The sequence below is a fragment of the Sinorhizobium fredii USDA 205 genome (assembly GCF_001461695.1).
GTDB classification, from domain to species: domain Bacteria; phylum Pseudomonadota; class Alphaproteobacteria; order Rhizobiales; family Rhizobiaceae; genus Sinorhizobium; species Sinorhizobium fredii.
Window position 1 is genome coordinate 1 of the sequence record NZ_AUTC01000128.1, and the last position, 56,795, is coordinate 56,795.

Genomic DNA, 56,795 nt, shown 5'->3' on the forward strand with positions numbered 1-56,795 from the left:
AACCTGCTCCGGCAGAATGCTTCAATTTAACCAGGAAAGGCTCTAAAGGGCACGCATGCTCAAGAATTAAGCGGGACCGCGACCCGTGTCCGCGCCACTTGCCCATTATTCTTTGAAATCATGAGTTTTATTGCGCTGTTTGGAACTGGCACGCTTCCTGCTTCCCTATTGTCGGTCCACAGAGGGGACTAAAAAAAGACAGCGCCCAAGAAGGTCGCGAAGCACAAGGGCCGCCACCGGCCGCCTGTGATCCCGGATGTACGGACACGGCGGCAGGCTGGCGGCCCTTCATTTTCTTGTCTCTAACATTGGCGAAGCGTCCCGCCTCGATTATCTACTGCACAGGTTCCTTGAATCGGGTTCGGTTTGAGGATGACCTACAGCGCCGCGCGTCTTATCAGACGCGCAAACGTCGCTTGCCGACGAGACCAAAAACGAGAGGGCGAGATGCCGGACGTAACCACGGAAATGGTTCTTGAAAAGCTGCGAAGTGTGCGCGGCCCGGACATGGAGGGCAACATCGTCGATCTTGGACTGGTCTCCGATGTGTTCATTTCCGACGGCAAGGTCTATTTCTCGATCACCGTGCCGGCGAACCGCGCAAAAGAGCTCGAACCGATGCGCGCCGCTGCCGAACGAGTCGTTCGCGAGATACCGGGTGTGAAGGCGGCGATGGTGGCGCTGACCGCCGACCGCAAGGCGGCGCCTCAGGCGGCCCCTGTACAGCGGCCGGCGCCGCCGTCCGGGCACGCACATGCTCCGCGACCGGCCGGCGGCGCGCCGGCAAAGGCGGGTATTCCGGGCGTTGGCGCCATCATTGCGGTCGCCTCCGGCAAGGGCGGCGTCGGCAAGTCGACGACGTCGGTAAACCTGGCCTTGGCGCTGCAGGCGAATGGTCTGAAGGTCGGGCTGCTCGACGCCGATATCTATGGCCCGTCGATGCCGCGCCTCCTGAAGATTTCCGGGCGCCCGCAACAGATCGAGGGACGGCTCATCCGGCCGATGGAAAATTACGGGCTGCGGGTAATGTCTATGGGCTTCCTCGTCGACGAGGAGGTCGCGATGATCTGGCGCGGTCCGATGATCCAGTCCGCTTTGCTGCAGATGCTGCGCGAGGTGGCCTGGGGCGAACTCGACGTGCTCGTCGTCGACATGCCGCCCGGCACCGGCGATGCGCAATTGACGATGGCCCAGCAGGTGCCGCTCGCCGGCGCTGTCATCGTGTCGACGCCGCAGGACCTCGCTCTTGCCGACGCGCGCAAGGGCATTACGATGTTCCGCAAGGTCGAGGTTCCGGTGCTCGGAATCGTTGAGAACATGAGCTATTTCGTCGCCCCGGACACGGGCAACCGCTACGACATTTTCGGTCATGGCGGTGCCCGCAAGGAGGCTGAGCGGATTGGCGTGCCCTTCCTCGGCGAAGTCCCGCTCACCATGGGGATCCGGGAAACCTCGGATGCAGGCACACCTCTGGTGGTTTCCGATCCCGACGGCGAGGTGGCGCGCATCTACCGCGGTATCGCCGAACGCGTCTGGGAGCAGCTCTCAACTGGCCAGGGGAGTAAAAGCCGCACAATGCCGAACATCGTCTTCGAATAGACCCTCGGTGCGTCGCCTTTGGAGCCCATGCTTTTCTTTCACAAGAGCATACCGCTTGCGGGAATTTTGAAGTAGGGTCCGGCCCCGTTCGGAACGAGACGTGAGGTGCCGCCGAGGTCGGCATGCGCAAGAAGCATTGATTTTAGCCGGGCGTTGCGCCATATGCCTTGCCGCTCGCGCAGAGGCAGGTGCAGAGCGCTCCTCGCCGGAGATTTCTGTCCTGACGACGACCAAGCGGAGATGTCGTGGGGCGGAAGTCTGCATCAGATGAATCGGCATTGTGGAAATCCTGTGGCGGCTGATCGTTTCAATCCCTCATGGTTCGTCCTTCAAAAGGCGGCCGCATGATCTCAGGATATTGCTTCGATGGCCAAGCCGTCGCTCTCTCGACGGCGGAACCACCAGCCGCCCTGCGCCCGGAAATCGTCTGGATCGACCTCGTCGAGCCGACCAGGGACGAAGAACTGATGATGGAGGGGCTGCTCGGAATTTCCATTCCGACGCGGGACGACCTCAAGGGCATAGAGCCGTCGAGCCGCCTTTATGTCGAGGACGGCGCCGTCTTCATGACCGCCTCGCTGATCTATCGCAGCGAGACGCAGATCCCCGGCCTGACGGACGTCGGCTTCATTCTTTCCGGCGGCCGGCTGGTGACGATCCGCTACGCGGAGCCGCGCGTCTTCGGCCTCTTCAAGGCTGGCTTGCATCGGATTCCCGGTGGCTGCCGGAACGGCGTGGTGATCCTGACCCGGCTGCTCGAAACGATCTCCGACCGGACTTCTGAAATTCTGGAGCAGGCCGTAGACAAGATCGACGACTTGTCGATCGAGGTGTTCGGCGACCGGACTGCGGGCCGGCGCAGGCCGCCGCAACTGCTCGAGGCGCGCCTGCGCGACGTGGCGGGCTTTCACAGGCTGGTTGCGAAGACGCGCGACAGCCTTGCTTCACTGTCGAGGCTTCTCACCTTCCTCTACACCGTGCCGGAAGTGCAGGAGGACAAGTATAGCCGCGAGCTTTGCCGTACGATCTCCAGGGACATCCAATCGCTCTCCGAACATGCGGCCTTCATCTCCGGCAACATTACCTTCTTGCTCGATGCCTCGCTCGGTCTCATCAATGTCGAGCAGAATGCCATCATCAAGATCTTCTCGATCGCTTCCGTCGTACTGCTGCCGCCGACGCTGGTCGCATCCGTCTATGGCATGAATTTCCGGATCATGCCGGAACTCGAATGGCAGTTCGGCTATCCCTGGGCGCTGGGGGCCATGGTGCTTTCGGCAATCATCCCGTTTTTCTTCTTTCGCTGGAAAGGCTGGCTCTAGAAGCCTGTTGAATGCATGTCTCAATCGTCTGCGCCTGCCGTGCATGGAGCTGAAAATACGCGCCGCCTGCTTGCTTTGGCGCTCGGGTCCATCGGCGTCGTCTATGGCGATATCGGCACGAGCCCGCTCTACGCTTTCCGCGAAGCGCTGCGCCCGGTTGCGCATGACGGCGTGACGGACGTGGAGATCATCGGTCTCATCTCGCTGATGATCTGGTCGTTGACGATCATCGTGACGATCAAATACGTGCTCTTCCTGTTGCGGGCCGACAACCAGGGGGAGGGCGGGACGCTCTCCCTGCTGGCCCTGTTGATGAAGACGGCCAACGGCCACACCTGGATTCTGTTCTTCATGGGCGTCGCCGGAGCGGCGCTCTTCATCGGCGACGCGATGATCACGCCGGCGCTCTCGGTTCTCTCTGCTGTCGAGGGCCTGAAGCTGGTGACGCCGGCGCTGTCGGACTATGTCGTCCCGATCGCCGTCGTCATCCTGCTGCTCCTGTTTGCCGTGCAATCGAAGGGAACGGCGGCCGTCTCCAACTTCTTCGGGCCGATCACGCTCGTCTGGTTCCTGGTGATGGGCGGCATCGGCCTCGTCCACATCGCCGACGATCTGTCGATCTTCTCCGCTTTCAACCCGCTCTACGCCGCAACCTTCCTGTTCAACGAAGGCTATGTCGGCATCATCGTCTTGGGGGCCGTATTCCTGACGGTGACCGGCGCCGAAGCGCTCTATGCCGACCTCGGCCATTTCGGTCGGCGGCCGATCCAATGGGCCTGGTTCGTCATCGTCTTTCCGGCCCTTACCCTGAACTATCTCGGCCAGGGGGCCTTTATCCTCGAGCATCCCGAGGCGATGTCCGACCCGTTCTTCCTGATGTTCCCGAAGTGGGCGCTGCTTCCCGTCGTCATTCTGGCGACGGCCGCGACCATCATCGCCAGCCAGGCGGTCATTACCGGTGCTTTTTCGCTGACGCGCCAGGCGATCCATCTCGGCTTCCTGCCGCGCATGGCGATTTTCCACACGTCGGAGACCCATACAGGGCAGATCTACCTGCCGAACGTCAACACGTTGCTGATGTTCGGGGTTATGGCTCTCGTCTTCGTCTTCGGTTCGTCCGAAGCGCTCGCCACCGCCTACGGCATTTCCGTCACCGGCGCCATGGTGGTGACCACCATGCTTGCCTTCGAGTTTCTGCGCGCCCGCTGGAACTGGTCGGCCTGGTGGGCTGCCGCCGCGCTGCTGCCGCTCCTGGCGCTGGAGTTGGTCTTCCTCGGCGCCAACATGCTGAAGATCCACGATGGCGGCTATGTGCCGATCCTGATCGCGGCGACCTTCATCATCGTCATGTGGACTTGGAAGCGCGGCACCGAGATCCTCCACGCCAAGACGCGGCACATCGACATTCCGCTGGCGAGCTTCATCAAGTCGATCGAACGCAAGAGCGAGCATGCGCCTGTCGCGGTGCCCGGGACGGCAATCTTTCTGACGAGCGACCCGGATTCGACGCCCGCCGCGCTGCTGCACAACATCAAGCACAACCACGTCCTTCACCAGCAGAACTTCGTCCTGACGGTCCGCACCGCCAATACCCCGAAGGTACCGAAGGAAGAGCGTGTCAGCGTCCGGCCGTTGTCGGAACGCTTCACGCTGCTCGAGATGAAGTTCGGTTACATGGAGACGCAGAACGTGTCGCAGGCGCTCGGCCTTTTCCGCAAGTCGGGCCTGAAGTTCGATATCATGTCGACATCCTTCTATCTCGGCCGCCGCAAGCTGGTGCCCGATGCCCAGTCCGGAATGCCGCATTGGCAGGATCGCCTTTTCATCGCGCTCGCCAACGCGGCCATCGATCCGTCCGATTATTTCCGCCTGCCGACCAACCGCGTCGTCGAACTCGGCTCCCACGTGATCATCTGACGAGCCTTCGCCGGACTGCTCCGCATTAACCAAACATCAAGGTTAATGCTTCATTTTCGAGGCTCAAACGGAGCGATCGTGGTCAACCCGGACGCTTCAAGATCTTAGCATCCCTGCATGGCATCTTCAGGCCCGCTTCCTGCCGGCTTGCGAGAACGCGTGCGCGAGTAAGAGTTGCGTGGAGCTGTATGATGCGTAGGAGTGAGAAGCCGCGTCGCAAGTTTCGCATGTCCCTCTCGGCCTGGCGCGCCCCGGCGATCATCGGCCTGGCCATTTTCCTCGGCTTTCCATCGGTCGCTGCCTATTCCGATCTCGCCACGTTTCTTTCCGGCATCAACCGCGGCGGCGAGCGTTGGCGCATGTATCTGACCCGGTCTCCGGCCGGATCGGTTCACGACGCCGACATGGTGTTTGCCGATCCGGTCACGACCGGCGGTCTCGACGGCGGAGCCGGCATGACGCTTTCCGACGGCAGGCGCGTGGCCCTGACCGCCGAATCGAAGCATCAAGGGGGAGCGCCCGATGAGGACCGCGTCACCCGCAAGCTGAAGAAGGGGCGGATCGTTGCCGTCAGCCCGGTCACGCCGCCAAAGGATTTCAGCGCCGGCTCGATCCTCAAGCGCACGAGCTTCCTGATGGAGCCCGATTTCGATGGGGCCGAGAAGATGGCCTTCGCCAATCCGAAGATCAAAGGCAAGGAAATCGAAATCGCCACGGCCTTCTACCGGAAGAAGCCGCCGAAGCCGGACCCGGGCGTTTCGCCGATGCTCGCCAAGCTGGTGACCAACCGCGAGGCGGATATCCTCGCAACCGCCTATGTCCGGCCGGAGCCGGACTATGCGCGTGAATCGCCTTTCGATTCGATCCTCCGCGAAGACAAGACTGGCGGGCGCTTCATCCCGGATATCGCCCCCGACGATCATGCCTGGGCCGCGACCGCCTTGCCAGGGACGGTGTTCAGCAAGGAGGAGCAGACCTGCCTTGCCGAAGGCATCTACTTCGAGGCGCGGAGCGAGTCCGTGAAGGGCCAGGCGGCGGTCGCCCAGGTGATTCTCAACCGGGTACGCAACCCGACCTATCCGAAAACGATCTGCGGCGTGGTCTATCAGAACAAGGCGTGGCGCAATCGCTGCCAATTCTCGTTTGCCTGCGACGTGATCCGCGATCTCATTTATTCGCGTTCGCATTGGAAGACGGCGAAGGAGGTCGCGATGGCCGTCACCGCCGGAAAGATCTGGCTGCCGGAAGTCGGCTCGGCGACGCATTACCATGCCACCTATGTGAAGCCCGCCTGGGCGAAGACCATGAAGCGGGTGGGGCAGATCGGCCTGCACATCTTCTATCGGACCTATGGCGGCGGCTGGAGCTGATCGGCAGCCTCGATTCCGCACAACTGGGCCTGCAAAGCGAAGGCAAGCTCCGGCGAACGGGAGCGATTCCCGTTGCAGCTTTGTCGCAGGTGCCGAAAAATTCTCTTAAGTAATTGAAATTATGTAGAAATATTGTCCACCTTGAATGCCCCTGCATGCCTTGACTATGCGGGTGCCTAAAACTATGTTGCGCCCGACTTCAAATGAGGCCGAACCGTGGCTTGAGCACCGGCCGTTTGTATGACCGAGATCGCGTTCGACCGCGTGGGGCTGCAAAGGGGAGCCATGTGACGGAGAAGCCGGAAGAAAGCCTGGAAGCGCGGCTGAAGCGCCTTGGTGAGAACATCGCGTCGAAGCGCGTGGATGCTTCGGACGAGGCCGAGGTTCGCAGTGCAGAGAGCCGCAAGGGCTACGCAGCAGCGATGAAGCTCTCGAGTGAGTTCATCGCCGGCATCGTGGTCGGGGCGTTCCTGGGCTATCTTTTGGACCATTTTGCGGGTACAGGGCCGTGGGGCATGATCGTCCTCCTGCTTCTCGGTTTCTGTGCCGGCGTCTTGAACGTGTTGCGTTCTGCCGGTCTGGTGGCGACACCCGACCAGCACGGAGGCAGCCCTGGGAATAGCAAGAAGGACGGTGACGGCGCCTGAAGCGTCGTCCGTAAAGAACACGGTTTCCGCTTGCGGGCGGGCAGAACGAAAGAGAAGCGCGGTGTCAAACGATCCGACCCACCAGTTCCTGGTCAACAAGATTGTCCCGATCGAGATTGGCGGAATTGACTTTTCCTTCACCAATGCGTCGCTGTTCATGGTGGCGACCGTCAGCGCGGCCGCAGGCTTTCTTTATCTGACCACCTCTCAGCGAGGTGTCATCCCGACGCGCATGCAGTCGGTCTCGGAACTGTCCTATGAATTCATCGCCTCGATGCTGCGCGAAGGGGCGGGCAGCCATGGCATGAAGTTCTTCCCGATGGTCTTCTCGCTGTTCATGTTCATCCTGACGGCGAACCTGCTCGGCATGTTCCCGTATTTCTTCACCGTCACCAGCCAGATTATCGTGACCTTCGCGCTTGCCGTCTTCGTGGTCGGCACGGTCATCCTCTACGGATTCTACAAGCATGGGCTGGGGTTCCTGAAGCTCTTCGTGCCGCATGGCGTGCCGGGCGCGCTTCTGCCGCTGGTCGTCACGATCGAAGTCATCTCGTTCCTTTCCCGTCCCATCAGCCTCTCGGTCCGTCTCTTCGCCAACATGCTGGCCGGCCACATCACGCTGAAGGTCTTCGCAGGCTTCGTCGCTTCGCTCAGCGCTTTTGGTGCGCTCGGCATCGGCGGCGCGATCCTGCCGCTCATCATGACCGTCGCTCTCACCGGTCTTGAATTCCTGGTCGCCTTCCTCCAGGCCTATGTCTTTGCAGTGCTGACCTGCATGTACCTCAACGACGCCGTCCATCCGGGAAGCCACTAAGGAATACAGTCGCTTGCTTCCGGTCGGCTGAAGCCGCCGGAGGCACAAATCCAAGCCGCAACACCATTTCGAAGGAGTTCAATCATGGAAGCGGAAGCAGCAAAGTTCATCGGTGCAGGTCTTGCATGCCTTGGTATGGCCGGCACGGCTCTCGGCCTCGGCAACATCTTCGGCAGCTACCTCTCCGGCGCTCTGCGCAATCCGTCGGCTGCTGACGGCCAGTTCGGCCGCCTCGTATTCGGCTTCGCCGTTACGGAAGCTCTGGGCATCTTCTCGCTGCTCGTAGCCCTGCTCCTCCTTTTCGCCGTCTAATAGCGGTGGAAGTTTCGGCCGCGATCCCCCGGGATCGCGGCCGCGCATATTCTTGAGTGCACCTTGGAGGTGAGCATGTTTGTGACCGCGGCCTATGCCCAGCAGTCAACCACCACTGAAGGCGCCGAAGCACACGATGCCCCTGCGGCCGGTGAGGTGCACACCGAAACGGGTGTGGCCCACGAAGCCGAGCATGGTTCCGGCGTGTTCCCGCCCTTCGATTCGTCCCATTTCGCGTCGCAGCTGCTCTGGCTGGCGATCACCTTCGGGCTTTTCTATCTTTTGATGTCGAAGGTCATCATTCCGCGTATCGGTGGGATTCTGGCAAAGCGCCATGACCGCATCGCCCAGGATCTCGATGAAGCCTCCCGCCTGAAGGGCGAGGCCGATGCGGCGATCGCTTCCTACGAGCAGGAACTGGCGAACGCCAGGACCAAAGGCCATTCGATCGCAGACACGGCCCGCGAAGAGGCCAAGAGCAAGGCCACTGCCGACCGCGCTGCCGTCGAAGCCGATCTCACAAAGAAGATCACCGCTGCCGAAACGCGCATCGCCGATATCAAATCCAAGGCGCTTGCCGATGTCGGCGCGATAGCAGAGGAGACGGCGACGGCCGTCGTCAAGCAATTGATCGGGGGAAACGTCACCAAGACCGAGATCGCCGCGGCGGTCAAGGCTTCGGCCGGCAACTGAGGAGCAAGCAACAATGGCACTTGATGCGACTTTCTACGCCCTTGTCGGCCTGATCCTATTCCTCGCCCTCATTGCCTATCTCAAGGTGCCGGGCAAGATCGCCGAAGCGCTCGACGCACGCGCCGACAAGATCGGCAACGAACTGGCAGAAGCCAAGCGCCTGCGCGAAGAGGCCCAGAGCCTGGTTGCCGAGTACCAGCGCAAGCGCAAGGATGCCGAGGCGGACGCCGCCAACATCGTTGCCGCCGCCCAGCGCGAGGCGGAGATGCTGACGGCCGAAGCCAAGCAGAAGACCGAGGACTATGTCGCCCGCCGTACGGCGCTTTCCGAACAGAAGATCAAGCAGGCCGAGAGCGACGCGATCAACGCGGTTCGCACGGCGGCTGTTGATCTCGCGATCAGCGCGGCGGAAAAAGTGCTTGCGGCAAAAACCGACGCCACCGCTCAGGAAACGCTGTTCAAGCAGGCGCTTGGCGAGGTCAAGGGACGCCTTAACTAGGCTCCAGCACAATTCGTGAAGTTGAGAGCCCCGCCGCCGAGCGGGGTTTTTCTATTGGGGGAGTGTGTGTCGAGCTATTCGTAAGCTGCCTGCTACGCGGAGAAAGCTGACGCTCAACAGCAGGAACGTATCCTTTGCGCTGGAGTTGAACTGACGGCGAGGACTAACGCGAGCATCGGTGTCGGAATCTCGATTAGCCAACCGTCTTCAAGACAGACAAGCTATGGAGAGCAACGATGGCTGTTACAATTACCGCCTTTGAACGGTCGCCCGATGGAGGCAAGGGTCTGGCGCGTGACATGCGCGTTCGCTGGGCGCTCGAAGAAGTGGGCCAGCCTTACGACGTTCGTCTTCTTTCGTTCAAAGCGATGAAGGAACCCGCACATCTTACGCTTCAACCTTTCGGGCAGATTCCCACCTATGAAGAGGGCGATCTCGCCCTGTTCGAGTCGGGGGCGATCGTGTTCCATATCGCGGAGCGCCATGCGGGCCTGCTGCCAGACGATGCGAATGCCCGGGCGCGCGCGATCGCCTGGATGTTTGCCGCGCTCAACACGGTGGAACCGCCGATCTTCGACCGCGCCCTCGCCAAGATCCTCGAGCGCGACGAGCCTTGGTACGAGCAGCGCCTACGTGTCCTTGAGGACAGCATCCGCAAACGGCTGAGCGACCTTTCCAGTCGGCTTGGCGATGCCGACTGGCTCGATGGTGCGTTCAGCGCCGGTGACCTGCTGATGGTGACGGTGCTGCTCAGGTTGAAAGGATCAGGTATACTCGGCGAATTTCCGAACCTCTCCGCCTATGTCGCCCGCGGTGAAGCGCGGCCCGCATACAAGCGTGCTTTCGACGCTCAATTGGCGGTTTTCACCGCCGCATCGACCGGCTGACAAGGGTCCGCCCGGGCTCAAAGCGACCGATAGCCTGGTCCTCAGGCTGGCGCAGCTCTTCGGACAGGTCACCGAATATATTGCGGTCGATTCCTGCAGCGGTCCTGTTTCTCTTCGAAGTCGGCACCGGGGCACGGACATGTCGACCGCACCTTTCCCAGGATGGCGCCGATTCAAGAATAACGATGCAGCGTCAAGGTGCTCCAGGGGCACTCGATCTGATGAGACCTACACCGCTGAAGAGGGAGCGATGCCCGTCGCCGTCATCAGTTGGCGTCGATCGGTCCGGCGCTGACCGCAAGGGGCTGCTCTTTGGCCTCCCGAAAGGGGCGGAAGCTCATGCGGTGCAACGAACATGGTCCGTGGCTGTCGATGGCGCTGCGGTGCTTGACGGTGGCATAGCCGGCGTGAAGCGCAAAGCCATAGGCGGGGAAGGTGGCATCGGCGCGGGCCATCATGCGGTCGCGAGTAACCTTCGCGACGATGGAGGCGGCGGCGATCGATACGGAACGGGAATCTCCCTTGACGATCGCCTTCGCATGGCAGGGGAGACCCTGCGGAACGTCGCGGCCGTCGATGAGCGCGAAGCGCGCCGCGATGGACAGCCCGTCGATCGCGCGGCGCATGGCGTCGAGGCTGGCCCTGAGGATGTCGCTCGCATCGATATGTGCGGCCGAGGAGGAGGCGATCGAAACCGTCGCCGTCGCCATGATCTCCGTGAACAGCGCCTCGCGCTGTTCGGCGGTCAGGAGCTTGCTGTCGTTGAGGCCGGTCGGCACGGCATCGGGATCAAGGATCACCGCCGCTGCGACCACCGGACCGGCAAGCGGACCACGGCCGGCCTCGTCGGCGCCTGCGACCGGCCAAAAACCATCCCGCTTCGCGGTGATTTCGAAGCTGAAGTCCGGAAGGACCGGGTCGAGCTGAAAAAGCGGGGAATCGGGCGACTTGCGACGTGACATGCGGGGGACCCTCGCATATTCGCCCGATTCCCTTCAAGCCCCCCGGTACGTGTGCGGCGGTAAACCGGGAGGAAAGCCAGCGCCATCCTGAGGCAAGGAGGCGCCGGAACTTTGATTTGGGTGAAACCGTACTTGAGACAGCGTCCCCGAAGCACGCGTCCGTGCCGGTGCTCTCCTAAAGCAAGGAGAGCTGGACACCCATCCCCAGCGGAGGCACGAAGATATCGTGCCGCAATTGTCGGCGGGTGAGGTTGAGTTCCAGGCGCTTGGCGGCAAGTTCGAACCGGCGGCCGATCTGCCAGGCATAGGGACCGGCGCCCTTCATCCGCTTGCCGAATTCGGCGTCATAATCCTTGCCGCCGCGCATCGAGCGGACGAGCGACATCACGTGCCTGTAGCGGTCCGGATAGTTTCTCAACAACCAGTCGCGGAAGAGCGGGCTCACTTCGAGCGGCAGACGCAGGAGCACGTAGCTGGCTTCGGCGGCGCCCGCCGTTTTCGCCGCGTCGAGCACGCGCTCGATCTCGTGATCGTTGAGGGCCGGGATGATTGGCGCCACAAGGACGCCTGCAGGAATGCCCGCTTCCGAAACCGCGCGAATTGCTTCGAGCCGCCTGGTCGGCGTCGATGCCCGCGGCTCCATGGCGCGCGCCAGCTTGCGGTCGAGCGTCGTGACGGAAATGCCGACGCGCGCCAGGCCCTTTTCCGCCATCGGGGCGAGCAGATCAATGTCGCGCGTCACCATCGCCGACTTGGTCACGATCATCACGGGGTGATTGGCGGCCTTCAGCACCTCGAGGATCTGGCGCATGATGCGCCACTCTTTCTCGATCGGTTGATAGGGGTCCGTATTGGTACCGATCGCGATCGGACGCACCTTATAGTCCGGCTTCGCCAGTTCGCGTTCCAGCAAGCGGGGCGCGTCCGGCTTGGCGAAGAGCTTCGCTTCGAAATCGAGCCCAGCCGAGAGCCCCATATAGGCGTGCGTCGGCCGCGCGAAACAATAGATGCAGCCGTGCTCGCAGCCTCTGTAAGGATTGATGGAGCGATCGAAGGAAATGTCCGGCGACTCGTTGCGGGTGATGACGTTGCGGGGTTTCTCGATCTGAACTTCCGTCTTGAACGGCGGCAATTCCTCGATCGTCTGCCAACCGTCGTCGAACGTCTCGCGCATCCGCGGCTCGTAGCGGCCACCCATGTTGAGGGCTGCGCCGCGTCCCCGACGGCGATCGATCTCTATTCTGACGCCCGTACCGGTGACGATGGCTTCCGCCAGCTCTGCGCTATTGCCGGGCGCAAAGGCACCCTGCCTGAGTTGAGACAGCTCGGTCATGGAAATCTCCTCAGAACCGATTTGCGACTTCGGTCCGCTCTGATTATTTTCCTAACGCACAAGTGGGAACAAAGCAAGAACAAAAATTGCTGCGGCGCAAGATCATTGCGGCGCGACCGCTAACACCCCTGAAGAATTGTGGTATTTCCTCTGATGATGCGCTAGGAGACGGTATGTTGACGATCATCATGGAGACACGGGACAACGAAGCGGAACTCGCGCAGACGTTGTCCGTGCTTGTTGCCGGGGCTGTCGAAGGGCTCGTCAGCGACGTGATCATCCTGGATCACGGCTCCAGCGATGGTTCCGTGCATGTCGCCGATGCGGCCGGCTGCCGCTTCTGCGCCGAATGGGACCTCTCCGACGTTGTCAGCTCCGCGCGTGGTGATTGGCTGATGCTGCTTGAGCCGGGCGCCCGTCCGATAGGACGCTGGGTGGACGAGCTTATCGAATATGTCTCGCTGAACAAGGATCCGGCGCGGTTTTCACCCTCTCGCATGCATCGGCGGCCGCTTCTCAAGCGCTTGTCGCAGCGGGCTGCGCCGCTTGAGGCCGGATTTCTGATGCGCAAGCAGGATGCCGTTGCGGTCGCGCGCGCCAATATGCAGCTCAGCGACATCGCCACCGCTCGGGCGGTCCGCAAGCTGGCGACCGAGCTCGTTCCGGCCTGGGTTGCTCTCGGTCATCGATCTGCCGAACGGGCTTGAAACGGCCTACAGCGCCGCGCGTCTTATCAGACGCGCAAAGGTCGCTGTAACACTTTGAATTGCTGCATGTCTTTGTCCTTAAATCGAGGTCGGAGACATGCAGCGTGCGGCAAGTCACAAGAGGGGCGTGCCTTGCGGCACCCCCTGAAGCGACTCTCAAATCTCTTGTCTGCGAAAAGGGCTTGCCATGCTGCTCCATCTCACTGTGGTGGGGCACCATGTCGTATAACTTGCAGATCTCTTTCCGCGGGGATCTGGAAAGAGGCGTCTTCGCTTCGCTTGATGCGAATGCGCGGTATGCGCGTTGCCTTTGGCGAGCTGACGAGTGGGAATATAGCCGTTTCAACCGTACGTGGCTGTTCCAAACGGAACAAGGCGAGCGATCAGCCGCGTTTCAGGTGCTCATCCAGCCGCGGCATGATCTCGACGAAGTTGCAGGGCATGTGCCGGTAGTCGAGCTGCTGCTTCAGGATCTCGTCCCAGGCGTCCTTGCAGGCCCCGGGCGAACCGGGCAGTACGAAGATGAAGGTGGCATTGGCAACGCCGCCCGTTGCCCGCGACTGGATCGTCGAGGTGCCGATCTTGTCGTAGGAGATCCGGTGAAAGACCTCGGAAAACCCGTCCATGCGCTTTTCGAAGAGCGGCTCCAGCGCTTCCGGTGTCACGTCTCGGCCGGTGAAGCCGGTCCCGCCCGTAGTGATGACGACGTCGATCGACGCATCCAGCGTCCAGGCCTTTACCTGAGCGTAGATCTCCTGGCGGTCGTCGCGCACGATTGTGCGCGCCTCAAGCCGATGGCCCGCCTCTCGTATGCGTGCCTCGAGCGTGTCGCCCGACTTGTCGTCGGCACGCGTGCGCGTATCGGAAACCGTGAGGACGGCGATCCCGACCGGAATGAAGGAGCGTGTCTCGTCGATGCCGGGCATTGGTTATCCTCGCTTCCCCGCGGTTCGGGTGGCTAGAACGTACCACCCCGGATAATCGGCGGAAATGCGTTGCGCGGCCGCAGCCGCGTTTTCGTCGCTGTCGAACAGACCGAAACATGTGGCGCCCGAGCCGGACATCCGTACGAGATCGGCATGCACCGCTTGCAGCGCGTTCGATACCGCCTCGATCGTCGGCTCCAGCGCTTTCGCCGGCCCCTCCAGATCGTTCCGCATCCCGGCCAGTGCATTCACCCAGTCCGTCGCGGTACGGGCGTCTTGCGGAAGGGTTAGGGGAGGATTGCGCTTCTCGGCGAGCATCCGAAAGATGATGGGCGTCGAGACGGCGACGAGCGGATTGACAAGCACGATCGCAAAGGACGGCAGATCGGCAAGCGGGGTGATCTCTTCGCCGATCCCCCTGGCAAGCAGCGGCCTGCCGTCGAGACACATCGGCACATCGGCGCCAAGTTCCAGCGCGAGGCTGGCGAGCCTTTCCGGCGCGACCTCGGCTTTCCAGAGCGAAAGCAGGCCTCGCAGCGTCGCGGCCGCGTCCGCCGAGCCTCCGCCGATCCCGGATGCGATCGGCAGGTTCTTCTCCAGATGCAGATGGACAGGGCCCGCAGCATCGCCCCGATCAATCAATTCCCGCCGCAGCAGGTCGCGCGCCCGCAGCACCAGATTGCCGCTTTTGCCTTCCGCCGAAACCGGCACGTCGCGCGAAAAAGGGCCGGATACGGTGAAGTTGTCGGCATCCGCCGGCGCGAATGCGATCCTGTCGCCGCACTCTGCAAAGGTGACGAGGCTTTCCAGAAGATGATGTCCGTCGGCGCGCTGACCGACGACATGCAGTGCCAGGTTGATCTTGGCCGGCGCCGCAAGGGTCAGCGCGAAGCCGGCGATGCCATCGGCCTGCATGCAATCAAGATTTCTTGTCCGGCGCGGCGGGCTTCTTCGGCAGCGTCTCCTTGGCATCCGCCGCGGCCGGCACTTCCCGCTTAAGCGGCGGGAGGCCGTTCTCGATCTTCGCCTTGATCTTCGAAACTTCCGCTACCTCGGGCTTCATTTCGAGCGCCTGGTTCCACTGGAAGACCGCTTCGAGCTTGCGTCCGACCCGCCAATAGGCATCGCCAAGGTGGTCGTTGATCGTCGGGTCGCCGGCCATCAGTTCGGCGGCGCGCTCCAACTCGGTCACCGCCTCGTCGAACCGGTTCATGCGGAAATAGGCCCATCCGAGCGAATCGACGATGTAGCCGTCGTCGGGCTTGAGCTCGACTGCCTTGCGGATCATATCCAGGCCCTTGTCGAGATTGATGTTCATGTCCACCCAGGAGTAGCCGAGATAGTTCAGGACCTGAGGCTGGTTCGGGTTGAGCTCCAACGCCTTGAGGAAACTCGGCTCCGCCTTGGCCCAGTTTTTCTGCCGTTCGTAGGCGATCCCCCGCTGGAAGAACACCGTCCAGTCACTGCGCTTCGGCACCGGGCCGATCGCCTCGACGGCGCGGTCGTAGAGGTCACCCATCTCCTTGTAGGCCTTGGCGTCGGAAAGGACGCTGCCATAGGCGAGATAGTTGCGGATGTTCTTCGGATCGACTTCGATCAGCGCCTGCAGGTGTTTCTTCGCCTCGTCGACCTTGCCGACGCTGGCAAGCGCCAGGCCGAGCTGAAGCTCGGAGACGCGGCGCATCGGCGAATCCGCCGGCACGCTCTTGTAAAGCGCAATCGCCTCGTCCTGCTTCTTCAGGTTTTCCGCGATGCCGCCGAGCATGACCAGGATGTCGGCGCTTTCCGGATCGAGACGGCGCGCCGTCTGCAGATAGAGCGTGACGATGTCTTCCGCTCCCTCGCGGTTGAGCGCGCCCCCGATCGAAAAGAGGACGGCGGCAGCCCCTTGCGCGGCGTTGCGTACCTGCTGCTCCTGGGGCCCGCCCTCTTCGATGTTCTTTCTGAGTGCCTCGAGCGGCGTGTAGTTGTTGACGAGGCTCTCGCCGACGGAAACCGTATCGAGCGCCTTCTGCTTGTTGCCCTCGCGGGCTTCGAAGCGCGCCAGCGCCTCGACCGCGCGCATGAAGGTATCCGGCGCGGCGCTGCCGCCCTCCCGGTCGAGAATGGCATCGTTCAGCCTGGAGCGTGCCGTCGCCTTGTCGCCCGCCACAAGAGCGATCGCCCCGGTGTGATAGTTCTTGAACACCCGGAACCATTCCGGCCCTTCGAGGGCCTTGATCTGGGCGATGGCCTCCTTGGACCGCCCTTGCCCGGCCTTCGCCCAGGCGGAAAGAAGCGTGCTCATCAGCCGGTCGAGATCGTTCGGACCCTGATAGTTGAGGAGCTTCTGGGCGCTGCGATATTCGCGCTTGCGGATCGCTTCGATGGCCCGGACGGTGGTGGTGATCCGCTCGACGGCCGGATCGGATTTCAGCGCCTCGGCAATCTTCACGCCTTCGTCGAACTTGCCGCTCATCAGCAGCGTGATCATCAGGCGTTGCTTGACCTCGGTATTTTCCGGCTCGAACCTCAGCGCAATGCGATAGAGCTCGGTCGCCGTTTCGAAATCGCGATCGACGTCGGCTGTCCGCGCCGCCAGGAAGGCGCCGGCGAAGGTGTTGACGCTTCTGATGTCGAAAGGCCGGGCATCCTCGACAGCCGCCTTGTCTTCAGCAAAGGCTTGGTGGCTGCCGGTCACACACAGAAGAGCCAGCATTGCCGCGCCGCCGAGGAGGCGAAGGAATGTATTATGCCGCATGTAAAACCTTTCGTTGCTGATCGTCTCGGCCCGCCGCGTCTTTGCTGGTTGTTCCGGAGTCGATCGCAAGTTGTCGAACGCAAGTCTTGAAGAATAGAATGGCTTTTTTGGCGCAATGCGGCAAGAAATTCCTCCACCGGGGGAATATTGCTCCGCGGCCCGGCGCTCAGCTCACCCGGTCGATGCAGAAATCGATCACCTCGACCAAGGCCGACTTCCAGGGAGATGCCGGCAACGGCGCGAGCGCATCGCGGGCTATCGTCCCATAGTGCTGGGCGCGCGTGATGGTGTCGGTCAATCCGCCGTAGCGGCGGATGAGGCCGAGCGCCTTGTCGAGGTTGGCCGCGTCGCTGGCGCCGCCTTCGATGGCTTCGCGCCAGAAAGCCCGATCCTCCGGCGTGCCGCGACGGTAGGAAAGGATGACGGGGAGGGTGATCTTGCCCTCGCGGAAGTCGTCGCCGACATTTTTGCCGAGATCGCTCGACGAGCCGCCATAGTCGAGAACGTCGTCGACGAGCTGGAAGGCGAGGCCGAGATTCATGCCATAGGATTTCAGCGCGTTGCGATCGGCCCTGCTGGCGCTCGCGACGATCGGACCGACTTCCGCGGCGGCGGCGAAGAGCGCCGCGGTCTTGGCCCGGATGACCTGCAGGTAGTCGTCCTCGGTCGTCTCCATGTTCTTGGCGACGGAGAGCTGCAGGACTTCGCCTTCGGCAATCACCGAGGCGGCTGTCGACAGCACGTCAAGCGCGTCGAGCGAGCCGACGTCGACCATCATGCGGAAAGCCTGGCCGAGCAGGAAGTCGCCGACGAGCACGCTCGCCTGGTTGCCCCAGATCGTTCGCGCCGTCGACTTGCCGCGTCTCAGGTCGCTTTCATCGACGACGTCGTCATGGAGGAGCGTCGCCGTATGCATGAATTCGACGCTGGTTGCGAGCTTGACATGCGCGTCGCCCTCGTAGCCGAACATCGAAGCGGCCGCGAGCGTCAGCATCGGCCGTAGCCGCTTTCCGCCAGAGGAAATCAGGTGGTTGGCGACCTCCGGAATCATCTGCACGTCGGAGCCCGCTTTGGAGAGGATGAGCTGATTGACGCGCTCCATGTCGGCCGCCGTCAGGCCGACGAGCGGCTTCACGGAAGCCTGTTTGTTTTTATTGTCTTCCAGCGGTATCACTACGCCCAACGCCCCGGACTCCTGCTTCGTTGTCGGATTTGACAATAGAAAGCGGGGCTCCGGGCGGCAAGAGGCGAATTGCCTCGCCCGCTGCAATTTAAGACGGGATCAATGAGGCGAATGAAGGAACTGATCCGCACCAACGACGCCGTGCTGCTCTCCTTTGCGGAAAGCCTGATGAAGGATGCCGGCATTCCATGTCTCATTGCCGATCGGGACATGAGCATTCTCGAAGGCTCGCTCGGCCTTTTGCCGCAGCGTTTTCTGGTGACTGACGACGATGCTGAAAGGGCCCGGCGCATTCTGATCGATGCCGGACTGGAAAAGGAACTGCGGCAATGATGCCGAGCCTGGCGCAATGCGGCGGTCTGTCCGAGGCGCGGACACTGCAATGACGACGACGGCGCAAACCGTGGATGCGTTTCACCGCGGCAAATTTCATCTGATCCAGCCGCTCGGCCAGGGCCACCGCTCCGGGATGGATGCGATGCTGCTTGCCGCGCTCGTGTCGTGCGAGCGGCCCTGCCGCGTCGCCGATCTCGGCGCGGGCGCCGGTGCGGCCGGCATGGCGGTCGCCTCGCGGCTCGCAGAGGCCGACGTGCTGCTCGTCGAGCGCTCGCCGATCATGGCCGACTTTGCCCGCCGCAGCCTCGCCTTGCCGGAGAACGCACGCTTCGCCGCGCGTGTCGCCGTGCTGGAGGCGGATGTTTCGCTGAACGGCAAGGCGCGGGTGGCGGCCGGCCTGCCGGACGATGCCTTCGATCACGTCATCATGAATCCGCCGTTCAACGACGCCGCCGACCGCAAGACGCCGGACCGCCTCAAGGCCGAGGCGCATGCGATGAGCGACGGTCTCTTCGAGACCTGGATCAAGACGGCCGGGGCGATCATGAAGCCTGCCGGGCAGCTTTCGCTGATCGCCCGGCCGGAATCGATCGCCGAGATCATCGCGGCCTGCGGCCGCCGCTTCGGCGGCATCGAGATTACGCCGCTCTTGCCGCGCGTCGGCGAGAATGCGGTCAGGATCCTGGTGACGGCGATCAAGCAGAGTCGCAAGCGCCTGGTGCTCCGGGCGCCGCTGATCATGCACGCACAAGGCACGCACGGTTTCTCTCCGGAGGTCGACGATCTCAACAACGGCCGCGCCGCCTATCGCCGCCGATGATTAACGGTAATCGCGCCATTGCCTTTGTGGCGTCAATGCATACATGCAGGGTCGGGTTCGTATCGGGCAGGAGTTGAAATGGCCGGGTTCTTTAGAAAGCTGATGCCGAGGCGTTTTCGCAGGGACGGGATTGCGATTCCGGCCATCCGGCTTCACGGCACGATCATGTCCGGGGGCGGGCAGTTCCGCCCGGTCCTCAATCTTGCCACCGTCGCGCCTCTTCTCGAAAAGGCCTTCTCGGTCAAGGAGGCGCCGGCCGTCGCTATTTCCGTCAATTCGCCCGGCGGCTCGCCCGTCCAGTCCCGGCTGATCTATCAGCGCATCCGCGATCTTGCGGATGAGAAGAAGAAACGCGTGCTGATCTTCGTCGAGGACGTCGCTGCCTCGGGCGGCTACCTGATCGCGCTGGCCGGGGATGAGATCATCGCCGATCCAAGCTCGATCGTCGGTTCGATCGGCGTCGTGTCCGGCGGCTTCGGCTTTCCGGAATTGCTGAAGAAAGTCGGCGTCGAACGGCGCGTCTATACTGCCGGGGAGAACAAGGTCGTGCTCGACCCGTTCCAGCCGGAAAAGGAACGTGACGTCGAGTTCCTCAAGAGCCTACAGCTGGACATTCACGATACCTTCATCCAGCTCGTCAAGGCGCGCCGCGGCTCGATGCTCGCCGACCATCCCGATATCTTCTCGGGTTTGTTCTGGACCGGGCGGCGCGGCCAGGAGCTGGGCCTCGTCGACGCACTCGGCGACATGCGCGGCGAGGTGAAGAGGCGTTACGGCGAAAAGACCCGTCTCGAGCTGATCCAGCCGAGCCGCAGTCTCTTCGGACGCCGTCAGCCCGGCGCGGCGGTCGGCGGATCGATCGCCGCACCCCTGGCGGCCTCTGCCGCTGCGGGTCTTCTTGAAGCGATCGAGGAAAGGGCACTTTGGGCGCGCTTCGGCCTGTGAGACAATGGCAGTTGTCTACAGCGCCGCGCGCCTTATCAGGCGCGCAAAGGTCGCTGTAGCACTTCGAATTGCTGCATGTCTTTGTCATTAAATCGAAGTCGATTTAATGAGACATGCAGCAGGGGCAGCTGTCTTGGGGACAGCTGTCGGTGGGCATCCGGTCTGGTCAGGCGTACAAGGCCGCTGTAACAAAAAGGTGCTGCATCTCCTGTCCGGCAATCCCGTCTGATCCAAGGAGGAGCAGAGGAGAAACCATGCCGCAGATCATCCTGCTCTTGATCGTCGCCCTTATCGCCTGGTTCGGCTACCGCAAGTTCATCGCCGATGCCCAAAAGGTCACGCGTCACCAGGAACGCTTGCGCCGGGAGCGCGAGACCGGCGCCAACGGGACGCTCGTCAAGGATCCGAAAACCGGAGAATACCGCCTGAAGCGCGAGGACGAGTGACGTCTGCCGAACTGGTCGGCCAAGGCGCTTGACCCTTGCCGTGCGGCATGGCACCTGTCCCGGCAAGATTTCGAAGAATTCGGACGTGATCTCATGACCACCGCCTCCCTGCCGGACCACATGAACCCGAAGCGCTCCTTCCAGGCCCTGATCCTGACGCTGCACAACTATTGGGCCGACAAGGGCTGCGCCGTGCTTCAGCCCTATGACATGGAGGTCGGTGCCGGTACGTTCCATCCGGCGACGACGCTGCGTGCGCTCGGGCCGAAGCCCTGGCGCGCAGCCTACGTCCAGCCGTCGCGCCGCCCGACCGACGGCCGCTACGGCGAGAACCCCAATCGGCTCCAGCACTACTACCAGTACCAGGTACTCCTGAAGCCGAACCCGTCCAACCTGCAGGAACTCTATCTCGGCTCGCTGGAAGCGATCGGCCTCGATCCGCTGCTGCACGATATCCGCTTCGTCGAGGATGATTGGGAAAGCCCGACGCTCGGCGCCTGGGGGCTTGGCTGGGAGTGCTGGTGCGATGGCATGGAAGTCTCGCAGTTCACCTACTTCCAGCAGGTCTGCGGCATCGAGTGCTCGCCGGTATCCGGGGAGTTGACCTACGGTCTCGAACGCCTGGCGATGTATGTCCAGGGCGTCGACAATGTCTACGACCTGAACTTCAACGGCCGCGAGGGTGCGGAGAAGATCACCTATGGCGACGTGTTCCTGCAGGCCGAGCAGGAATATTCGCGGCATAATTTCGAATATGCCAACACCGCCATGCTGCATCAGCACTTCATCGACGCCGAGAGGGAGTGCGTGGCGCTGCTCGCCGCCGGCGCGCCCGGTGACGCCAGCAACAACCGTCTGCACAAATGCGTGCTTCCCGCCTATGACCAGTGCATCAAGGCGAGCCACGTCTTCAATCTTCTGGATGCCCGCGGCGTCATCTCCGTCACCGAACGGCAGAGCTACATTCTGCGGGTGCGCACGCTGGCCAAGGCCTGTGGTGAAGCCTTCCTGTTGACCGACGCAGGCGGTGCGAACGGGACGAGGGAAGCCGCCTGATCAGGCGACGAAGCGGATCTTCCGTCCGCATGGCAGGGTAGCCCGGCCCGATATCGGCTGCGCGCTGGCGGAGGAGGCACCGTGTTGCGAGCAGAAGAACTGGCTGCCGTCGAGCCGCCACATCGGTTCCAGCGCCAGAGATGCGCTATTCGACAATTCGCCGGCATAGATTTGCAGGGCGCGGCGGACACCGCTGGGCCGTTCGACCGGTACTGCGCTCGCATGGGCAGTGAAGAGGGCCGTGAAGGCGACGACGTTGATGAAAGTGGCGAGCGAAGTCATGGTCTTTTCTGCATGTTGCGGTTGTCGATGGTTTGAGTATCGGCCATTGGAGGCCGTCGCGCCGTTACCGGCGGAACAGCTTGGCGCGGCCGAACGGGACCGCATGAAAACTGCTGCAAGGTCTCAATAACGGCGGGCTCGATATCGCGGGCAGGAATACTTGCGGTTGAGCCGGTTTGATTGCAGATGCCTTCGAATCGAAGCGGGGAAATGTGCGTTTTTCGCCCACGCGTCCTGTATCTCGCACGCGGAGTCGGTGTTAACCTCCGGCGGGTTCCGAAGGAGGGCATTGCATGATCGGGCTGGCAATCGGGGTCGCCGTGATCCTTTACCTGGTTTTCGTCTATAACGGCCTCGTCAAGGCACGGCAGATGGCCGAAGAGGCCTGGTCCGGCATCGACGTGCAGTTGAAGCGCCGCGCCGACCTCATCCCCAACCTGATCGAGACGGTGAAGGGCTATGCGGCTCATGAGAAGTCGACGCTCGAGGAAGTCGTTACCCTGCGCAACCGGGCCCAGGCCGTCCCCGAGGGCGATATCGCCGCACGAGCCGCCGCCGAAGGGGCGCTCTCGCAGGCGCTCGGTCGGCTCTTCGCGCTCGCCGAAGCCTATCCGGATCTGAAGGCCAACGAGAATTTTGTCGAGCTTCAACGCTCGCTGGAAACGATCGAGGGTGAGATCCAGATGTCGCGCCGCTACTACAACGGCGCCGCCCGCGATCTCAACGTCAAGGTCGAGAGTTTCCCGTCCAACCTGATCGCCAGCGCCTTCCGCTTTGCCAAGGCCACCTATTTCGAGATCACCAACGAAGCGGATCGCGCTGTGCCGTCGGTCAAGTTCTGAGGCGGCACGGAAGAGGAATTCCTGATGAAGCGGCTTCTGGCGGCGCTTGCGTTGGTGCTTATTGTCCTTGCCGCACCGTGCTCGGCTGCGGCGGAAGAGATTATTTCTTCCTACCACTCCGTTATTGACGTCGCCAAGGACGGCACGCTCGCGGTGACCGAAACGATCACCGCGAATGTCGAAGGCAGCCAGATCCGCCGCGGTATCTATCGCGATTTTCCGCTGACCTTCATCGACCCGAACGGCCGGCGCGTCCGGGTGGATTTCAACCTGGTTTCCGTCGAACGCGATGGCGAGCAGGAGGAATACCGTACCGAATCGGTCGACGGCGGCATCCGCATCTACACCGGCAATGCCGACGTCTTCCTGCCGCGCGGCGAGCATAGATTTCAGATCACCTATGAGACCAGCCGCCAGATACGCTTCTTCAACGATCACGACGAGCTCTACTGGAACGTGACCGGTACCGAATGGGCGTTCCCGATCGAGGAGGCGACCGCCACCGTTACCTTGCCGGATGGCGTGGTGGCGCAGGGGCTCGACGTCTTTACCGGTGGCTACGGCGCCACCGGCAAGGACGCGCGCGCCGTCGAGGAGGGGGGCGAGATCTTCTTCGCCACGACGCGGAGACTTCGCCCGCAGGAGGGCCTCACCATCGCGATCAAGCTGCCGAAAGGCAGCATCGACCGGCCGAGTGCCTCGCAGCAGAACATCTGGTGGCTGCGCGATCACCTGGCGCTGGTCATCGCCGGTGCCGGACTCGTCGCCGTGGGCCTTTATTACGGGCGCGCCTGGGTGCGGGTCGGTCGCGACCCCGCCCGCGGCGTCATGGTGCCGCGCTGGGATCCGCCGGACGGCATTTCGCCGGCGCTCGTCAACTACATAGACAACAAGGGTTTTTCCGGCGAGGGTTGGAGCGCGCTGTCGGCGGCGGTGCTTGACCTGGCGGTGAAGGGATATGTCGTCCTCGACGATCTGAAGAGTTCCATCGTCATTTCGGCGACGGGCAAGAGCGGCGGTGGAAAGCTCCCGGCCGGCGAGGCGGCGCTGATGAAGGCCGTCGAGACGGCCGGCGGCACCCTCAAGATCGACCGGGCGAACGGCAAGGCGGTGGCGGCCGCCGGGTCCACCTTCCGCAGCGCCATGGAGCGCGAACATCGCGGCAAGTACTACCGGGCCAATGTCGGCTACATCATCGGCGGCGTCGTGCTTTCGATCGTTGCGCTGGCGGCGCTTTTCATCTTCGGCGAGCTCAGCGAAGAGACGATTCCTTTCATCATCGTCCCGGTCTTCGTCGCCGTCTTCGTTTCCGGCTTTGCCGTTTCGGTCGGCAAGTCCCTGAGGCGCGGGTCGAGCCTCATGCGCCGCATCCTGTCGATCGTCGTGCTGGCCCTCATCGGCTTCGTGCTGTTTGCCGTCTTTTCGAGCATCCTGGCGGCTGTCATCTTTTCGGCGGCGGATCCGGACGACCTGCCGCTGTTCTTCGCGATCGGCGGAATCGTGCTCGTCAACGGGCTCTTCTATTACCTGATGGGGGCGCCGACACCGCTTGGCACCCGGATGATGGATGGCATTGACGGGCTCCGGCAATATATGACGCTTGCGGAGCAGGATCGCCTGAACATGCAGGGCGCGCCGGAAATGTCGCCGCGGCATTTCGAAACGCTGTTGCCCTATGCCGTCGCGCTCGGTGTCGAGAAGCCCTGGACAGAGACATTCGATCGCTGGCTGCTGGCGGCAGCCGGCGGCGCGGCAGCCGCCGCCTACCAGCCGGGCTGGTACCATGGCGATAGCTTCGGCCCGGGATCTTTCTCCGACACGATCGGTGGCTTCGCCGGTTCGATGGCCGACACGATGACCTCTTCGCTGCCGCCTCCGCCCAAAAGTTCGTCCTCCGGCTTTTCTTCCGGTGGCGGTTTTTCCGGCGGCGGGGGTGGTGGCGGTGGCGGCGGCGGCTGGTAGAGCCGGCCAATTTCCTCGCCGCACTTGATGACATTCTCGCCCGGGCTTGCTAAGTCCCGAGGCAACCCACCGGAACAGAACAAAGTCTGGATTCATGCCCGATCTTCTTATTGAACTGCGCTCCGAGGAAATTCCGGCCCGCATGCAGCGCAAGGCGGCCGGCGATCTGAAGAAGCTCGTAACCGACGCGCTCGTCGAGGTCGGCCTCACCTACGAAGGCGCACGCGAATATTGGACGCCGCGCCGGCTGACGCTCGATATCCGTGGCCTGAATGCGCGCTCGGCCGATGTCCGCGAGGAGCGCAAGGGGCCGCGCACCGACGCCAATGAAAAGGCGATCGAAGGTTTCCTGCGCGCCGCGGGGCTCTCCTCGATCGGCGAGGCCCATGTCCACAGCGATCCGAAGAAGGGCGATTTCTACGTCGCGCACATTGTCAAGCCCGGCAGGGACGCCGAGGACATCATCGCCGAGGTGATGCCGGCGATCATTCGCGACTTCCCCTGGCCGAAGTCCATGCGCTCCGGCGTGGCCTCCGCCAAGCCGGGGAGCTTGCGCTGGGTGCGGCCCTTGCAATCGATCGTCTGCACCTTCGGTGCCGAAACCGAGGAGACGAGGGTCATCCCCTTCGCGGTCGATGGCATCACTGCTTCGAACATTACCTACGGCCACCGCTTCCACGCGCCGGAGGCGATCACCGTTCGCCGCTTCGCCGACTATGCTGACAAGCTCGAAAAGGCGAAGGTCGTGCTCGACGCGGAGCGCCGCAAGGAGACCATCGCCGCCGACGCCCGCAACGTCGCCTTCGCCAATGGGCTTGAACTGGTCGAGGACGAGAGCTTGCTCGAGGAAGTGGCGGGTCTCGTCGAATGGCCAAAGGTGCTGATGGGAAGCTTCGAGGAGAGCTATCTCGAGATTCCTTCCGAGATCATTCGCCTGACGATCAAGACCAACCAGAAATGCTTCGTGACGCGGCAGCCGGGCGCCGAAACGCTGTCGAACCGGTTCATCCTCGTTTCGAACATCGAGGCGAAGGACGGCGGCAAGGAGATCGTCCATGGCAACGGTAAGGTCGTGCGCGCCCGCCTTTCCGATGCGGCGCATTTCTGGAAACGCGACCAGGGCGATCTGCCCGACCTCGAAACGCTGAAGCCATCCGCCGAGAAGTTCGGGCTCGATCTGAAGAAGCCGCTCGACCAGCGCATGGCAAAGCTCGATGCGCTGAACGTCACCTTCCACGCCAAGCTCGGGACGCAGGGCGAGCGCGTCACTCGCATCCGCTCGATCGCCTTGGCGCTGGCCGAGGTCACCGGCGCCGAGCAGGCCCTGGTGGAGCGCGCCGCCGTGCTTGTGAAGGCGGATCTGCGCACCGAGGCGGTCGGCGAGTTTCCCGAGCTGCAGGGCATCATGGGCCACAAATATGCGGTGCTGCAGGGCGAGGACGCGGCGGTCGCCAACGCGATCGAGGATCATTACAAGCCCCAGGGTCCCTCCGATCGTGTGCCGACCGATGCCGTGTCGGTCGCCGTCGCGCTCGCCGATAAGCTCGACACGCTCGTCGGCTTCTGGGCAATCGACGAGAAGCCGACCGGCTCGAAGGACCCTTACGCGCTGCGTCGTGCCGCACTCGGCGTCATCCGGCTTATTCTCGAGGGCAGGACCCGTCTGCCGCTGCTGCCGTTCTTCGACGTCGCGCTCAAGGCCCTCAGGACGCAGCGGCCCGATGTCGCGGGCGACATTGCCGCGGACCTTCTCGCCTTCTTCCATGACCGCCTGAAGGTCTATCTCCGCGATCTCGGGGCGCGCTACGACCTGATCGACGCCGTATTGACGTCGGAGGCCGACGACCTGCTGATGATCGCGCGCCGTGTCGAAGCACTTACGGCTTTCATCACGGCAGAGGAGGGCAAGAACCTGCTTGCCGGCACGAAGCGCGCCACGCAGATTCTCGCGGCCGAAGAGAAGAAGGGCACCGAGGTTGCAGATGCGGTGGACGAGAAACTTTTCCGCCTCGACGCCGAGCGGACCCTTCACGCCTCGATCAAGCTCGCATCCGGTGATGCGCGCGAAGCCATCGTCAAGGAGGATTTCCGCTCCGCCATGGCAGCACTCTCCAGATTGCGCGAGCCGGTCGATGTGTTCTTCAACGACGTCCTCGTCAATGATGAGGACAGGGCGATTCGTGCGAACCGCTTGGCGCTCCTGGGGCTGATCCGTTCGGCGACTGGCGAGGTTGCGGACTTTTCGAAGATCTCGGGATGACAGGTTAGGCTGTCGACAACCGACCGGCGCCATCCTATCTCTGGTGAATGACGAGTGACCATCCGAGTGCAGGTGCAGGTGTCATCGAGCCGCCGGGCCTGAAGCGGCGTGACGACTGGATTGCCGTCGCCGAAGACGCGATTCCCTTCGAGCGGATCGAAGCCTTCTTTGCCGGCCGAGCCTACGAGCCACACCGACACGATACCTATGCGATAGGCCAGACGCTCTCGGGCGTGCAGAGTTTCCGGTATCGCGGTGCCGAACGCACGAGCCTTCCCGGCGCGACGATGGTGCTGCATCCGGACGAGTTGCACGACGGTCAGGCTGGCAGCGAGCACGGATTCCGGTACCGTATGATCTATATCGAGCCGGCGGCCATCCAGAGCGTCCTCGGCGGCAGGCCTCTGCCTTTCATCAAAGGCGGCGTTACATCGGACCCGCGCCTCTTCGCGGCGGTCCATGCCCTATTGCCGGCGACGGATGCCCGGATCGAGACGCTGGAGTTCGAGGACGGCCTCTTCGAGCTTGCGCATGCGCTCGAAGGCGCGGCCGGCGGACCGTCGAGGGCAACCGCCGCGATCGATTATCGCGCCGCGGAACGAGCGCGCCTCTACCTTCATGATCTGCCCCACGGCACCGTGACGCTGGAGAGCCTCGAGGCGATCAGCGGTCGCGATCGCTGGAGCCTCAGCCGCGACTTCCGCCGCCTGTTCGGCACGAGTCCCTATCGCTATCTGGTGCAGCGGCGCCTGGAGGCCGCAAAGGTCGGCCTGCGACGCGGTGTTCCGCCCGCGCAAGCAGCGCTCGAATCCGGCTTTGCCGACCAGGCGCATATGAGCCGGCACTTCAAGAAGGCCTTCGGCGTCACGCCGGGGCGATGGCTGCGCATGGCGGCGATGCCTCTGGGCAGGGAGCAAGCCTGACGCGCCCCTACGGCGCTATGGCACCTTGAATTGGTGCACGATCGTTCAAGACCCTATCACCGGAAATCGCTGTAATTCCTCCCGGAACAACTCGAGGAAATAGCCATGAACGTGTCCGGACGCAGCTACGCCCCGATCAATTTTGCCGACAAGCTGGCGAAGTTTGCCGATCAATGGCAACCACGCGTGATCGCCGAACTCAACGACTACCAGTTCAAGATCGTCCGGATCGAAGGCGACTTCCTCTGGCACGATCATCCGGAAACGGATGAGGCCTTCATCGTTCTCGCGGGTACGCTTCGGATCGATTTTCGCGATGGCTCTGTGACACTCGGTCCGGGCGAAATGTACGTCGTGCCCAAGGGTGTCGAGCACAAGCCCTTTGCTGCAAAGGAAGTGAAGATGCTGCTCGTCGAGCCAAGAGGCACGGCAAACACCGGGCAGGCGGGTGGCGAACGCACCGCTGCGAACGACATCTGGATCTGAGGCTGGCGCCATGGTCGGCGACCTCGCCCTCCTTCTCCTCGCGGCCCTACCGCTGATGGGCAGTCCCGGCCCGGCGACGCTCAGCCTCGCGGGCATGGCCGCCGCCCACGGCATTCCCCGTAGCCTCCGCTACGCCGCCGGCATCAATGTCGGCACCATAGGTGTAGTTCTGTTGATCGCGACCGGGACGACTGCCATCGTCCTCGGTCTGCCGGGAATGAAGACAGCCGCGACAGTCGTTGGCGGGCTCTACATGCTTTACCTGGCCTGGCGCATTGCGACCGCGCCGCCGGTCGGCGCCAATGAGCAACGATCGCATCTTCCGTCATTCCTCGGCGGCTTCGCGCTGGCGATCGCCAATCCGAAGGCCTATGCGGCGATCGGATCCCTCTATCGGGGAAGTCTGGTAGACGCTCAGCAGGAAAACCACGCGACCGTCGCGAAAGTCCTGGTCCTGGCCTTCGTCGCCGTCGCCGTGAACACGACTTGGCTTGCCTTCGGTGCGGCCATCGCGGCAGTCCTTCGTGATCCGAGGAGGCGCGGATCGCCAACCTTGTCTTTGCACTTCTGCTGCTTGTCTCCCTCGCGCCGCTGCTGCTCACCTGACGCGTTTGCCCTTGAGCGGTTTCGTTCGGCGGTCTATCAACGCGTCATGACCGCCAAGATCCTCGTCAGCGCCTGTCTCATGGGCCATGCGGTGCGGTACGATGGCGCCGCGAAACCGCTCTGCCATCCGGCGATCGAACGTTGGCGTGCGGAAGGGCGGCTTGTGACCCTCTGTCCCGAAATGTCGGCGGGCATGCCGGTTCCGCGGCCGCCGGCGGAAATCGAGGCAGGCAGGACGGGTGCGAGCGTCGTTTCCGGCGCGGGACGCGTCCTCGAAAAGACTGGCGGCGATGTGACGGAGGCGTTTCGCCATGGCGCGGAGAATGCGCTCGCCCTCGCATTGGCCACGAACTGTCGTTTCGCACTGCTGATCGACGGCAGCCCGTCCTGCGGCTCCAGCTTCGTCTATGACGGCAGCTTCAACGGCGAACGCGTCCGAGGCGAGGGCGTAACCGCGGCGCTCCTTCGCCGGAACGGCATCGAGGTCTTTTCCGACCGCGAGATCGATGTGTTGGTGGAGAGGTTGGCCGGCGAAGACGAGGCTGCCCCATAAAAGATTACGCCCCTGCTTCTCTCAGGGGCGCAACCTTTCGCCATTGCAGCGAAACGCCCGTCAGCCTTTAATATTCCGGCCGATGGGGCAGGGAACTTTGTTTATATGGTGCTAATCTAGTCGAAGTTCGAAGCCCGACGGATCAAATTCCTGTGAACCGCTGCCCGCCATCGAGGCGTTCACCGGTTCGGCGTGCGACACAATCCCGACAGCCGCAGTCGTTGCCGTCCGGTCGATATCTGCAATCTCGGCGATCGAGGCTTCAGCGGCACCCGTCGCCGCTGGATCTGCCTTCATCGCGGCTGCCTTAATTGCCTCCTCGGAGGCCTTGTTGACGAAGACGACCGGCGATCCTCCGAGCCAGGCCTCGGTGCGAACCGACTTCAATTCGCCATTGATCTCCTTGACTTCGAGCTTGGCGGTGCCGGGCGCCAGCTGCGGCACGACATAGGAGGCCTTCTTCTTCGGCTGCAGCGGCGGGCACTCTGCGCAGGAAATCGTCGCGACGCTGGCATTGACGGCCTGTCCGGACGCCACGTCCTCGACCGACGACGCTGTGGCTGTGCCGGCGGCAAGCGTCAGGGCGGCGGTGATCAGCAGGGAACGCATCGGTTTCTCCTCGAGTGTATCGAGAAGGAGAATATGAGGTTTCCCTTACCTTCCCGTCAGGAGAATTGGTAAAGATTGAATGATGCCGCGAATTTGAGCGGTTACGCCTTCTCGCGGGCGACCGCACGCCATCCGATGTCGCGGCGGTAGAAGCCGTTCTCCCAGGAAACGCCGTTCACGCCTTGATAGGCGGCATCCTTCGCGTCGCTGACGGTCGATCCCATGGCCGTGACGTTCAACACGCGGCCGCCGGTGGCGACGAGGCGACCATCCTTGATCGCCGTGCCGGCATGAAACACCTTGGTCGTGGCGGATGCCTCGGGCAGGGCCGCAATCGGCGTGCTTTTCTCATAGGTGCCCGGATAGCCGCGCGAAGCCATTACGACGGTCAGCGCCGCCTCGTCGTGCCATTCGATCCGCATACCGTCGAGCGTGCCCGTCGCTGCCGCGTAGAGCAGCGGCAGCAGGTCGCTCTTCAGGCGCATCATCAGCACCTGGCATTCCGGGTCGCCGAAACGCACATTGTATTCGATGAGCTCCGGCCCTTTCGCGGTGATCATCAGTCCGGCGAAGAACACGCCCGTGAACGGATACCCGCTTTCGGCCATGCCGCGCACGGTCGGCTCGATGATCTCCTGCATCGTCCGTTCGACCATCTCGGCCGTCATCACCGGGGCCGGCGAATAGGCGCCCATCCCGCCGGTGTTCGGCCCCGTATCGCCGTCGCCGACACGCTTGTGGTCCTGGGCCGAGGCAAGCGGCAACACGGTCCTGCCGTCCGAGAGGCAGAAAAAGCTTGCTTCCTCGCCATCGAGATAGGCTTCGACGACGACCTCCGCGCCGGCGGCGCCGAAGGCGCCGGAAAAACACTCGTCGACAGCGGCGAGTGCCTCGTCGAGGGTCATCGCGACCGTGACGCCCTTGCCGGCGGCGAGCCCGTCCGCCTTGATGACGATCGGCGCACCCTGCTGACGAATATAAGCCTTCGCCGGTTCGGCTTCGTTAAAGCGCCTGTAGGCGCCTGTCGGGATATCATACTTGGCGCAAAGATCCTTGGTGAAGCCTTTGGAGCCTTCGAGCTGGGCAGCCGCGGCAGAGGGGCCGAAGATGGCAATGCCGGTGGCACGCAGTGCGTCGGCGAGGCCGGCGACGAGCGGCGCCTCGGGGCCGACCACGACGAAATCGATGGTCTCGTTTCGGCAGAAGTCGACAATGGCTGCATGGTCGTCGATGTCGAGCGCGACGATCGTCGCCTCTTCGGCGATACCGGGATTGCCTGGTGCCGCATACAGCGCGGTAAGCCGCGGTGACTGCGCGATTTTCCATGCAAGCGCGTGTTCGCGTCCGCCCGATCCGATCAGAAGAACCTTCATTGCCATCCCTGCCGTCTGCGCATTGATGCGCTGCGGTTAGGACGGCAGGCGGGGCAAGGTCAAGGAAAAACCGGCTCGGCGGCCAAGATTCACCGGTGCGCTTCCCGGCTCGAGCTCCGACGGGCGCTGCCGGAGCGCTCGTCGGCGCTGCGGTCCTTGACGTGCTGCGCGGTCCGCGTGAGCGCCCAGATCGCCAGGTCGTCGAGCGAGAGCGGTTTGCTGATCAGATAGCCCTGGAAGCGGTCGCAGCCTGCTGCGGTGAGCATGGCGAGCTTTTCCGGCGTATCGACCCCTTCGCCGATCACCGCCATGTCCTTCGCATGGCAAAGTGCGACGACCGCCTTGAGGACGGAAAGGGAGTGCGAGGCCGTGAGGTTGGTGACCAACGCCCGGTCCAGCTTGATGGTATCGGCGGCGTAGTCGATGATCTGCTGGATCGAGGTGTAGCCGGCGCCGAAGTCGTCGATCGACAGGCGGAAGCCTTTGTGGCGCAGCTCCTTGATGTTCTGCCTCAACTGGTCGCTGATCTTGACGGCGAATGTCTCGGTGAGTTCGATGTCGATCGATCGCGGTTCGAGTTGATGGCGGGCCGCGCAATCCGACAGATAGTCGCCGAGCGCGTGCGAATGCAGTTCCGCCGAAGAGATGTTGATCGCCAGCACCGTATCCTGCCCGAAGAGTGCCTTCAACTGACGGCAGTCGGACATCGCCTTGTTGATGACCCACCAGTCGATCTTGGTGAAAAGACCGGAGCTTTCGGCAATCGGGACGAATTCGTCCGGCGTAACGGCGCCGAGAACGGGCGAATGCCAGCGCAGGAGCGCCTCGCAGCCGGTGACTTGGCCGCGCACGTTGACGATCGGCATGTAGACCAGGCGAAACTGCTCGTCAGGATCGAGCCCGCGCAGTTCCTCCTGGATCTGGCGGAGCCGGGTACGCTTGTCGTGCAGCGCCCGCGAGAAACGGGAGGAGCGGTTCCTGCCGCCGGACTTCGCCTGGTACATGGCCGCATCTGCATTGGAGATCAGTTCGGCGATATTGGTCGCATCATCCGGGCAGATCGCCACGCCGATGCTTGCCGTCACCGGATAGCTCTTGCCGGACACTTCGAAGCCGCCGTCAAACAGGGCGAGAATCGCGTTGGAGATCTCCCGGACAGTGCCTTCGCCGGGGTTCGACCGCACCAGAACCGCAAATTCGTCGCCGGAAAGGCGGGCCAGGATGGCCGGCTCCAGCCGCCTCCTCCGGGTGATGGCCGCGACTGTCTGGCCAATTCTGACCGCAAGCGTCTTGAGCAGGTCGTCGCCGACATCATGGCCATGCTTGTCGTTGACGAATTTGAAATTGTCATGTCGATGAACAGCAGGCTGCACTTCTCGCCGGAAGCGACGGCTTTTTCGACGACGCCGGCCGCAAGCGCGTTGAAGCGTCCGCGATTGTTGATGCCGGTGAGCGTGTCGGTCCACGAGTTTTGCTGCACGAGGCGCAGGGAATGGGCGGACTGGCTATGAAGCTCGCGGATATTGTGGGTGAGGCGGCCGATCTCGCCCGCTTCGTCCATGTCCCTGATGTCGTCACGTTCGCCGTTCATCACCGCCGTGACATCGGCGTCGAGGCTGGCGATCGGTCCCGTGATGAAACGCCTGATCAACAGCACGATCAGGAAGATCGAGATCAGGCTCATGGCGAGGGCGCCGCAAGCAAGCAGCACCTTTCGGCGCATTACCTGAGCCTCGAAATAGGCGTCGGGGACGACGATCGTGGCGTAGAGCTGCGTCCCCAGCGGCGTGCCCGCCGAGAGCTTGTCGGTGACGGCGAGCGGCCATGGTTGCAGAACGATGTCGGCGCCATACTCCTTCTTCAGCGCTGCCTGCATCGCAAGGAACCGGTCCGGCAGAACGGCTATCTGCATCAGCAGCGCATTGGCCTTGTTGCTCGGCATCGGACGGCCGAAGGTGACCGGGTCGACGAAGAGGGAAAAGACGATTCGCGGCCGGTCGCCGGTGGGCTCAAGATAGGTCAGGTCGCTCAGCCGCTTGCCGGCGGTCAACTTTCTCGCAAGATCGCGCTGCGGTTCGTCGATCTCGGCAAAGGGATCCCAACTGTTCTCGTAATAGTATTCGGGCTCTGCTTTCGAGTTGAGGATGGCAAAGGAGATGTAGGCTATCGGATCCTCGGATAGCGATTTTATGCTCTCCTGCAGGCGCGCGCCGAGCGCGGTCACGCGATAGCGCTCGTCGGTCTCGGCGACGAATTGGCGCAGAACGTTGCCGTTCAGCAGGGCGTTGAGAAAACTCTTGCTGCGCTGGACCTCGTTCTGGAAAACCGCGCCCGCATGCTCCAGCCGTTGGGAAAGCTTGGCCTTCTCCAGCGCCTGAATGGAGCGCTCCTGGGCGAAATAGACCGAGAGCGCCGCGAGAAGGTAGCCTAGAAGCACGACGGGAAAGATGAGGAAGAGGGCGCGCTTGCTGAGTGTCACTGAAAATTCGCCAATGTGCTGATGATGCGTCGGCGCGCTTGGACCGACTGGATCGAAAGTTCCTGCTGGTACTGGCTTTTCGCAAGGGTCGCGGCCGGCGGGTAGATCTCCGGGTCGGAGCGCATCGCCTCCGGCAGAAGCTTCAACGCCGCGCTGCTCGTGGTCGGCATGGTCAAGGCAAGGGCATTGGCGGCGGCGCTTTCCGGCGACCCGATGAAATCGAGGAACTCCAGGGCGCGCTGCTTGCGCGGCGAACCGGCGATAACCGAAACGCAGTCGAGCCAGGAAAGCGTCCCTTCCTCGGGGACCGAATATCGCCACAGACCGGGCCTGTTGACCTTGTCGTTGAGGACGTGCTGATCGCCACTGTAGCCGAGCGCCATGTGGACCTCTTTGCCGGTCGTTTGGTCCTGGATGGCGGTGATCACATAATCGTAGGTCAACACGGCCGGTGCCTGTGCCATCAGAAGATCGAAGGCGGCCTTCAAGGTTCCGGTATCGCTGGTATTGATGGACGCGCCGAGCAGCATCAGCGGCGGCACGAAGAGTTCGGTGTGGTCGTCGAACATTGCGACATGCTGCTTGAGCGACGCCGCAGGGCGCATCAGGTCCTGCCAGGATGTCGGCGGCTCAGCGATGACATCGGAGCGATAGAGAATGCCGACCGTCCCGGAGAAATAGGGAAGTCCATATCCGGCACATCGATCCCGCCAGTCTGGCGCGTAGTCTGCGAGTGCCGGCAAATTGGCTTCGTTGAGGGTCTCAAGAACGCCTTTCTTGCCGAAAAGATGCGCACCGTTCTCATCGACGACGACGAGATCGATATTGTTGCTCGGATCGGCGAGGATCTCGTCGCGTGCGTCGTCGCTGTCGAAATTGATCTGATGGATCGAGACGCCGGTCTCCTGCGTCCAGCGGTCGATGAGGCCCTGGTCGATATAGGCTTCCCAGATCAACAGATTGAGCGTTTCGGCCCGGCTTGCGGCCGCGCAAAGCAATGTCGCCAGGAAGACGGATGTAGCCGCGTGCCTTCTCATTCTCTGCCCCCCGCCAAGAACAACCCCCACTGGCAGACGGTAACCGGCAATAATTTAGGAATGCTTACGGGCAGCCCGAACCACGCATCCGCTCGCCGTGGCGCCCGCCCTATCGCGACGGTATTTTCGGCAGCAAGACGGTGAAAATGCCGAGCAGCGGTAGATAGGAGCAGATCTTGTAGACGAACTCGATCCCGTGGCTGTCGGCGAAGACGCCGAGCACCGCGGCCCCCATGCCGCCAAAGCCGAAGGCAAAGCCGAAGAAGACGCCGGCGATGAGGCCGACGCGGCCCGGGACGAGTTCCTGGGCGAAGACGACGATCGCCGAGAAGGCCGAGGAAAAGACGAGGCCGATCACCACGCTGAGCACGCCCGTCCAGAACAGGTTGGCATAGGGAAGCATGAGCGCGAACGGAATGACGCCGAGGATCGACAGCCAGATGACGAATCGGGCGCCATAACGGTCGCCGATCGGTCCGCCGAGGAAGGTCCCGGCCGCCGTGGATCCGAGGAAAAGAAACAGCATCAGTTGTGCCTGCTGCACGCTGGTGCCGAACTTTTCGATGACGAAGAAGGTGAAATAGCTGGAGACGCTGGCGAGATAGACGTTCTTCGTCGCCGTCAACAGCACGAGGATCGCGACAGTCCAGAGGACGCGGGCCTTCGGCAGGGGGAGGGCCCGGCTCGGGGCGGCGCGGCTCATCGTCGAGCGGCGATGTCGGACGTACCAGGTGCTCACCCAGGACAGCACGAAGAAGCCGATAATGGCGACGATCGAGAACCAGCCGAGGCTCCCCTGGCCGAAGGGCAGGACGATGAAGGCGGCGAGCAGCGGGCCCAGCGCGCTGCCGGCATTGCCGCCGACCTGGAATAGGGATTGCGCCAGGCCGTGGCGGCCGCCCGAGGCAAGCCGGGCGACACGCGACGATTCGGGATGGAAGATCGCCGAACCGACGCCGATCAGGCTTGCCGCCACGAGGAGCATCCAGAAGTGATCGGCATGGGCGAGAAGCAGAAGTCCCGAACAGGTCGACAGCATGGCGACGGGCAGGGTGTAGGGGAGTGCCCAGCGGTCGGTGACGATGCCGACGGCCGGCTGCAGCATCGAGGCCGTGACCTGGAAGGTGAACGTCAGAAGGCCGATCTGCACGAAGTCCAGTGCGTAATTCGCCTTGAGCAACGGATAGAGCGCCGTCAGCAGCGATTGCATGATGTCGTTCAGCATATGGCAGAAGCTGACCGCAAGAATGACGGAGAATGCCGTCTTTTCCGGATTGATGCTGCCCGCCGTGACCGAAGACATGATGTGTTCCTTCCGATCGGCTCGCTTCGGAGCCTTTTCTCCATCTCTAGACGCCTTGCCGCTGGCCTGCTTTTGTGATTTGGTCGAGTTCTTTCGCGAGTGGGCCACATGTTGCAATCCGACCGACATTATTTGCCGGACCTACCGGATGCGGATCACTTCCGAAATCTGGAGTGGATCGAGAAGGCCAATGCTCCCGTCCTGGCGATCGGCAGGGATTATGGCCGCGGCCTGATCGTCCCGCTGCACAGCCACACGCGAACGCAGCTGTGGTGGGCGCGCTCCGGCGTGGTTCTGGTGCACACGGCTGACGGGCGGTGGATGATCCCGCCCGGCCATGCCCTGCTCATTCCGGCCGGAATGGAGCACTCAGCCGAGATGGTCAGCGACGTTCGCATGCATTCGATCTACATCGCGGCGATGAGCCGGGCGCGCCGGCCCCTGGTGCTGGAGATCTCGGCGCTCGCCGGCAGCCTCATCGACGAACTGATCCGCATCGAGAACGAGACGTCCTCCGAACGCCGCGAGCAACTGATCACGGACCTGTTGCTCGAAGAGATTCCGCGCCTCGCTGAACGGCCGCTGGGGTTGCCCTTTCCACAGGACCGCGGCCTTGCCGGCCTCTGCCGGAAATTCCTGGAGGCGCCTTCGGCCGGTGCCAATATCGATCAATGGGCCGACAGCCTGGGCATCAGCCGGCGTTCCTTCACGCGGTTCTTCCGGCGTGAGACGGGCATCAGCTTCGTCACATGGCGTCAGCAGGCCTGCATCTTTGCCTCGCTGCCGCGCATTGCCGATGGCGAGCCGATCACCACCGTCGCGCTCGACGCAGGCTATGAGAACGTGGCGGCCTTCACCACGATGTTTCGCCGCATGCTGGGTGCCCCGCCGAGCCTCTATCTGCGCGGTCGCGATGTCTGACCTCGAAGGATCATCCGGGCGCTTGACCGGCCGGCGCAGCGGGGCCAAACAGGGACCATGAACAGCTCATCCGTCGATTCCGGCCGCGTGCACGATGCGCCGTCGAAGAACTGGGTCTACCGCGTGCTGCCGCGGGCGCTCTGGCCCTACGCGCAACTCGCTCGTTGGGACCGGCCGATCGGCTGGCAGTTGCTGCTGTGGCCATGCCTCTGGTCCGCCGCGCTGGCAGGAGGCGCGGCAGCCGCACTCGGCAGCTTCTCCCCGGCTCGCTTCCTCTTCCATGTCTTTCTGTTCGTCGCCGGGGCGATTGCCATGCGCGGTGCCGGCTGCACCTACAACGACATCGTCGATCACGAGATCGACATGGAGGTGGCCCGCACCCGTTCGCGGCCGCTGCCGTCCGGCCGCGTGACGCGCGCCCAGGCGAAGGTCTTCATGGTGCTGCAGGCGCTCGTGGGTCTTGTCGTCCTGCTGCAGTTCAACGCTTTCACGGTCTTTCTCGGCATCGCCTCGCTGGGCCTGGTGGCGATCTATCCTTTCGCCAAGCGCTTCACCGACTGGCCGCAGTTCTTCCTGGGCCTCGCATTTTCCTGGGGCGCCATCATGGGCTGGTCGGCGGAATTCGGCTCGCTGTCCCTTGCCGCCGTCCTGCTCTATGCCGCCGCGATCGCCTGGACGATCGGCTACGACACGATCTATGCCTATCAGGACCGGGAGGACGATGCATTGATCGGCGTTCGTTCGACGGCTCGCCGCTTCGGCGACAACCCGCGGCCCTGGCTGATCGGGCTCTACGGCCTGACAGTCCTGCTGATGTTTCTTGCATTCCTGGCGGCTGGCGCCGGCGTTTTCGCCCATATCGGGCTCGTCGTGGCGGCCGTCATGCTCGCCTATCAGATTCTGGTGCTGAACATCCACGATCCCGAGCAGTGCCTGGCGCTCTTCAAATTCAACAGCGTCGTTGGGCTGATCGTCTTCGCCGGGCTGGTGCTTGCGCTTCTCGTGCGTTTGATGTGAAAAATCCTCCGGAAGGTCGGGAGGAATTCAATTCGGTCTACTGCATGTCTCCTTAAATCGACTTCGATTTAAGGGCAAAGACATGCAGCAATTCAAAGTGCTACAGCGACCTTTGCGCGCCTGATAAGGCGCGCGGCGCTGTAGTGGCGATCACGCCCAACTTGTCTCGGCGTCCGCCTTGCGCCGCTTGGCCGCGATCTGCGTGCGAATACCGGCGAAAAGGGCGACAAGGGTGGCGAGCAGGTGCTTGCGCATCGGTATCTCCTTCATTCGTTGCCTCGGCTATGGGCCGCTTGTGGCATGATGAAGGCCGAACCTGCTGTTTCCACCGTAACACCGACGCACAACAAAAAACCGGCCGCAGGGATTGGCCGGCTTTTGCACTCGAGACTGGTTTAGAACCGGCAGCCGTCAGCTCCGGGCAATGATCTCGCGACCGTCGATTTTCATGTGCACGCCGAGCTTACCGGTGGAGCGGCGCACCAGGAAGCGCGGCCGGCGTTCGGCGAAGAAGGAATGGCGCCGGCGCGACTTAGCCGGAGCAGTGCGGATTTCTCCGAGATGTTCTTCGAGTGGCCGGGCGACCCCGTCCGCTTCGACCATCAGCATCGGGATGCGGTAGGCCTCCGCCCAGGCACGCCAGTCGGCCGCGATATCGGAAAGGTCGTGCGCAACGAGCAACGGGATGCAAAGATCCGGATCGTCGTGATGGAGCTCGAGCGTCACAGTTACCTCCCCGTCGCCATGGTCGATGGCCCGCGCTGCGACACCCTTGAAAGCTCGCGCAGGCAAGGCGATCGAAAGGGGCAGGCCGCTGGATGGTAGCACCTTGCGCAGGACGGCGCCACGCTGGTCGAGGCTGATGCTCACATTGCCCACATCACCGCGCAGGACATAGGTCGCTTGCTGCGGAAAACGCTTCGGGTCGAGCCGCAGCGTATTTCCTACCCAAGCCGGTTGAGAGAGTGTGTTGCGCATTTTCATTTCGCCCTTGTTTTCCTTGAGAGCCGGTTCCCGGTCTTCTTCTCGGGACGTTTTCGTCCTCTATGGGTGGGAGGATAGGCGGCCCCTCTTCCGGACGACTTAAAAATCGCGGTTAAAAAAACTTTGCGTCTACCGATGGTTAGCAAAAGCCGAGGCGGCAAGGTTTCTCGTTCGTCAACGAAATTGCCGGCATTTTGCGGGTCGGCGGACAGTCGACCGAAAAGCCACGCACAAGGCTGTTGATCCAGGCTTCCACGATCGGAATAACCTTCGGGGATGTCGCGACGCCGGCTGTCCCCGATCCCACTGCATGTTTTCCTTAAATCGGAGCCGATTTAAGGAGAAAAACATGCAGCAATTCAAAGTGCTACAGCGACCTTTGTGCGTCTGATAAGACGCACGGCGCTGTAGTTGGCAGGGCGGCGCGCATGGTTTCGACCTATCTCGACTATAATCTCCTCGCTCGGGACATGAAGGTCAGCCTGAAGCGCGTGTCGGAGCAGACGGTGGTCGCGCGCGACACGCAATACTACAAGGACAATATCGGCAATGTGAGCTCGGTGGACGCGTTCCTCGACGACTACCGGCTCTACTCCTACGCGATGACGGCCTTTGGCCTGGGGGACATGATCGATTCGGTCGCCTTCATGCGAAAGGTGCTCGAAAGCGACCTCTCCGACTCGAGCAGCTTCGCCAACAGCCTGACGGACGACCGCTATCGGGAATTCGCCCTCGCCTACAGCTTCAGCGGCGGGACCGCCGCCCCGCAGACGGAGGCACAGCTCGACGAGATCATCGGCCTCTACGATACGAGCATTCTGAACATCGCGGAGACCCAGAAGGAGGAAACCCGCTACTACAATGTCATGATCGACAAGATCACCAGCGTCGATCAGTTGCTGAACAACGACAGGCTGAGAGCCTATGTCTTCACGGCCTTCGGCATCGACGAGAGTACCTATTCCCGCCAGACGATCCGCAGCGTGCTTTCCAGCAGTTCCGGCGATGCGAGCAGCTACGAGAATACGGTGATTGCTCCGAAGCTCTCCGAACTCCAGACGGCCAAGGCCGCGGCGCAGTCCCAGCTGGCGGCCGGGGGGCTTATCGATGCCGAGGAGGCTGAACTCACAGGTAAAATAACGACCTACACAAACTCGATCGCCACGCTGAACAACTATCTCGACCTCGCCGCCGCCTTCGATTTTGGCTCCGCCGGCACAGCGACCGCAGGCACTGCCCAGACGGCCGAAAACAAGCAGGCGACCAACGAGCTCTATGTCTCCAGCAACTCCCGCGTCACGCAGCAGGCAGCGCTTCTGAACAAGGCCTATTTCGAGGGAAAGATAGCGACGATCACCAGCGTCGATGACCTCGTCTCCGATGCACGTCTTTACAGCTATATCAGGACAGCCTTTGATCTTACCGGCGTGACGATAGTGCCCGCAACGATCAAGAACATTCTGACAAGCGACCCGGATGACCCCGATAGTTATGTCAACACGATCGGCGGCGGCGACACGAACTACCTGGCGCTTGCCAATGCCTTCAACTTCCAGGAGGACGGCACGCTGGCCAGTGGCGACAGCGCGCAGACGACGGCGCAGACGACGCTCACTTCCAACCGCTATATGACGCGCTACAACGACAAGGACGACGAGGCGGACGAGATGGCGGTCAGTGCCTACAAGACCGCTGTCGCCAGCATGACGTCCGTCGACGATTTCATCGGGTCTGCGTCGATCTATGATTTCGCCCTCAAGGCCGTCGGCTTGGACCCCGACACGGCAAGCACACGGACCATCAAGCGCGTCCTGACCAGCGACCTCACCGATCCGAAAAGCTACGTCTACACGCTCAAGGACGAGCGTTACGTGACGCTTGCCAAACTGTTCAACTTTACGACAGAGGGTGAAATCGGCCCGCCTGCGCTGGCTCAATCGGAAACGCAAATCCAGGAAACGGCGAAGAACTACATCGTCACCAAGTCCCGTTTTGGGTCGGAGGAGGACAAGACCAAGGCCGAAGAGGAAGGCGAATACTATACGGCCGAGGTCGCCAAGCTCTCCTCGCTCGACGAATTCCTTGCGGACGACCGCCTTGTCACCATAGCGCTTGAGGCGAACGGCATCGACCCCGAAGGGGTAACCGCCGATTTGCTCCGCGAGATCTTCAACTCCGATCTCGACGATCCCGAGAGCTTCATCAACGAGCAGGAAAATTCCGCTGCCTATATCTCGCTCGTTACCTCCTTCAATTTCGACAGCGAAGGAAACGTGCTGCGCGAGGACAGAGACAGCATCGTCACGCGCCAGGGGCTTTACGAAACACTCGACCAATATCTGCGCCAGACGCTGGAAGAACAGGCCGGCGAGAACAATGAAGGCGTTCGCCTCGCGCTCTATTTCGAGCGGAAGGCGGGTTCGCTCGTCGATGCCTATGACCTCCTGGCCGACGATGCGCTTGCCGAGGTATTCCGCACGATCTTCAGCCTGCCCGACGAGTTCAGCACGATGGACATCGACCAGCAGGCAAAGATCGTCGAAAAGAACCTCGATCTCGAGAAACTGAGCGACCCAGCTGAACTGAAGAAGCTGCTGGCACGCTTTGCCGTGCTTTACGACCTGGAAAACAACACGGAGGTCGACCCGGCCGTGTCGGTCCTTATGAGTACGGGCAGTAGCGTCGGCATCAGCGCCGACACGCTCTATACGCTGTCTCAGCTCAGGATGGGCGGGTAAGCGCCGCCTTCGTCTCAGTCCTGCCGCAGCAGCTTGTCGGGATTCATGATTCCGGCCGGATCGAAGGCATGCTTGATCCGCCGCATCAGCTCGATCTCGATCGGCGAGCGGACTGCGGCGAGTTCGTCGCGCTTCAACTGGCCGATGCCGTGTTCGGCCGAGATCGATCCGTTGTATTTCAGGACGAGGGCGTGAACGATGGCGTTCACTTCGCGCCAGCGAGCCAGAAAGGCTTGGCTATCCGCGCCGATCGGCTGGGAAATGTTGTAGTGGATGTTGCCGTCGCCCATATGGCCGAAGGCGCAGATCCGCGCATCGGCGATCGCCGTCATCACCGCCGCATCGGCCTCCGCCATGAAGGCCGGAATGCTCGACACCGGCACGGAGACATCGTGCTTGATCGAGCCGCCTTCGGGCTTCTGTGCCGGAGACATGCTCTCGCGCATGTGCCAGAGCGCCTTTCGCTGCGCTTCGCTCTGGGCAATGACGGCATTTTCGACGAGACCGTCGTCGATGCCAGCCTCGAGCAGGCTTTGCACCATCCGCTCGGCGCTCTCGGCGGAATCCGAAGTGGAGATATCGATCAGCGCATACCAGGGATGGCTGGTTTCCATCGGGTCGCGAACACCCGGTATGTGGCGGGTGGTGAATTCGATGCCGAGCCTTGGCATCAGTTCGAAGCCGGTCAAGGCCGGACCGCACAGGCTCGATGCCCGATCGAAGAGAGCGAGAGCGTCGTCGACGCTTGCTAGCCCGGCAAAAGCGACCTGATGGCCGCGCGGTTTCGGAAACAGCTTCAGGACCGCGCCGGTGATGACGCCGAGCGTTCCTTCCGCGCCGATGAAGAGATCGCGCAGATCATAGCCGGTATTGTCCTTCTTGAGCCGCCTCAGGCCATCCCAGACTTCTCCGGTCGGCAGTACGACCTCCAGCCCCAGGCAGAGCTGCCGCATGTTGCCATAGGCAAGCACGGCGGTGCCGCCGGCATTGGTCGAGAGATTGCCGCCGATCCGTGCCGAGCCTTCCGAGCCGAGCGACAAGGGGAACAGGCGATCGACGTCGTCTGCCGCCTTCTGGATATCTGCGAGAATGCAGCCGGCGTCGGCGACGATGACATTGCCGACGGGGTCGATATCGCGAATCCGGTTCAGCCGCTCGAGCGAAAGCACCACGTCGGCCTTTCCTTCGCGCGGGATCTGGCCCGCCACGTGGCCCGTGTTTCCGCCCTGCGGCACGATCGCCGTTTGCGTCCGGCTGGCGAGTTGCAGGATTCGCGAGACTTCATCGACCGATCCGGGTTTGAGTACGAGCGGCGTCGTGCCGTGATAGAGGCCGCGAGATTCGATGAGATAGGGCGCCGTCTCCGCCGGGGCGGTCAGCGCATGGCCGGGGCCGACGATGTCCGCGAAGAACGCGATCAGTTCGGGAGAAGCAATTGCTGTCATGATCCTGCCTGCGATTCGTTTTGCCGGTCAGACCCTTGGGGCGGCGGCCCGCTCGAGGCGGTCGACGATCGCTTCGCCGAGGCCTTCGTTTGGAACCGGGCCGAAGGCGATGGTCGCAGCGCCGCTCGCGTCCGCCTTTTTCATATAGTCGAAAAGATTGGCGGCCGCTTCCCTGAGATTGCCGCTGGGGCTGAGGTCGAGCACGATCGCCGCCGCGCTTTCGCCAGGCAGGGCCTTGCCGCCGAAGCGGATCAGCGCCTCACCCTTGCGGACGTCCTTGGCATTGAGCCGAACCGCAGCACCGGGTGCATAGTGCGAGGCGAGCATGCCGGGCGCTTCGATCGTCGGGCCCGCCGCTTCCAGCCGTTCGACCGGGCGGCCGGTGAGCGCCTCGATCTCCGCCACGTCAAGGCCGCCCGGTCGAAGCAGCCGGAGTATGCCGGTTTCGACCTTGATGATCGTCGACTCGAGGCCGATTTCGGCTGGGCCCGCATCGAGGATCAGCCTCAGCTTCGCGCCGAGGTCCGCTTCCACATGCGCCGCGCTGGTCGGACTGATCTTGCCCGACGTATTGGCGCTCGGGGCCGCCAGCGGCCGCCCGAAATGTGAAATCACCCGGCGGGAGAAGCCCTCCGGCATGCGGATCCCCAGCGTCTCGAGGCCGGCAGAGGCAAGGGCATGCACGGTGCTTTCACGCCGCTCAGGCAGGATCAGCGTCAGAGGTCCGGGCCAGAAGGCCTCCGCGAGCCGCCGGGAGATCGGGTCGAATATCACATGCGCTTCCGCCATTGCCATGTCCGAGACATGGCAGATCAGCGGGTTGAAGCGCGGCCGGCCCTTCATCTCGTAGATGCGGGTGATCGCATCGGCATTGGTCGCATCCGCCGCAAGCCCGTAGACGGTTTCCGTCGGGATGGCGACAGGCTCGCCTTCGGAGAGCACGGCGCAAGCCCTCTCGATCGCTCGGTCCGGTTCGATGCGCGTGTCGATGATTTCGGCCATGGCGGTCCTGAACCTTTCCGTCGTTCCTTAACGGAGGACGCGGGAAAACAGAACGATTTTCTTGGCTCTGCCGGCCGTCAGAGGCTGCGAATGATCCGCCGCAGGGCCTCGTCGCGTGCGCCGAGCATCAGGACGTTCTTGAGCGCCACCTTCGGGTCCTGCGTCCGGAAGATCAGACCGTTGCCGCGAACGTTGCGATTGATGGCCATTTGCCCGCCTTCGGCGTTAGGCTCGATGGCAACGGCGAAATACATGCGTGAATAGCTTGGCTGTACCCGCTCGAAGAAATGCGTCTCGTCCCCGAGGTCGGAGAAGAAGTTGGCGAAATAGAATGCCCAGGCGATTTCGCGCGATTGATTGAGGGTGGTCCTCGCGGCGGTCACATGGCAATAACCGAGATGGGGGCTGTCGGCGAGCGTCCGGTGGAAGATCAACTTCGGAAACTGGATGGAGGCGTGAAAGCCGTTGATCCGCTTATGGGTCGTCTCTCCGGCCGCCTGTAACTTCCGTCCCGTTTTCTCGGCCACCTCTTCATGGCTCATGTAGCGGCGCTGTTCGGGCAACCACGGCCGGCGCCGGTCGATTCGGCCGGTGCGCAGGAACTCCGTATGGCCCGCCGCTTTCGGCGTCGGCGCCTGCGTTTTGCCCGAGGCGTCGTAATATCTGAGCTTTGCCATCGATCCCTGAGTCACTCACCAGCCATGCGGATTGATCCGTCAGCGAACGCTAAATCACTATGGTTAACAGACTATTTCGGCGTCTCGCTGGTCGCTTCGCATTGCTTTGTGTCGCAAAACGGCCAGCCGCCTTCGCGGCAGGGACGGCGCTTCTCAGAAAATTCAGCACCTCGCATGAAGCCGTCTATCATATTGTTTATTCTATAAAATATTATATATGCCTCAACGTCATCGCGCGAAAATTTCTGTCGTCTTTCCAAAATGGAATGTCGCACATCGGCAGTTGCCGAGCCGAACTCCCCGCCTAGATTGGGATCGTCAAGGTGCCGCCCCAGGCAGGGACGGAGAATTGGGGAATCGCTGAAATCCGGGCTGCCACGCAACGGTGGAGAGCCCGGAAACCAGCCTTGAAGCGAAAACGAACGCAACTGGTTGCGGCGGGCAGCCGGATCGGAACCATGGCGCACGGCATGCGCGGTTTCTGTCCGTCCTCTCCGAAACAGGGCTAACGAGGATATGGGCATGGACATTCAGGACGATATGCTGCGCAAGCTGAAGACCCGTCGCGAGGGCTACAGTCTCGATCGGGCTTTCTATGTCGACCCGGACTATTACCGCCAGGACCTGGAGCATATCTGGTACAAGGACTGGCTCTTCGTCGGCCACGACTGCGAAATCCCACGGCCCGGCAACTACTTCACGCTGCAGATCGGCGACTACCCGGTCGTCATCGTGCGCGATCGGCAAGGGGCGGTCCGGGCGCTGCACAATTCCTGTCGCCACCGCGGCTCGCGCGTTTGCACGCAGCACAAAGGCTCCTCGGCCAAGCTCGTCTGTCCCTATCACCAGTGGACCTACGAACTCGACGGCCGGCTGCTATTTGCCCGGCAGATGCCGGACGGCTTCGATCCTTCCGAGCACAGCCTGAAGCCGGTGCATTGCGAGACCGTCGGCGGCTATATCTTCATCAGCCTCGCCGACGAGGCGATGGATTTCCAGCCGTTCCGCGACACGGTCGCCGGCTATCTTGCGCCGCACCGGCTCGGCGAAACCAAGGTCGCCTACGAGAGCAAGATCGTCGAGAAGGGCAACTGGAAGCTCGTCTGGGAGAACAATCGCGAGTGCTACCATTGCGCCGCCAACCATCCGGAACTCTGCCGGACCTATCCGGAGGCGCCGACCGTGACCGGCGTCCAGGGCGCCATGGACGATCCGGAAATCGGCGCCCATTGGGAAAGGTGTGAGGCGGCAGGGCTGCCAAGCGCCTTCAAGATCGGGCCGACCGGCCAGTTCCGCATGACCAGAATGCCGCTCATCAACGGAGCCGAAAGCTATACGATGTCCGGCGAGAAGGCCGTGCGCAGACAGCTTTCCGCCGGCGTCGGCGCGAACGGCATCGGCACGCTGCTTCTCTTCCACTATCCGACGACCTGGAATCACATCCTCGGCGACCACGCGATCACCTTCCGCGTCCTGCCGCTCGGGCCGGAACTGACTGAGGTCACGACCAAGTGGCTCGTCAACAAGGATGCGGTCGAGGGCGTCGACTACACGCTCGAGGATCTGACGCACGTCTGGACCGAGACCAACGACCAGGACCGCCAGATCGTCGAGGAAAACGCCTTCGGCATCCGTTCGCCGGCCTATCAGCCTGGGCCCTATTCGGCCGAGCACGAGGGTGGGGTGATGCAGTTCGTCGACTGGTATTCGCGCTTCATGCTGGATCGCCTGCAGGGTGGCGCCGTTCCTCTGTCGCGGGTGGCATGACGATGGAAATGGCACGCTCGTTTCACCACTTCGACGAACTGCAACCCTGGAAAGATCGCCAGTTCCTGCTCGAATGCACCTCCGTGGTCGCGGAGACCGCGGAGGTGATGACCTTCACCTTCCGTTCCGGCAGGCCGGCCTGGTTCCGCTATCTGCCCGGGCAGTTCGTGACGCTCGAACTCCCGGTCGGCGAAGAACCGGTCATGCGCACCTATACGCTGTCGTCGACGCCGTCGCGCCCGCTCTCGGTGGCGGTCACGGTGAAGGCGCAGTCGAATAGCATCGGCACGCGCTGGATGTTCGACAATCTGAGGCCGGGCATGACGCTGAAGGCGCTGGGGCCGCTCGGCGATTTCAGCTTCGTTCGACATCCGGGCGAAAAATACCTGTTCATCTCGGCGGGTTCCGGCATCACCCCGATGATGTCGATGACCCGCTGGATGGCCGATTGCGCGCCGGCAACGGATGTTACCTTCATCTCCTGCGCCCGCCAGCCCGAAGACCTGCTGTTCAAGTTGGAGCTCGAGATCCTCGCCCGGCAGATGCCGCGCCTCAATCTCGGCTTCCTGGTGGAAGGGCACGAAGCCCGTCACGGTTGGCACGGCCTGCGCGGCCGTATCGATGCGACGAAGCTGCCACTGCTCGCACCGGATTTTCTCGACCGGACGGTCTTCTGTTGCGGCCCGGAGCCCTTCATGCGGGGGGTCCGGGACATGCTGAAAGGGGCCGGCTTCGACATGGCCCGCTACCACCAGGAAAGCTTCCAGCCGGCGGCCGCCCCGGCGGCAGAGGAACTCGCCATTCGCGCTGGACCGACGGCGGGCGCCGGAGCCGAGGCGGCACGGGTGACTTTCACCATGAGCGGCAAGGAAGTGTCGGCCGTCCCCGGCCAGACGATCCTGCAGACGGCGCGTGCCAACGGCGTCAGGATTGGTGCCGCCTGCGAGGGCGGCATCTGCGGCACCTGCCGCGTTTTGAAGATCGCCGGCGATGTCGCGATGAACCACAATGGCGGCATTCTCGATGACGAGATCGACGAGGGCTATATCCTTGCTTGCTGCTCGCGGCCCCTGGGCGACGTTCAGATCGAGGCGTGAGCGAATTTATATCGGAGCGGGGGGCCGCCGGCTCGCTTCAGCGGCGCTCGGGCTGGTTGGGCAGGTGCGCCTCGGCCGCCTTCACGCTGATCGCCCCGGTGACCGTTCCGTCGACGCCGGTGCCCGATCCGCTGTCGGCCTCGGCCCGGCTGATGAGCAGGGGCTTCGCAAGCGGGACGGAGACGGCTGCGCTCGCTGCCGGCGCTCTGCCCAGCTTGGCGGAGGCGATGGCGGTGACGATCGGCGGCTTTTCCGGGAGGAGCGCGCCATGCGCCCAGACCTTCCTCAACTCCGAAACGGTCATTGCCGCGACATTGACGTCGATGTCGTTGAGCGTGCCCGGCACGCGATAGGGGCAGCGTTTCTTTCCGCAATTATGTGACGACGAGAATTGCCACAGTGCATAGCGGTCCCAATTCCCCATCGGGAAGACGTCGCGAATTTCGGGCTTGTAGCGGGCATACCAGAGCGGCAGACGGGAAAGCAGCCGGTGCTGGTGGCGGTTGGCGGCGATCTGTTTCGCAGTGATGTGGTTGGTGTAGAGGATGGGGTAGCGCCCGGTGCGGGCCTTGATGTGGCCGGCAAAGATCGCGGCGTCCTCGAGCGACATGTAGTTCTCGGGATCGATGCCCTCGATGTCGAGGACCATCAATTCGTCGTCGCGCGGGTCCGCGTAGTCGAGGAAGTGATTGGCCTGATCGACAGGATTGCCGGGTCGCGCCAGGTGATAGGCGCCCCACATCAGGCCCTGGGAGCGGGCGATCATCCGACGCGTCTGATAGAGTTCCCGGCTGACCGCATATTTGCGCCACATCGTCTTGCAGTGGGCGACCGTGTCTCCGCCATGATCGCCCGTGCAGGTGTAGCTTTCCGGAAGGCCGTCGGAGGCCTTCGCGATGAACCCGGCGATGCGCTTGTCCTTCAGCATCGCTTCCCAATCGATGCTGTTCAACTCGTAGGCGTCGACGATGATCGCGTTCTGCCGTTGCTTCCACGGCTCGACGTCCGCGGCGCGTGCGTCCGCCGCCGCAAAGGTCAGGCCTACAAGGGCCGCCAGGCGCAAGATCATCCCCGAGATCGAGATTCCCCGCTTTTCCATTCTCTGAGATTGCCGACTTAGCGTTAAAGGGTCGTAAATCTCAGCCCCTCAGCCAATCTGCGCGAGAGCGCCGCGCCTGTACACTGACTCTTGGCGGTAAAGTGCCGCCGGACTCGGCTCTGGATTGCAATGCGAAATCCGGCGGGTTGGTCGTGCCCGTCTAAAGGATGCCGACTCGTTTGAGGATGAGCCATGCCAGTCCCATGGAGGCGGCGATGATCAGGCCTGCATAAAGCGTGCCGCCGCCGTCGGCGAAGGGCAGAGCACCCGTATTCATGCCGAAGAATCCGGTGACGAGCGTCGGCGGCAGCAGGAAGGCGGTCATCAGCGACAGGATGTAGAGATGACGATTGGTCTCGGAGGAAATCTTGCTGTCGATCTCCTCGTGCAACAGCCTGGCGCGCTCCTGAAGTGCAAACACGTCGCGGTCGACCGTCTCCAGCCGATCCGAAAGCCGCTCGGTCGCGTCGATGAAGCCCGGCGGTACCTCGTCCTCATCCGAGGCGCCGGCGCGCCGCAGCAAGGCGAGCACCGTTCGCAGATGCCGATGCAGCCGCACCACGGTTCGGCGCAAGGGCGCCAGCCCCGGCTGCTGCCGGTGTCCCGCTTCGCCATAGACCCGGTCCTCGATGACGTTCAGTTCCTCCGTCAATTCGAGCACCAGGGTGATCAGCGTTCGCTGGAACTCGACGACCAGCATTTCGAAGAGATCGATCGGCCGGCCGCATTTGGTGCTTTTCTCGACCGCCGCCTTGACGCGGTCGATGCTTCTCAGCGGATGCAGGCGGGTGGTGATGATCATTCGGTCGCTGACGGCGAAATGCAGCCAGCCGATCGTCTTGGTCATCGTGTCGAAGGTTCGCTCGAAATCGACAAGCGTGCCATAGACGACGTCCTCGGCAACGGTGATCGCCGCCTGGGTGTCATGGCTGGTCAGAGTTGCGATCGCCGCCGGCGGAAGATTGCCGATGCGCTCGATCAGCGCCGGCGTGCGCGCATCGCTCAGCGCCAGATGCAGCCAGACCCAGCCCTCGCCGGCCTGCAGGCTGTCGACAGGCGAATCGGTCGCGATGCGCAGGCAACGGCTCTCTCCGGGCAGGAACCGGTAGGCTCAGACGAGACCGGGTATCTCGGGAGAAATCAGGTTCATTGGAGCGCCGTGAACAGGGCCATGCGAATGGCTTCTATTCGCTCGTGATGACAGTTTTGTTACAGTCTGCCGCCGCTGCGGCGGGCAGAGAATTGACGTTGACGTTTACGTAAAAACAAATAGGGTGCGGCGTATGAAGGGCCGAAGAGCCTGCGCCTGCGGCCGCAAAGGGAGGAGCTCGATGTACAAGGCACCGGTGGACGAGATCGCATTCACCTTGAAGCACGTGGCCGGCATGGCCGAGGCCGTGAACACGGGCACCTTCGGCGAACTCAGCGAGGATCTCGTCGATGCGATCCTGTCGGAAGCCGGTCGTTTTGCGACCGAAGAGGTGGCGCCGCTCGGCGAGGTCGGCGACCGGCAGGGCTCGCGGCTCGTCGATGGCGCGGTCAAGACACCGGAGGGCTGGCGCGACCTCTACCATAGCTGGATTCAAGGCGGCTGGAACGGATTGACGGCGCCGGAAGCCTTCGGCGGCCAGGACCTGCCGCACATGCTGCATGTCGCCGCCATGGAGATGTGGAACAGCGGCTCCATGGCCTTCGCGCTGGGTCCGACGCTGACGATGGGCGCGATCGAGGCGGTCGAGAAGCATGGCTCCGATACCTTGAAGGCGACCTTCCTGTCGAAGATGGTCTCCGGCGAGTGGATGGGGACGATGAACCTGACCGAGCCGCATGCCGGCTCCGATCTGGGCGTGCTCAAGACCCGTGCCGAGCGCCGCGCCGACGGCACCTACCGCATCTTCGGCCAGAAGATCTTCATCACCTGGGGCGAGCACGACTTCACCGACAACATCGTCCACCTTGTTCTGGCGCGCTTGCCGGATGCGCCAGCCGGCACGAAGGGCATCTCGCTCTTTCTCGTGCCGAAGTTCCTCGTCAATGCGGACGGTTCGCTCGGCGCCCGCAACGATCTCTTCTGCCATTCGCTCGAGCACAAGCTCGGCATTCATGGGTCGCCGACCTGCACGATGATCTACGGCGACGGCAGGTTCGGCGATGAGAAGGGCGCGATCGGCTATCTGGTCGGCGAGGAGAACCGCGGGCTAGCCTGCATGTTCACGATGATGAACAACGCCCGTCTGGCCGTAGGCATGCAGGGCGTGGCAATCGCCGAGGCCGCGACCCAGAAGGCAATCGCCTATGCCAGGGAACGCACCCAGGGACGGGCGCCAGGCTGGAACGGCGCGGGCATGAGCCCGATCATCGAGCATCCGGATGTCGCCCGCACGCTGCTGACGATGAAGGCGCTTACCCAAGGCTCGCGCGCCATTGCCTATGCTTGCGCGCACGCCGTCGACATGGCGCATGCGAGCCAAGGCGAAGAGGCTCGCCACTGGCAGGAGCGCTCGAGCCTGCTGACGCCGATCGCCAAGTCCTTCGCCACCGATGCCGGCGTCGACGTTGCCTCCATGGGCATTCAGGTGCATGGCGGCATGGGCTTCATCGAGGAAACCGGCGCGGCTCGCTATCTGCGCGACGCCCGCATCGCGCCGATCTACGAAGGCACCAACGGCATCCAGGCGATCGACCTCGTCACCCGCAAGCTGCCGCTGTCCGACGGGGGCCAGGTGCACGGCTTCATCGGCGAGCTGCGTGAAGTCGCCCAAGCCGTTGCGGTTTCGAACAGGCAGGGGTTCGGCGAGACCGCAGCGCGCCTCGAGGCTTCGATCACCGATCTTGTCGAGGCGACCGAATGGCTGCTTGCAGCGCTTGCCGCCGGCAGGTTGGCCGAAGCACTCGCCGGTGCGACCGCCTATCAACGCCTCTTCGGCCTGGCGCTGACCGGCGTCTATCTCGCCAAGGGCGGCCTGGCCGACGCCGGGGACGGGAAGCAGGAGGCGCGCATCGCGCTCTGCCGCTTTGCTGCGGAAAACCTGCTCGCCGAAACGGCGGCGCTTAAGGATCGGGTCGTCACCGGGGCGGAGAGCCTCGCCGCTGCCCGGGGCATTCTCGACTAGAGCGGGATGACTCAAGCAAAATAGGAAACCCCCATGACCGATCATGTGCTCGTCGAACGTCCGGAGACCTATCCCGGCGTACAGGTGATCCGCTTCAACCGGCCGGATAAGAAGAACGCCATCACCCGCGAGATGTACGCGAAGATGACCAATGCGCTGACCGTCGCCGGCTCGGACGCGGCGATCCGCGCCACGGCATTCCTCGGAACGGAAGGTTGCTTTTCGGCCGGCAACGACATGAACGACTTCCTCGCCTTCGCCATGGGCGGGAGCATGGGCCGCGAGGTTCTCGACTTCCTTCGCGCCTTGGCGAGCGCAACGAAGCCGGTCGTTTCCGGAGTCGACGGCTTGGCGATTGGTATCGGCACGACGATCCATCTCCACTGCGACCTGACGGTCGCCTCGGCGCGGTCGGTGTTCAAGACGCCCTTCGTCGATCTGGCGCTCGTTCCGGAAGCGGCTTCGAGCCTGCTCGCACCGCGCCTCATGGGCCATCAGCGGGCCTTCGCGCTGCTTGCCGCCGGCGAGCCGCTCGAAGCGGCCGAGGCCCTTCAGGCCGGGTTGATCTGGAAGATCGTCGGCGAGAATGCTGTCGAGGAGGAAACGCTGTCTGTTGCGGGGCGCCTCGCGAAGAAGCCGTCCGAGGCGCTGCGTATCGCCCGTGATCTCATCCGCGGCGAGCGAAATGACGTCCTTGCTCGGATCGACAAGGAGGCCGAGCACTTTGCGGCGCAGCTGAAGAGCGCCGAGGCGCGGGCCGCCTTCGAGGCCTTCATGCGTCGGTGATGGCGTCCGGCTGCCGCGGCATCCCGGACCGCATCTGACGATCGGCGCTTGCCGGCCCTTCTCACCTCTCCAGCGTCGCGACCGCTTCGACATGCGCCGACCAGAGAAACTGATCGATGGGTGTCACCGATGTGATGCGATAGCCGGCGGCAACGAGGATCGACAGGTCCCTCGCAAGCGTCACCGGGTTGCAGGAGACGGCGGCGATTTTCTTCACGCCGGAGCGGGCGAGCTCGTGACATTGCGCTTCGGCGCCGGCGCGCGGCGGGTCGAAGACGACCGCGTCGAAGATCTTCAGCTCCTGCGCCATCATCGGCCGTCGGAAAAGATCGCGCTTCTCGATCGTCACCGGCTTCAAGCCCTGCGTGGTGCGCGCCGCGAAATCGAGCGCCTTCAAGGCCTTTTCCTCGCCCTCGACCGCATGAACCCGCGCGGTTCGGGCGATCCTCAGCGCGAATGTGCCGATACCGGCGAAGAGATCGGCCACGCGCTTCGCCTTGCCGACGTGGCCGAGCACGAGCTTGGCCATCGCCTCCTCCGCCGGCCGCGTCGCCTGCGTGAAGGCGCCGGGCGGCGGCGACACCGATACGCCGCCGAAGTCGGTCAATGGCTTGACGGGCTCGATGATGATCTCGCCATTCAGGCTGACGCGGGCAATGCCTTGCTCGCCGAGGACGGCCTCGACGGTCGAACGTCGTTGCCGGTCGTTGAGCTTGATGTCCTCGAAGGCGAGGTCGAGCCCTGAATCGGTCTCGAGCACGGTGATGCGGAACGGTTCGGCGCCCGACGCCATCGCCGCCGCGATCTTGCGGATGGTCGCGAGCCGCGAGACGATGCCCGGGCTCGTGATCGGACATTCGCCGATCGCCACGATATGGTGGCTCTGTGCCTGATTGAAGCCAAGCAGCAATTCCTTTTCCGTCCGCCGGGCGGTGAACACGGCGCGCCGGCGCTCGCCGGGCCGCGCGATGACGAGTGGCGCCACCTCCGGGGTCATGCCCTTTGCCTTCAAGGCATCGATGAGCAGATTGCGCTTGAAGGCGTGATAGAGCGGGTCGGAGGCGTGCTGCAAAGTGCAGCCGCCGCAGGTGCCGTTGACGCCGTCTGGACCGAAATGACGGCAGCTCGGTTCGATGCGCTCCGGCGAAGCCTCCTTCAACGAGATCAGCGTGCCATGCGCCTTGTTGACGGCGAGCGCGACGGTTTCGCCGGGCAGGGTGAACGGTGCATAGATCGGACCAGCTTCGCCCTGGGTAATGCCGTCGCCCTGAGCGCCGAGACGGTTGATGGTGACGATCTCGGTGCTCATGGCTTCAGCCCCGCAAGGAGATATTCCTTGTTGCCGTCGCCGCCGGCAATGGGCGAGGAGACGAGGCCAAGGCTGCGCCAGCCCATCTCCTCCACCAGCCAGCGCTCGAGTTCGGCCGCCACGACGGGGGCGCTCTCCGGATCCTTGAGGAGCCCGGCCTTGCTGACCGCATCGCGCCCGGCCTCGAACTGCGGTTTGACGAGCAGGATGCAGCGCGCGCCGGGCTCGGCGAGAGACAGCGCCGGGGGCAGTGCCAGCTTGAGTGAGATGAAGGAAACGTCGGAGACGATGAAGGTGATGGTCCGGTTGCCGATATCGTCTGCCGTCATCGCCCGGGCATTCAGCCCTTCGATATTCGTGACCCGCGGGTCTTCCGCGATGCGCGGATGCATCTGCCCGTGCCCGACGTCGACCGCGACGACATGCGCGGCACCACGCTTCAGGAGCACCTCGGTGAAGCCCCCTGTCGAGGCGCCGACGTCGAGGCAAGCCTGACCTGCCGGATCGAATCCGAAATGGTCGAGCGCGGCAACGAGCTTCAGGGCGGCGCGGGAGACATAGGCCTGCGCCGGATCGTCGATGGTGATCGCTGCGTTTTCCGCAAAGGCGGTGGCGGGCTTGGTCACAGTGCGCCCGTCGACCATGACGGTGCCGCGCTGGATCGCGTCGCGGGCGCGGGCGCGGCTGGCCACCAGACCCTTGTTCAGCAGCAATTGGTCGAGGCGGATCGTGGAGTGCTTGTTATCGGACATGGGCCGTCATCGCCCGTCGGGCGGCACATTGCAAGGGAGTTCGGCAAGATCTGCCTAGCTGGCCGCCCCGAGACCGACGGCGTGCTTCTGGCCGAGCGCCTTGAAAACGGTCGAGACGATGCCGGCGCGGTCGAGGCCCGCCGCGGCGTACATGGATTCGGGCTTTGCCTGCTCCATCCAGATGTCCGGCAAGACCATCGGCCGGACCTTGAGGCCTCCATCGAGCAGGCCCTCCTCCGCCAGGAAGTGCAGCACGTGGCTGGCGAAGCCGCCGATGGCGCCTTCCTCGATCGTGACCAGCACCTCGTGATGGCGGGCAAGCTGGCGGATCAGCTCATGATCGAGCGGCTTGGCGAAGCGTGCATCGGCAACCGTCGTCGAAAGGCCGGCGGCATCCAGGTCCTCGGCCGCCAGCAGACAGTCCGCGAGGCGCGTCCCGAACGAAAGCAACGCTACCTTCGTGCCTTGCTTGACGATTCGCCCCTTGCCGATCGGAAGGATCTCGCCGCGTTCAGGGAGCTCGACGCCGACGCCTTCGCCGCGCGGGTAGCGGAATGAGATCGGTCCGTCGTCATAGGCCGCGGCCGTGCGCACCATATGCTTCAATTCCGCCTCGTCGGCGGCCGCCATCACCACGAAGCCGGGGAGCGAGGCGAGATAGGTCGTGTCGAAGGAGCCGGCATGGGTCGGTCCGTCGGCGCCGACGAAGCCGGCGCGGTCGATGGGGAAACGCACTGGCAGGCCCTGGATCGCCACGTCGTGCACCACTTGGTCATAGGCGCGCTGCAGGAAGGTCGAGTACAGCGCCGCGAACGGCTTGTACCCTTCCGCCGCAAGTCCGGCGGCGAAGGTCACGGCATGCTGCTCGGCGATGCCGACGTCGAAACAGCGCGATGGATGCACGGCCGCGAACCGGTCGAGGCCGGTGCCCGACGGCATGGCGGCGGTGATCGCGACGATCTTGTCGTCGAGGCTCGCCTCCTGCACGAGCGCATCGGCGAAGACGGACGTATAGGCCGGCGCATTCGGCTTGGCCTTCGCCTGGGCGCCGGTGATCACGTCGAACTTGTTGACGCCGTGATATTTGTCGGCTGCCGCCTCTGCCGGCGGATAGCCTTTGCCCTTCTGCGTCACCACATGGATCAGCACCGGTCCGCGGCGATTGTCGCGGACGTTGCGCAACACCGGTAGCAGGTGATCGAAGGAGTGACCGTCGATCGGACCGATATGGTAGAAGCCCATCTCCTCGAACAGCGTGCCGCCGGTGACGTAGCCGCGCGCATGTTCGACGGCGCGGGTGATCGCCCGGTCGACCGTCTTGCCGAGATAGGCGGTCAGCTTCTTGCCGACCTCGCGGATGCCCATATAGGTCCGCCCGGAGGCAAGTCGCGCCAGATAGGCGCTCATCGCACCGGTCGGCGGGGCGATCGACATGTCGTTGTCGTTGAGGATGACGATGAGACGCGCGTCGAGCGCGCCGGCATTGTTGAGCGCCTCATAGGCCATGCCGGCCGACAGCGCGCCGTCGCCGATAACGGCAATGACGTTGCGGCTCTTGCCGTCGAGATCCGCGGCGACCGCCATGCCGAGACCGGCGGAAATCGAGGTCGAGGAATGCGCCGCGCCGAAGGGATCGTATTCGCTTTCGGCGCGCCGGGTGAAGCCGGACAGGCCGCCTTCCTGGCGCAGCGTGCGGATGCGATCGCGCCGCCCGGTCAGGATCTTGTGTGGATAGCACTGGTGGCCGACGTCGAAGATCAGCCGGTCATGCGGCGTGTCGAAGACCTTGTGGATGGCGATCGTCAGTTCGACGACGCCGAGGCCGGCGCCGAGATGGCCGCCGGTGCGCGACACCGCAT

At 63.1% G+C, this 56,795-nt stretch carries 50 protein-coding genes, 1 pseudogene and 1 riboswitch (1 of these 52 running past the window's edge); of the genes and pseudogenes, 30 read left to right on the forward strand and 21 right to left on the reverse strand.

Annotated features, from left to right (window positions below; genetic code table 11):
* Positions 1-447: 447 nt before the first annotated feature.
* From N181_RS12750 to N181_RS12795, 10 genes are all read left to right on the forward strand, one after another.
* A complete protein-coding gene (locus N181_RS12750) occupies positions 448-1,599 on the forward strand; it encodes an Mrp/NBP35 family ATP-binding protein (RefSeq protein WP_037392735.1) in 1,152 nt (383 codons plus the stop codon).
* A 344-nt stretch (positions 1,600-1,943) separates the two neighbouring features.
* A complete protein-coding gene (locus tag N181_RS12755) occupies positions 1,944-2,921 on the forward strand; it encodes a magnesium transporter CorA family protein (protein WP_037392739.1) in 978 nt (325 codons plus the stop codon).
* Between the two features lie 15 nt (positions 2,922-2,936).
* Positions 2,937-4,838 carry a potassium transporter Kup gene (locus N181_RS12760; protein WP_014327523.1) on the forward strand — a complete coding sequence of 634 codons (1,902 nt, stop codon included), beginning with the start codon at positions 2,937-2,939 and terminating at the stop codon, positions 4,836-4,838.
* A 191-nt stretch (positions 4,839-5,029) separates the two neighbouring features.
* Positions 5,030-6,208, forward strand: coding sequence for a cell wall hydrolase (locus N181_RS12765; protein ID WP_037392737.1), 1,179 nt, complete (start codon positions 5,030-5,032; stop codon positions 6,206-6,208).
* A gap of 287 nt (positions 6,209-6,495) precedes the next feature.
* Complete coding sequence (locus tag N181_RS12770) at positions 6,496-6,855, forward strand: AtpZ/AtpI family protein (RefSeq protein ID WP_037392732.1); 360 nt, start codon at positions 6,496-6,498, stop codon at positions 6,853-6,855.
* 61 nt (positions 6,856-6,916) lie between these two features.
* Complete coding sequence (locus N181_RS12775; protein WP_037392731.1) at positions 6,917-7,669, forward strand: F0F1 ATP synthase subunit A; 753 nt, start codon at positions 6,917-6,919, stop codon at positions 7,667-7,669.
* An 84-nt stretch (positions 7,670-7,753) separates the two neighbouring features.
* Entirely contained in the window at positions 7,754-7,981 is a 228-nt protein-coding gene (locus N181_RS12780) for a F0F1 ATP synthase subunit C (protein WP_012707029.1), read from the forward strand.
* 75 nt (positions 7,982-8,056) lie between these two features.
* A complete protein-coding gene (locus N181_RS12785) occupies positions 8,057-8,674 on the forward strand; it encodes a F0F1 ATP synthase subunit B (RefSeq protein ID WP_037392730.1) in 618 nt (205 codons plus the stop codon).
* Between the two features lie 13 nt (positions 8,675-8,687).
* Positions 8,688-9,173 carry a F0F1 ATP synthase subunit B gene (locus N181_RS12790; protein ID WP_014327528.1) on the forward strand — a complete coding sequence of 162 codons (486 nt, stop codon included), beginning with the start codon at positions 8,688-8,690 and terminating at the stop codon, positions 9,171-9,173.
* A gap of 236 nt (positions 9,174-9,409) precedes the next feature.
* Positions 9,410-10,060 (forward strand): glutathione S-transferase family protein, encoded by a 651-nt coding sequence (locus N181_RS12795; RefSeq protein WP_014327529.1) that lies wholly within the window; start codon positions 9,410-9,412, stop codon positions 10,058-10,060.
* A gap of 266 nt (positions 10,061-10,326) precedes the next feature.
* On the opposite strand, the gene N181_RS12800 is transcribed toward N181_RS12795, so the two are convergent.
* Together N181_RS12800 and N181_RS12805 are read right to left on the reverse strand one after the other, a co-directional pair.
* Positions 10,327-11,022, reverse strand: coding sequence for a ribonuclease HII (locus N181_RS12800; RefSeq protein WP_014327530.1), 696 nt, complete (start codon positions 11,020-11,022; stop codon positions 10,327-10,329).
* Between the two features lie 175 nt (positions 11,023-11,197).
* Positions 11,198-12,355 carry a PA0069 family radical SAM protein gene (locus tag N181_RS12805; RefSeq protein WP_014327531.1) on the reverse strand — a complete coding sequence of 386 codons (1,158 nt, stop codon included), beginning with the start codon at positions 12,353-12,355 and terminating at the stop codon, positions 11,198-11,200.
* A gap of 173 nt (positions 12,356-12,528) precedes the next feature.
* On the opposite strand from N181_RS12805, the gene N181_RS12810 reads away from it, so the two are divergent.
* The gene (locus N181_RS12810; RefSeq protein WP_014327532.1) at positions 12,529-13,062 is read left to right on the forward strand and encodes a glycosyltransferase family protein; all 534 of its coding nucleotides are present in this window, start codon (positions 12,529-12,531) and stop codon (positions 13,060-13,062) included.
* A gap of 383 nt (positions 13,063-13,445) precedes the next feature.
* Here N181_RS12810 and moaB read toward each other — a convergent pair whose 3' ends face one another.
* The 4 genes from moaB to N181_RS12830 all read right to left on the reverse strand — a co-directional run bounded on the left by moaB (position 13,446) and on the right by N181_RS12830 (position 17,911).
* Entirely contained in the window at positions 13,446-13,988 is a 543-nt protein-coding gene (moaB, locus tag N181_RS12815) for a molybdenum cofactor biosynthesis protein B (protein WP_014327533.1), read from the reverse strand.
* Between the two features lie 3 nt (positions 13,989-13,991).
* Positions 13,992-14,903 (reverse strand): 4-(cytidine 5'-diphospho)-2-C-methyl-D-erythritol kinase, encoded by a 912-nt coding sequence (locus N181_RS12820; protein ID WP_037392714.1) that lies wholly within the window; start codon positions 14,901-14,903, stop codon positions 13,992-13,994.
* A 4-nt stretch (positions 14,904-14,907) separates the two neighbouring features.
* Positions 14,908-16,728: a tetratricopeptide repeat protein gene (locus N181_RS12825; protein ID WP_037435840.1), complete on the reverse strand. Its 1,821-nt coding sequence runs from the start codon at positions 16,726-16,728 to the stop codon at positions 14,908-14,910.
* Positions 16,729-16,894: 166 nt separating this feature from the next.
* Entirely contained in the window at positions 16,895-17,911 is a 1,017-nt protein-coding gene (locus tag N181_RS12830; RefSeq protein ID WP_014327536.1) for a polyprenyl synthetase family protein, read from the reverse strand.
* A gap of 111 nt (positions 17,912-18,022) precedes the next feature.
* Between N181_RS12830 and N181_RS12835 the strand changes: the two genes are divergently transcribed.
* The 5 genes from N181_RS12835 to N181_RS12855 all read left to right on the forward strand — a co-directional run bounded on the left by N181_RS12835 (position 18,023) and on the right by N181_RS12855 (position 21,514).
* Entirely contained in the window at positions 18,023-18,244 is a 222-nt protein-coding gene (locus tag N181_RS12835; protein WP_014327537.1) for a putative signal transducing protein, read from the forward strand.
* Positions 18,245-18,293: 49 nt separating this feature from the next.
* The gene (locus N181_RS12840) at positions 18,294-19,067 is read left to right on the forward strand and encodes a tRNA1(Val) (adenine(37)-N6)-methyltransferase (RefSeq protein ID WP_037392711.1); all 774 of its coding nucleotides are present in this window, start codon (positions 18,294-18,296) and stop codon (positions 19,065-19,067) included.
* A gap of 78 nt (positions 19,068-19,145) precedes the next feature.
* The gene (locus tag N181_RS12845; protein WP_014327539.1) at positions 19,146-20,012 is read left to right on the forward strand and encodes a S49 family peptidase; all 867 of its coding nucleotides are present in this window, start codon (positions 19,146-19,148) and stop codon (positions 20,010-20,012) included.
* 254 nt (positions 20,013-20,266) lie between these two features.
* Entirely contained in the window at positions 20,267-20,458 is a 192-nt protein-coding gene (locus N181_RS12850; RefSeq protein WP_014327540.1) for a hypothetical protein, read from the forward strand.
* A 93-nt stretch (positions 20,459-20,551) separates the two neighbouring features.
* Positions 20,552-21,514 (forward strand): glycine--tRNA ligase subunit alpha, encoded by a 963-nt coding sequence (locus N181_RS12855; RefSeq protein ID WP_037392709.1) that lies wholly within the window; start codon positions 20,552-20,554, stop codon positions 21,512-21,514.
* Here the strand turns inward: N181_RS12855 and N181_RS12860 are convergent, their stop codons facing one another.
* Positions 21,515-21,796 (reverse strand): hypothetical protein, encoded by a 282-nt coding sequence (locus N181_RS12860; protein ID WP_014327542.1) that lies wholly within the window; start codon positions 21,794-21,796, stop codon positions 21,515-21,517. It abuts the gene before it with no gap.
* 293 nt (positions 21,797-22,089) lie between these two features.
* On the opposite strand from N181_RS12860, the gene N181_RS12865 reads away from it, so the two are divergent.
* The 7 genes and pseudogenes from N181_RS12865 (at position 22,090) to N181_RS12890 (ending at position 29,428) form a co-directional block, all read left to right on the forward strand.
* Positions 22,090-22,638 (forward strand): LemA family protein, encoded by a 549-nt coding sequence (locus tag N181_RS12865; RefSeq protein WP_037392708.1) that lies wholly within the window; start codon positions 22,090-22,092, stop codon positions 22,636-22,638.
* A 24-nt stretch (positions 22,639-22,662) separates the two neighbouring features.
* Positions 22,663-24,600 (forward strand): DUF2207 domain-containing protein, encoded by a 1,938-nt coding sequence (locus N181_RS12870; protein WP_037392706.1) that lies wholly within the window; start codon positions 22,663-22,665, stop codon positions 24,598-24,600.
* Positions 24,601-24,694: 94 nt separating this feature from the next.
* Positions 24,695-26,860, forward strand: a complete 2,166-nt coding sequence (glyS, locus tag N181_RS12875) for a glycine--tRNA ligase subunit beta (protein WP_037392705.1) — start codon at positions 24,695-24,697, stop codon at positions 26,858-26,860.
* 47 nt (positions 26,861-26,907) lie between these two features.
* Positions 26,908-27,783 (forward strand): AraC family transcriptional regulator, encoded by an 876-nt coding sequence (locus N181_RS12880; RefSeq protein ID WP_080577280.1) that lies wholly within the window; start codon positions 26,908-26,910, stop codon positions 27,781-27,783.
* 105 nt (positions 27,784-27,888) lie between these two features.
* Complete coding sequence (locus N181_RS12885; protein ID WP_037392702.1) at positions 27,889-28,269, forward strand: cupin domain-containing protein; 381 nt, start codon at positions 27,889-27,891, stop codon at positions 28,267-28,269.
* Positions 28,270-28,363: 94 nt separating this feature from the next.
* Positions 28,364-28,747 (forward strand): annotated as a pseudogene (locus tag N181_RS34750) (LysE family translocator); the annotation flags it as partial.
* A 174-nt stretch (positions 28,748-28,921) separates the two neighbouring features.
* The gene (locus N181_RS12890; RefSeq protein WP_037392718.1) at positions 28,922-29,428 is read left to right on the forward strand and encodes a 2-thiouracil desulfurase family protein; all 507 of its coding nucleotides are present in this window, start codon (positions 28,922-28,924) and stop codon (positions 29,426-29,428) included.
* 111 nt (positions 29,429-29,539) lie between these two features.
* Here the strand turns inward: N181_RS12890 and N181_RS12895 are convergent, their stop codons facing one another.
* The 5 genes from N181_RS12895 to N181_RS12915 all read right to left on the reverse strand — a co-directional run bounded on the left by N181_RS12895 (position 29,540) and on the right by N181_RS12915 (position 36,229).
* Positions 29,540-30,037: a plant virulence effector HPE1-like domain-containing protein gene (locus N181_RS12895; RefSeq protein WP_037392699.1), complete on the reverse strand. Its 498-nt coding sequence runs from the start codon at positions 30,035-30,037 to the stop codon at positions 29,540-29,542.
* Between the two features lie 101 nt (positions 30,038-30,138).
* On the reverse strand, positions 30,139-31,410 hold the full coding sequence (gene purD, locus N181_RS12900) for a phosphoribosylamine--glycine ligase (RefSeq protein ID WP_014327551.1): 1,272 nt from the start codon (positions 31,408-31,410) through the stop codon (positions 30,139-30,141).
* A gap of 89 nt (positions 31,411-31,499) precedes the next feature.
* The gene (locus N181_RS34755; RefSeq protein ID WP_342585823.1) at positions 31,500-32,876 is read right to left on the reverse strand and encodes a putative bifunctional diguanylate cyclase/phosphodiesterase; all 1,377 of its coding nucleotides are present in this window, start codon (positions 32,874-32,876) and stop codon (positions 31,500-31,502) included.
* A gap of 1,009 nt (positions 32,877-33,885) precedes the next feature.
* Complete coding sequence (locus N181_RS12910; protein ID WP_037392694.1) at positions 33,886-34,926, reverse strand: polyamine ABC transporter substrate-binding protein; 1,041 nt, start codon at positions 34,924-34,926, stop codon at positions 33,886-33,888.
* Between the two features lie 109 nt (positions 34,927-35,035).
* Complete coding sequence (locus N181_RS12915) at positions 35,036-36,229, reverse strand: MFS transporter (RefSeq protein ID WP_037392692.1); 1,194 nt, start codon at positions 36,227-36,229, stop codon at positions 35,036-35,038.
* Between the two features lie 108 nt (positions 36,230-36,337).
* Here N181_RS12915 and N181_RS12920 point away from each other — a divergent pair, with 108 nt between their 5' ends.
* Complete coding sequence (locus N181_RS12920; protein WP_014327554.1) at positions 36,338-37,150, forward strand: AraC family transcriptional regulator; 813 nt, start codon at positions 36,338-36,340, stop codon at positions 37,148-37,150.
* A 57-nt stretch (positions 37,151-37,207) separates the two neighbouring features.
* Positions 37,208-38,167 (forward strand): 4-hydroxybenzoate octaprenyltransferase, encoded by a 960-nt coding sequence (ubiA, locus tag N181_RS12925; RefSeq protein ID WP_014327555.1) that lies wholly within the window; start codon positions 37,208-37,210, stop codon positions 38,165-38,167.
* Between the two features lie 411 nt (positions 38,168-38,578).
* On the opposite strand, the gene N181_RS12930 is transcribed toward ubiA, so the two are convergent.
* Positions 38,579-39,145 (reverse strand): DUF6101 family protein, encoded by a 567-nt coding sequence (locus N181_RS12930; protein WP_037392689.1) that lies wholly within the window; start codon positions 39,143-39,145, stop codon positions 38,579-38,581.
* A 434-nt stretch (positions 39,146-39,579) separates the two neighbouring features.
* Between N181_RS12930 and N181_RS12935 the strand changes: the two genes are divergently transcribed.
* A complete protein-coding gene (locus tag N181_RS12935) occupies positions 39,580-41,889 on the forward strand; it encodes a DUF1217 domain-containing protein (RefSeq protein ID WP_037392676.1) in 2,310 nt (769 codons plus the stop codon).
* A gap of 14 nt (positions 41,890-41,903) precedes the next feature.
* Here the strand turns inward: N181_RS12935 and N181_RS12940 are convergent, their stop codons facing one another.
* The 3 genes from N181_RS12940 to N181_RS12950 all read right to left on the reverse strand — a co-directional run bounded on the left by N181_RS12940 (position 41,904) and on the right by N181_RS12950 (position 45,013).
* Positions 41,904-43,334, reverse strand: a complete 1,431-nt coding sequence (locus tag N181_RS12940) for an FAD-binding oxidoreductase (RefSeq protein WP_081318993.1) — start codon at positions 43,332-43,334, stop codon at positions 41,904-41,906.
* 27 nt (positions 43,335-43,361) lie between these two features.
* A complete protein-coding gene (locus N181_RS12945) occupies positions 43,362-44,336 on the reverse strand; it encodes an L-threonylcarbamoyladenylate synthase (protein ID WP_037392674.1) in 975 nt (324 codons plus the stop codon).
* 77 nt (positions 44,337-44,413) lie between these two features.
* The gene (locus N181_RS12950) at positions 44,414-45,013 is read right to left on the reverse strand and encodes a DUF6656 family protein (protein WP_037392673.1); all 600 of its coding nucleotides are present in this window, start codon (positions 45,011-45,013) and stop codon (positions 44,414-44,416) included.
* 304 nt (positions 45,014-45,317) lie between these two features.
* Positions 45,318-45,437, forward strand: a riboswitch (cobalamin riboswitch).
* Positions 45,438-45,535: 98 nt separating this feature from the next.
* On the opposite strand from N181_RS12950, the gene N181_RS12955 reads away from it, so the two are divergent.
* Together N181_RS12955 and N181_RS12960 are read left to right on the forward strand one after the other, a co-directional pair.
* Positions 45,536-46,780 carry an aromatic ring-hydroxylating oxygenase subunit alpha gene (locus N181_RS12955; RefSeq protein WP_037392671.1) on the forward strand — a complete coding sequence of 415 codons (1,245 nt, stop codon included), beginning with the start codon at positions 45,536-45,538 and terminating at the stop codon, positions 46,778-46,780.
* Complete coding sequence (locus N181_RS12960) at positions 46,777-47,877, forward strand: FAD-binding oxidoreductase (RefSeq protein WP_060563419.1); 1,101 nt, start codon at positions 46,777-46,779, stop codon at positions 47,875-47,877. Before N181_RS12955 ends, N181_RS12960 begins: the two co-directional genes overlap by 4 nt.
* A gap of 37 nt (positions 47,878-47,914) precedes the next feature.
* On the opposite strand, the gene N181_RS12965 is transcribed toward N181_RS12960, so the two are convergent.
* On the reverse strand, positions 47,915-48,976 hold the full coding sequence (locus tag N181_RS12965; protein WP_037392669.1) for a glycoside hydrolase family 25 protein: 1,062 nt from the start codon (positions 48,974-48,976) through the stop codon (positions 47,915-47,917).
* Between the two features lie 160 nt (positions 48,977-49,136).
* The gene (locus N181_RS12970) at positions 49,137-50,075 is read right to left on the reverse strand and encodes a transporter (protein ID WP_234885968.1); all 939 of its coding nucleotides are present in this window, start codon (positions 50,073-50,075) and stop codon (positions 49,137-49,139) included.
* Positions 50,076-50,307: 232 nt separating this feature from the next.
* Between N181_RS12970 and N181_RS12975 the strand changes: the two genes are divergently transcribed.
* Together N181_RS12975 and N181_RS12980 are read left to right on the forward strand one after the other, a co-directional pair.
* Positions 50,308-52,089 (forward strand): acyl-CoA dehydrogenase family protein, encoded by a 1,782-nt coding sequence (locus tag N181_RS12975; RefSeq protein ID WP_037392664.1) that lies wholly within the window; start codon positions 50,308-50,310, stop codon positions 52,087-52,089.
* Positions 52,090-52,122: 33 nt separating this feature from the next.
* Positions 52,123-52,875, forward strand: a complete 753-nt coding sequence (locus tag N181_RS12980; protein WP_014327567.1) for a crotonase/enoyl-CoA hydratase family protein — start codon at positions 52,123-52,125, stop codon at positions 52,873-52,875.
* Between the two features lie 61 nt (positions 52,876-52,936).
* Here N181_RS12980 and N181_RS12985 read toward each other — a convergent pair whose 3' ends face one another.
* The 3 genes in view from N181_RS12985 to dxs are tightly spaced (at most 54 nt apart) and all read right to left on the reverse strand, a layout consistent with a single transcriptional unit that may run on beyond the window.
* The gene (locus N181_RS12985) at positions 52,937-54,184 is read right to left on the reverse strand and encodes a class I SAM-dependent RNA methyltransferase (RefSeq protein WP_014327568.1); all 1,248 of its coding nucleotides are present in this window, start codon (positions 54,182-54,184) and stop codon (positions 52,937-52,939) included.
* Entirely contained in the window at positions 54,181-54,936 is a 756-nt protein-coding gene (locus N181_RS12990; RefSeq protein WP_014327569.1) for a TlyA family RNA methyltransferase, read from the reverse strand. The genes N181_RS12985 and N181_RS12990 overlap by 4 nt, the downstream gene beginning before the upstream one ends.
* 54 nt (positions 54,937-54,990) lie before the next feature.
* Positions 54,991-56,795 carry the 3' portion of a 1-deoxy-D-xylulose-5-phosphate synthase gene (gene dxs / locus N181_RS12995; RefSeq protein ID WP_037392662.1) on the reverse strand. Its footprint extends 109 nt past the window's final position, so 1,805 of the gene's 1,914 nt are visible here — the last part of the coding sequence; its start codon lies beyond the right edge, outside the window — the gene reads right to left on this strand; it ends in the stop codon at positions 54,991-54,993.

What these genes read in the sequence shown, in the direction of transcription:
- N181_RS12750 (WP_037392735.1), top strand. Translation starts at nt 448, where the DNA reads ATGCCGGACGTAACCACGGAAATGGTTCTTGAAAAGCTGCGAAGTGTG.
- N181_RS12755 (WP_037392739.1), top strand. Translation starts at nt 1,944, where the DNA reads ATGATCTCAGGATATTGCTTCGATGGCCAAGCCGTCGCTCTCTCGACG.
- N181_RS12760 (WP_014327523.1), top strand. Translation starts at nt 2,937, where the DNA reads ATGTCTCAATCGTCTGCGCCTGCCGTGCATGGAGCTGAAAATACGCGC.
- N181_RS12765 (WP_037392737.1), top strand. Translation starts at nt 5,030, where the DNA reads ATGCGTAGGAGTGAGAAGCCGCGTCGCAAGTTTCGCATGTCCCTCTCG.
- N181_RS12780 (WP_012707029.1), top strand. Translation starts at nt 7,754, where the DNA reads ATGGAAGCGGAAGCAGCAAAGTTCATCGGTGCAGGTCTTGCATGCCTT.
- N181_RS12785 (WP_037392730.1), top strand. Translation starts at nt 8,057, where the DNA reads ATGTTTGTGACCGCGGCCTATGCCCAGCAGTCAACCACCACTGAAGGC.
- N181_RS12790 (WP_014327528.1), top strand. Translation starts at nt 8,688, where the DNA reads ATGGCACTTGATGCGACTTTCTACGCCCTTGTCGGCCTGATCCTATTC.
- N181_RS12795 (WP_014327529.1), top strand. Translation starts at nt 9,410, where the DNA reads ATGGCTGTTACAATTACCGCCTTTGAACGGTCGCCCGATGGAGGCAAG.
- N181_RS12800 (WP_014327530.1), bottom strand. Translation starts at nt 11,022, where the DNA reads ATGTCACGTCGCAAGTCGCCCGATTCCCCGCTTTTTCAGCTCGACCCG.
- N181_RS12805 (WP_014327531.1), bottom strand. Translation starts at nt 12,355, where the DNA reads ATGACCGAGCTGTCTCAACTCAGGCAGGGTGCCTTTGCGCCCGGCAAT.
- N181_RS12810 (WP_014327532.1), top strand. Translation starts at nt 12,529, where the DNA reads ATGTTGACGATCATCATGGAGACACGGGACAACGAAGCGGAACTCGCG.
- moaB (WP_014327533.1), bottom strand. Translation starts at nt 13,988, where the DNA reads ATGCCCGGCATCGACGAGACACGCTCCTTCATTCCGGTCGGGATCGCC.
- N181_RS12820 (WP_037392714.1), bottom strand. Translation starts at nt 14,903, where the DNA reads ATGCAGGCCGATGGCATCGCCGGCTTCGCGCTGACCCTTGCGGCGCCG.
- N181_RS12825 (WP_037435840.1), bottom strand. Translation starts at nt 16,728, where the DNA reads ATGCGGCATAATACATTCCTTCGCCTCCTCGGCGGCGCGGCAATGCTG.
- N181_RS12835 (WP_014327537.1), top strand. Translation starts at nt 18,023, where the DNA reads ATGAAGGAACTGATCCGCACCAACGACGCCGTGCTGCTCTCCTTTGCG.
- N181_RS12840 (WP_037392711.1), top strand. Translation starts at nt 18,294, where the DNA reads ATGACGACGACGGCGCAAACCGTGGATGCGTTTCACCGCGGCAAATTT.
- N181_RS12845 (WP_014327539.1), top strand. Translation starts at nt 19,146, where the DNA reads ATGGCCGGGTTCTTTAGAAAGCTGATGCCGAGGCGTTTTCGCAGGGAC.
- N181_RS12850 (WP_014327540.1), top strand. Translation starts at nt 20,267, where the DNA reads ATGCCGCAGATCATCCTGCTCTTGATCGTCGCCCTTATCGCCTGGTTC.
- N181_RS12855 (WP_037392709.1), top strand. Translation starts at nt 20,552, where the DNA reads ATGACCACCGCCTCCCTGCCGGACCACATGAACCCGAAGCGCTCCTTC.
- N181_RS12860 (WP_014327542.1), bottom strand. Translation starts at nt 21,796, where the DNA reads ATGACTTCGCTCGCCACTTTCATCAACGTCGTCGCCTTCACGGCCCTC.
- N181_RS12865 (WP_037392708.1), top strand. Translation starts at nt 22,090, where the DNA reads ATGATCGGGCTGGCAATCGGGGTCGCCGTGATCCTTTACCTGGTTTTC.
- N181_RS12870 (WP_037392706.1), top strand. Translation starts at nt 22,663, where the DNA reads ATGAAGCGGCTTCTGGCGGCGCTTGCGTTGGTGCTTATTGTCCTTGCC.
- glyS (WP_037392705.1), top strand. Translation starts at nt 24,695, where the DNA reads ATGCCCGATCTTCTTATTGAACTGCGCTCCGAGGAAATTCCGGCCCGC.
- N181_RS12880 (WP_080577280.1), top strand. Translation starts at nt 26,908, where the DNA reads ATGACGAGTGACCATCCGAGTGCAGGTGCAGGTGTCATCGAGCCGCCG.
- N181_RS12885 (WP_037392702.1), top strand. Translation starts at nt 27,889, where the DNA reads ATGAACGTGTCCGGACGCAGCTACGCCCCGATCAATTTTGCCGACAAG.
- N181_RS12890 (WP_037392718.1), top strand. Translation starts at nt 28,922, where the DNA reads ATGACCGCCAAGATCCTCGTCAGCGCCTGTCTCATGGGCCATGCGGTG.
- N181_RS12895 (WP_037392699.1), bottom strand. Translation starts at nt 30,037, where the DNA reads ATGCGTTCCCTGCTGATCACCGCCGCCCTGACGCTTGCCGCCGGCACA.
- purD (WP_014327551.1), bottom strand. Translation starts at nt 31,410, where the DNA reads ATGAAGGTTCTTCTGATCGGATCGGGCGGACGCGAACACGCGCTTGCA.
- N181_RS12910 (WP_037392694.1), bottom strand. Translation starts at nt 34,926, where the DNA reads ATGAGAAGGCACGCGGCTACATCCGTCTTCCTGGCGACATTGCTTTGC.
- N181_RS12915 (WP_037392692.1), bottom strand. Translation starts at nt 36,229, where the DNA reads ATGTCTTCGGTCACGGCGGGCAGCATCAATCCGGAAAAGACGGCATTC.
- N181_RS12920 (WP_014327554.1), top strand. Translation starts at nt 36,338, where the DNA reads ATGTTGCAATCCGACCGACATTATTTGCCGGACCTACCGGATGCGGAT.
- ubiA (WP_014327555.1), top strand. Translation starts at nt 37,208, where the DNA reads ATGAACAGCTCATCCGTCGATTCCGGCCGCGTGCACGATGCGCCGTCG.
- N181_RS12930 (WP_037392689.1), bottom strand. Translation starts at nt 39,145, where the DNA reads ATGCGCAACACACTCTCTCAACCGGCTTGGGTAGGAAATACGCTGCGG.
- N181_RS12935 (WP_037392676.1), top strand. Translation starts at nt 39,580, where the DNA reads ATGGTTTCGACCTATCTCGACTATAATCTCCTCGCTCGGGACATGAAG.
- N181_RS12940 (WP_081318993.1), bottom strand. Translation starts at nt 43,334, where the DNA reads ATGACAGCAATTGCTTCTCCCGAACTGATCGCGTTCTTCGCGGACATC.
- N181_RS12945 (WP_037392674.1), bottom strand. Translation starts at nt 44,336, where the DNA reads ATGGCCGAAATCATCGACACGCGCATCGAACCGGACCGAGCGATCGAG.
- N181_RS12950 (WP_037392673.1), bottom strand. Translation starts at nt 45,013, where the DNA reads ATGGCAAAGCTCAGATATTACGACGCCTCGGGCAAAACGCAGGCGCCG.
- N181_RS12955 (WP_037392671.1), top strand. Translation starts at nt 45,536, where the DNA reads ATGGACATTCAGGACGATATGCTGCGCAAGCTGAAGACCCGTCGCGAG.
- N181_RS12960 (WP_060563419.1), top strand. Translation starts at nt 46,777, where the DNA reads ATGACGATGGAAATGGCACGCTCGTTTCACCACTTCGACGAACTGCAA.
- N181_RS12965 (WP_037392669.1), bottom strand. Translation starts at nt 48,976, where the DNA reads ATGGAAAAGCGGGGAATCTCGATCTCGGGGATGATCTTGCGCCTGGCG.
- N181_RS12975 (WP_037392664.1), top strand. Translation starts at nt 50,308, where the DNA reads ATGTACAAGGCACCGGTGGACGAGATCGCATTCACCTTGAAGCACGTG.
- N181_RS12980 (WP_014327567.1), top strand. Translation starts at nt 52,123, where the DNA reads ATGACCGATCATGTGCTCGTCGAACGTCCGGAGACCTATCCCGGCGTA.
- N181_RS12985 (WP_014327568.1), bottom strand. Translation starts at nt 54,184, where the DNA reads ATGAGCACCGAGATCGTCACCATCAACCGTCTCGGCGCTCAGGGCGAC.
- N181_RS12990 (WP_014327569.1), bottom strand. Translation starts at nt 54,936, where the DNA reads ATGTCCGATAACAAGCACTCCACGATCCGCCTCGACCAATTGCTGCTG.